At 43.4% G+C, this 57671-nt stretch carries 49 protein-coding genes, 5 tRNA genes and 1 other annotated feature (1 of these 55 running past the window's edge); of the genes, 41 read left to right on the top strand and 13 right to left on the bottom strand.

What is annotated here, in order from left to right; translation table 11 throughout:
• From AACS92_RS08440 to nqrM, 8 genes are all read left to right on the top strand, one after another.
• Positions 1 to 141, top strand: partial view of a Na(+)-translocating NADH-quinone reductase subunit A gene (locus AACS92_RS08440; protein WP_099110778.1) — the 3' portion only. 1203 nt of this gene lie to the left of the window's left edge; only the last 141 of its 1344 coding nucleotides appear in the window; its start codon lies beyond the left edge, outside the window; the stop codon is at positions 139 to 141.
• Positions 142 to 144: 3 nt separating this feature from the next.
• Positions 145 to 1383 carry an NADH:ubiquinone reductase (Na(+)-transporting) subunit B gene (locus AACS92_RS08435; protein WP_099110777.1) on the top strand — a complete coding sequence of 413 codons (1239 nt, stop codon included), beginning with the start codon at positions 145 to 147 and terminating at the stop codon, positions 1381 to 1383.
• Entirely contained in the window at positions 1376 to 2170 is a 795-nt protein-coding gene (locus tag AACS92_RS08430) for a Na(+)-translocating NADH-quinone reductase subunit C (RefSeq protein WP_099110776.1), read from the top strand. The genes AACS92_RS08435 and AACS92_RS08430 overlap by 8 nt, the downstream gene beginning before the upstream one ends.
• Entirely contained in the window at positions 2163 to 2792 is a 630-nt protein-coding gene (locus tag AACS92_RS08425) for an NADH:ubiquinone reductase (Na(+)-transporting) subunit D (protein WP_099110775.1), read from the top strand. Before AACS92_RS08430 ends, AACS92_RS08425 begins: the two co-directional genes overlap by 8 nt.
• 8 nt (positions 2793 to 2800) lie before the next feature.
• The gene (gene nqrE, locus AACS92_RS08420; protein ID WP_099110774.1) at positions 2801 to 3397 is read left to right on the top strand and encodes an NADH:ubiquinone reductase (Na(+)-transporting) subunit E; all 597 of its coding nucleotides are present in this window, start codon (positions 2801 to 2803) and stop codon (positions 3395 to 3397) included.
• Between the two features lie 15 nt (positions 3398 to 3412).
• Positions 3413 to 4639, top strand: coding sequence for an NADH:ubiquinone reductase (Na(+)-transporting) subunit F (gene nqrF / locus AACS92_RS08415; protein ID WP_099110773.1), 1227 nt, complete (start codon positions 3413 to 3415; stop codon positions 4637 to 4639).
• Between the two features lie 125 nt (positions 4640 to 4764).
• Complete coding sequence (locus AACS92_RS08410; RefSeq protein WP_099110772.1) at positions 4765 to 5814, top strand: FAD:protein FMN transferase; 1050 nt, start codon at positions 4765 to 4767, stop codon at positions 5812 to 5814.
• An 11-nt stretch (positions 5815 to 5825) separates the two neighbouring features.
• Positions 5826 to 6050 carry a (Na+)-NQR maturation NqrM gene (gene nqrM, locus AACS92_RS08405; RefSeq protein ID WP_099110771.1) on the top strand — a complete coding sequence of 75 codons (225 nt, stop codon included), beginning with the start codon at positions 5826 to 5828 and terminating at the stop codon, positions 6048 to 6050.
• An 89-nt stretch (positions 6051 to 6139) separates the two neighbouring features.
• Here nqrM and AACS92_RS08400 read toward each other — a convergent pair whose 3' ends face one another.
• Positions 6140 to 6655: a sigma-70 family RNA polymerase sigma factor gene (locus AACS92_RS08400; protein WP_099110770.1), complete on the bottom strand. Its 516-nt coding sequence runs from the start codon at positions 6653 to 6655 to the stop codon at positions 6140 to 6142.
• 130 nt (positions 6656 to 6785) lie between these two features.
• Entirely contained in the window at positions 6786 to 9113 is a 2328-nt protein-coding gene (locus tag AACS92_RS08395; RefSeq protein WP_241537972.1) for a TonB-dependent hemoglobin/transferrin/lactoferrin family receptor, read from the bottom strand.
• A gap of 190 nt (positions 9114 to 9303) precedes the next feature.
• On the opposite strand from AACS92_RS08395, the gene AACS92_RS08390 reads away from it, so the two are divergent.
• Both AACS92_RS08390 and AACS92_RS08385 read left to right on the top strand, forming a co-directional pair.
• Positions 9304 to 9810 carry a hypothetical protein gene (locus tag AACS92_RS08390; protein ID WP_099110768.1) on the top strand — a complete coding sequence of 169 codons (507 nt, stop codon included), beginning with the start codon at positions 9304 to 9306 and terminating at the stop codon, positions 9808 to 9810.
• Between the two features lie 161 nt (positions 9811 to 9971).
• Positions 9972 to 10409: a GNAT family N-acetyltransferase gene (locus tag AACS92_RS08385; protein WP_099110767.1), complete on the top strand. Its 438-nt coding sequence runs from the start codon at positions 9972 to 9974 to the stop codon at positions 10407 to 10409.
• A gap of 330 nt (positions 10410 to 10739) precedes the next feature.
• Here the strand turns inward: AACS92_RS08385 and betA are convergent, their stop codons facing one another.
• Genes betA through betI form a run of 3 tightly spaced genes read right to left on the bottom strand, consistent with a single transcriptional unit; the run spans position 10740 to position 14553 of the window.
• Positions 10740 to 12431 (bottom strand): choline dehydrogenase, encoded by a 1692-nt coding sequence (gene betA, locus AACS92_RS08380; RefSeq protein WP_099110765.1) that lies wholly within the window; start codon positions 12429 to 12431, stop codon positions 10740 to 10742.
• A gap of 27 nt (positions 12432 to 12458) precedes the next feature.
• Positions 12459 to 13937, bottom strand: a complete 1479-nt coding sequence (gene betB / locus AACS92_RS08375) for a betaine-aldehyde dehydrogenase (RefSeq protein WP_099110764.1) — start codon at positions 13935 to 13937, stop codon at positions 12459 to 12461.
• A 34-nt stretch (positions 13938 to 13971) separates the two neighbouring features.
• Positions 13972 to 14553 (bottom strand): transcriptional regulator BetI, encoded by a 582-nt coding sequence (gene betI, locus AACS92_RS08370; protein WP_099110763.1) that lies wholly within the window; start codon positions 14551 to 14553, stop codon positions 13972 to 13974.
• A gap of 209 nt (positions 14554 to 14762) precedes the next feature.
• On the opposite strand from betI, the gene AACS92_RS08365 reads away from it, so the two are divergent.
• Positions 14763 to 16805, top strand: coding sequence for a choline transporter (locus AACS92_RS08365; protein ID WP_099110762.1), 2043 nt, complete (start codon positions 14763 to 14765; stop codon positions 16803 to 16805).
• A 49-nt stretch (positions 16806 to 16854) separates the two neighbouring features.
• On the opposite strand, the gene AACS92_RS08360 is transcribed toward AACS92_RS08365, so the two are convergent.
• Positions 16855 to 18099: an MFS transporter gene (locus AACS92_RS08360; protein ID WP_099110761.1), complete on the bottom strand. Its 1245-nt coding sequence runs from the start codon at positions 18097 to 18099 to the stop codon at positions 16855 to 16857.
• A gap of 398 nt (positions 18100 to 18497) precedes the next feature.
• Between AACS92_RS08360 and dinB the strand changes: the two genes are divergently transcribed.
• Positions 18498 to 19553 carry a DNA polymerase IV gene (gene dinB / locus AACS92_RS08355; RefSeq protein WP_099110760.1) on the top strand — a complete coding sequence of 352 codons (1056 nt, stop codon included), beginning with the start codon at positions 18498 to 18500 and terminating at the stop codon, positions 19551 to 19553.
• Positions 19554 to 19723: 170 nt separating this feature from the next.
• Here dinB and pepD read toward each other — a convergent pair whose 3' ends face one another.
• Positions 19724 to 21184: a beta-Ala-His dipeptidase gene (pepD, locus tag AACS92_RS08350; protein ID WP_099110759.1), complete on the bottom strand. Its 1461-nt coding sequence runs from the start codon at positions 21182 to 21184 to the stop codon at positions 19724 to 19726.
• A gap of 259 nt (positions 21185 to 21443) precedes the next feature.
• On the opposite strand from pepD, the gene gpt reads away from it, so the two are divergent.
• The 19 genes from gpt (at position 21444) to luxS (ending at position 39589) form a co-directional block, all read left to right on the top strand.
• Positions 21444 to 21902, top strand: coding sequence for a xanthine phosphoribosyltransferase (gpt, locus tag AACS92_RS08345; RefSeq protein WP_099110758.1), 459 nt, complete (start codon positions 21444 to 21446; stop codon positions 21900 to 21902).
• 240 nt (positions 21903 to 22142) lie between these two features.
• Positions 22143 to 23390 (top strand): esterase FrsA, encoded by a 1248-nt coding sequence (gene frsA / locus AACS92_RS08340; RefSeq protein ID WP_099110757.1) that lies wholly within the window; start codon positions 22143 to 22145, stop codon positions 23388 to 23390.
• A gap of 73 nt (positions 23391 to 23463) precedes the next feature.
• The gene (crl, locus tag AACS92_RS08335) at positions 23464 to 23853 is read left to right on the top strand and encodes a sigma factor-binding protein Crl (protein WP_099110756.1); all 390 of its coding nucleotides are present in this window, start codon (positions 23464 to 23466) and stop codon (positions 23851 to 23853) included.
• A gap of 324 nt (positions 23854 to 24177) precedes the next feature.
• Positions 24178 to 25281, top strand: coding sequence for a glutamate 5-kinase (proB, locus tag AACS92_RS08330; protein WP_099110804.1), 1104 nt, complete (start codon positions 24178 to 24180; stop codon positions 25279 to 25281).
• 10 nt (positions 25282 to 25291) lie between these two features.
• Positions 25292 to 26545 (top strand): glutamate-5-semialdehyde dehydrogenase, encoded by a 1254-nt coding sequence (gene proA / locus AACS92_RS08325; RefSeq protein WP_099110755.1) that lies wholly within the window; start codon positions 25292 to 25294, stop codon positions 26543 to 26545.
• Positions 26546 to 26708: 163 nt separating this feature from the next.
• Complete coding sequence (gene aroL, locus AACS92_RS08320; RefSeq protein ID WP_099110754.1) at positions 26709 to 27239, top strand: shikimate kinase AroL; 531 nt, start codon at positions 26709 to 26711, stop codon at positions 27237 to 27239.
• A gap of 147 nt (positions 27240 to 27386) precedes the next feature.
• On the top strand, positions 27387 to 29534 hold the full coding sequence (gene aas, locus AACS92_RS08315) for a bifunctional acyl-ACP--phospholipid O-acyltransferase/long-chain-fatty-acid--ACP ligase (RefSeq protein ID WP_099110803.1): 2148 nt from the start codon (positions 27387 to 27389) through the stop codon (positions 29532 to 29534).
• Positions 29535 to 29538: 4 nt separating this feature from the next.
• A complete protein-coding gene (gene lplT / locus AACS92_RS08310; RefSeq protein WP_099110753.1) occupies positions 29539 to 30735 on the top strand; it encodes a lysophospholipid transporter LplT in 1197 nt (398 codons plus the stop codon).
• 25 nt (positions 30736 to 30760) lie between these two features.
• Positions 30761 to 31264, top strand: coding sequence for a nicotinamide-nucleotide amidase (pncC, locus tag AACS92_RS08305; RefSeq protein WP_099110752.1), 504 nt, complete (start codon positions 30761 to 30763; stop codon positions 31262 to 31264).
• Between the two features lie 234 nt (positions 31265 to 31498).
• A complete protein-coding gene (recA, locus tag AACS92_RS08300; protein WP_099110751.1) occupies positions 31499 to 32575 on the top strand; it encodes a recombinase RecA in 1077 nt (358 codons plus the stop codon).
• Between the two features lie 314 nt (positions 32576 to 32889).
• Positions 32890 to 35517, top strand: a complete 2628-nt coding sequence (gene alaS / locus AACS92_RS08295) for an alanine--tRNA ligase (RefSeq protein WP_099110750.1) — start codon at positions 32890 to 32892, stop codon at positions 35515 to 35517.
• 248 nt (positions 35518 to 35765) lie between these two features.
• On the top strand, positions 35766 to 35951 hold the full coding sequence (csrA, locus tag AACS92_RS08290) for a carbon storage regulator CsrA (RefSeq protein WP_010845367.1): 186 nt from the start codon (positions 35766 to 35768) through the stop codon (positions 35949 to 35951).
• 444 nt (positions 35952 to 36395) lie between these two features.
• Positions 36396 to 36488: transfer RNA gene (locus AACS92_RS08285), tRNA-Ser, on the top strand.
• An 87-nt stretch (positions 36489 to 36575) separates the two neighbouring features.
• A tRNA-Arg gene (locus AACS92_RS08280) sits at positions 36576 to 36652 on the top strand.
• An 86-nt stretch (positions 36653 to 36738) separates the two neighbouring features.
• Positions 36739 to 36815 (top strand) — tRNA-Arg (locus tag AACS92_RS08275).
• Positions 36816 to 36902: 87 nt separating this feature from the next.
• Positions 36903 to 36979, top strand: a tRNA-Arg gene (locus AACS92_RS08270).
• 87 nt (positions 36980 to 37066) lie between these two features.
• Positions 37067 to 37143 (top strand) — tRNA-Arg (locus AACS92_RS08265).
• A 196-nt stretch (positions 37144 to 37339) separates the two neighbouring features.
• Complete coding sequence (gshA, locus tag AACS92_RS08260) at positions 37340 to 38899, top strand: glutamate--cysteine ligase (RefSeq protein WP_099110749.1); 1560 nt, start codon at positions 37340 to 37342, stop codon at positions 38897 to 38899.
• Between the two features lie 174 nt (positions 38900 to 39073).
• A complete protein-coding gene (luxS, locus tag AACS92_RS08255; RefSeq protein WP_099110748.1) occupies positions 39074 to 39589 on the top strand; it encodes an S-ribosylhomocysteine lyase in 516 nt (171 codons plus the stop codon).
• 87 nt (positions 39590 to 39676) lie between these two features.
• Here the strand turns inward: luxS and AACS92_RS08250 are convergent, their stop codons facing one another.
• Together AACS92_RS08250 and AACS92_RS08245 are read right to left on the bottom strand one after the other, a co-directional pair.
• A complete protein-coding gene (locus AACS92_RS08250) occupies positions 39677 to 40972 on the bottom strand; it encodes an HlyC/CorC family transporter (protein WP_141554513.1) in 1296 nt (431 codons plus the stop codon).
• A 42-nt stretch (positions 40973 to 41014) separates the two neighbouring features.
• Positions 41015 to 41806 (bottom strand): cytochrome C assembly family protein, encoded by a 792-nt coding sequence (locus AACS92_RS08245; protein WP_099110747.1) that lies wholly within the window; start codon positions 41804 to 41806, stop codon positions 41015 to 41017.
• Between the two features lie 188 nt (positions 41807 to 41994).
• Here AACS92_RS08245 and ffh point away from each other — a divergent pair, with 188 nt between their 5' ends.
• The 5 genes from ffh (at position 41995) to rplS (ending at position 45513) form a co-directional block, all read left to right on the top strand.
• Positions 41995 to 43356 carry a signal recognition particle protein gene (gene ffh, locus AACS92_RS08240; protein WP_099110746.1) on the top strand — a complete coding sequence of 454 codons (1362 nt, stop codon included), beginning with the start codon at positions 41995 to 41997 and terminating at the stop codon, positions 43354 to 43356.
• Between the two features lie 136 nt (positions 43357 to 43492).
• On the top strand, positions 43493 to 43741 hold the full coding sequence (gene rpsP / locus AACS92_RS08235; RefSeq protein ID WP_010845359.1) for a 30S ribosomal protein S16: 249 nt from the start codon (positions 43493 to 43495) through the stop codon (positions 43739 to 43741).
• 18 nt (positions 43742 to 43759) lie between these two features.
• Positions 43760 to 44308, top strand: a complete 549-nt coding sequence (gene rimM / locus AACS92_RS08230) for a ribosome maturation factor RimM (RefSeq protein ID WP_099110745.1) — start codon at positions 43760 to 43762, stop codon at positions 44306 to 44308.
• A 34-nt stretch (positions 44309 to 44342) separates the two neighbouring features.
• Entirely contained in the window at positions 44343 to 45095 is a 753-nt protein-coding gene (gene trmD / locus AACS92_RS08225; RefSeq protein ID WP_099110744.1) for a tRNA (guanosine(37)-N1)-methyltransferase TrmD, read from the top strand.
• Between the two features lie 64 nt (positions 45096 to 45159).
• Positions 45160 to 45513: a 50S ribosomal protein L19 gene (rplS, locus tag AACS92_RS08220; protein ID WP_099110743.1), complete on the top strand. Its 354-nt coding sequence runs from the start codon at positions 45160 to 45162 to the stop codon at positions 45511 to 45513.
• Between the two features lie 129 nt (positions 45514 to 45642).
• On the opposite strand, the gene AACS92_RS08215 is transcribed toward rplS, so the two are convergent.
• Positions 45643 to 46986 carry an anaerobic C4-dicarboxylate transporter gene (locus AACS92_RS08215; protein ID WP_099110742.1) on the bottom strand — a complete coding sequence of 448 codons (1344 nt, stop codon included), beginning with the start codon at positions 46984 to 46986 and terminating at the stop codon, positions 45643 to 45645.
• A gap of 494 nt (positions 46987 to 47480) precedes the next feature.
• Here AACS92_RS08215 and AACS92_RS08210 point away from each other — a divergent pair, with 494 nt between their 5' ends.
• Entirely contained in the window at positions 47481 to 48575 is a 1095-nt protein-coding gene (locus tag AACS92_RS08210) for a 3-deoxy-7-phosphoheptulonate synthase (protein ID WP_099110741.1), read from the top strand.
• 5 nt (positions 48576 to 48580) lie between these two features.
• Positions 48581 to 49702 (top strand): bifunctional chorismate mutase/prephenate dehydrogenase, encoded by a 1122-nt coding sequence (gene tyrA, locus AACS92_RS08205; protein WP_099110740.1) that lies wholly within the window; start codon positions 48581 to 48583, stop codon positions 49700 to 49702.
• 52 nt (positions 49703 to 49754) lie between these two features.
• Here tyrA and pheA read toward each other — a convergent pair whose 3' ends face one another.
• From pheA to bamD, 3 genes are all read right to left on the bottom strand, one after another.
• Complete coding sequence (pheA, locus tag AACS92_RS08200; protein ID WP_099110739.1) at positions 49755 to 50909, bottom strand: bifunctional chorismate mutase/prephenate dehydratase; 1155 nt, start codon at positions 50907 to 50909, stop codon at positions 49755 to 49757.
• A 213-nt stretch (positions 50910 to 51122) separates the two neighbouring features.
• Positions 51123 to 51246: a sequence feature (Phe leader region), on the bottom strand.
• Between the two features lie 146 nt (positions 51247 to 51392).
• Positions 51393 to 51725, bottom strand: coding sequence for a ribosome-associated translation inhibitor RaiA (gene raiA / locus AACS92_RS08195; RefSeq protein WP_099110738.1), 333 nt, complete (start codon positions 51723 to 51725; stop codon positions 51393 to 51395).
• Between the two features lie 328 nt (positions 51726 to 52053).
• Positions 52054 to 52776: an outer membrane protein assembly factor BamD gene (bamD, locus tag AACS92_RS08190; protein WP_193756952.1), complete on the bottom strand. Its 723-nt coding sequence runs from the start codon at positions 52774 to 52776 to the stop codon at positions 52054 to 52056.
• A 146-nt stretch (positions 52777 to 52922) separates the two neighbouring features.
• Here bamD and rluD point away from each other — a divergent pair, with 146 nt between their 5' ends.
• The 3 genes from rluD to clpB all read left to right on the top strand — a co-directional run bounded on the left by rluD (position 52923) and on the right by clpB (position 57338).
• Positions 52923 to 53900, top strand: a complete 978-nt coding sequence (gene rluD / locus AACS92_RS08185) for a 23S rRNA pseudouridine(1911/1915/1917) synthase RluD (protein WP_099110736.1) — start codon at positions 52923 to 52925, stop codon at positions 53898 to 53900.
• A gap of 4 nt (positions 53901 to 53904) precedes the next feature.
• Positions 53905 to 54636: a purine nucleoside phosphorylase YfiH gene (gene yfiH / locus AACS92_RS08180; protein ID WP_099110735.1), complete on the top strand. Its 732-nt coding sequence runs from the start codon at positions 53905 to 53907 to the stop codon at positions 54634 to 54636.
• A 128-nt stretch (positions 54637 to 54764) separates the two neighbouring features.
• Positions 54765 to 57338, top strand: coding sequence for an ATP-dependent chaperone ClpB (gene clpB / locus AACS92_RS08175; RefSeq protein ID WP_099110734.1), 2574 nt, complete (start codon positions 54765 to 54767; stop codon positions 57336 to 57338).
• Positions 57339 to 57671 lie beyond the last annotated feature (333 nt).

Genomic DNA, 57671 nt, shown 5'->3' with positions numbered 1-57671 from the left:
GACACTGACGGTTCTCAGGCTCTGGGTTGTCTGGAGTTAGATGAAGAAGATTTGGCACTGTGTACTTATGTTTGCCCGGGTAAATATGAGTATGGTCCGGTACTGCGTGAAGTGCTGACTAAGATTGAGCAGGAAGGGTAATTCATGGGCCTGAAAAATTATTTTGAAAAAGTAGAACATCACTTTGAGGCCGGTGGCAAGCTGGAAAAATATTATCCTCTCTATGAGGCAGTGAGCACCGTCTTTTACACGCCGGGCACGGTGACAAAAGGGAAAACTCACGTCCGTGATGCCATCGATCTCAAGCGTATGATGATTCTGGTATGGATGTCTGTTTTTCCGGCGATGTTCTGGGGAATGTATAACGTCGGGAATCAGGCGATACCAGCCCTGACCCATCTATACAGCGGAGAGGCATTACAGCAGGTTCTGTCTTCAGACTGGCATTATATGCTGGCTCAGTATCTTGGTGCATCACTGACACCGGATGCAGGGTGGGGCAGCAAAATGCTGTTGGGCGCAACCTATTTCCTGCCAATTTATGCGGTTGTTTTTGTTGTTGGGGGTTTTTGGGAAGTTTTATTTTCCATTATCCGTAAACATGAAATCAACGAAGGCTTTTTTGTCAGCTCGATTCTGTTCGCACTGATTGTTCCGCCAACGCTGCCATTATGGCAGGCGGCACTGGGTATTACGTTTGGTATTGTTGTCGCAAAAGAAATCTTTGGCGGAACCGGGCGTAACTTCCTTAACCCAGCACTGGCAGGCCGTGCTTTCCTGTTCTTTGCTTATCCTGCGCAAATCTCAGGTGATCTGGTCTGGACTGCGGCTGATGGCTTTTCCGGTGCGACTCCGCTGTCTCAGTGGGCGAATGCAGGTCAGCACGCTCTGATGAACACCATTTCAGGGCAGCCTGTAACATGGATGGATGCTTTCCTTGGTAACATCCCGGGTTCAGTGGGTGAAGTTTCCACTCTGATGATTTTCATCGGTGGTGCCATTATTCTGTTTTCCCGCATCGCTTCATGGCGCATCGTTGCTGGTGTCATGGTCGGTATGATTGCCATGTCCTATCTGTTCAATGCAATTGGTTCAGATACTAACCCGATGTTTGCTATGCCTTGGTACTGGCACATGGTTCTGGGCGGTTTCGCATTTGGCATGATCTTTATGGCTACAGACCCGGTATCTGCTGCATTTACGGATAAAGGTAAGTGGGCATACGGTATTCTGATCGGGGTCATGTGTATTCTGATCCGGGTTGTGAACCCAGCTTACCCAGAAGGGATGATGTTGGCGATTCTGTTCGCTAACCTGTTCGCGCCACTGTTCGATTATCTGGTCGTGCAGGCCAATATTAAGCGGAGAAAAGCCCGTGGCTAATGATAAACCAAAAAATAATGACAGCATCGGCAGAACGTTTCTCGTTGTTTTTGTGCTGTGCCTTGTATGTTCGATTGTCGTTGCTGGTTCAGCCGTAGGTTTGAAAGCGCAGCAGCAGGAACAGAAACTGCTGGATAAGCAGCGCAATATTCTGGATGTTGCCGGTTTGCTCAAGCCAGACATGACAACAGCAGAAATTAAAGAAGTGTATGACAGTCGTATTCAACCTGAATTACTTAATTTGAAAACGGCAGCACTTGAAAAAAGTGATGGTAAGTTTGACCTGAATAATGCTCTGCGCAGTGATGAAACCAGTATCGCTTTATCATCGAAACAGGATTTGGCAAAAATCCGCCGTCGCGCTGATATGGCCGAAATCTATCTGGTCAAAGATGAGCAGGGTAAAACCACTGAGCTGGTATTGCCAATCTACGGTTCAGGTTTGTGGTCAATGATGTATGCGTTTATTTCTATTGATGTGGATGGCGTAACATCTCGCGGCATTACTTACTATTCTCACGGCGAAACTCCGGGTCTGGGTGGTGAAGTTGATAACCCACAATGGCGTAAGCAATGGGTTGGTAAAAAACTGTATAACCCGGAAGGTGCGCCGGCGATTAAAATCGTTCGTGGTGGAGCCGGTGATAATCCTTACGGTGTAGATGGTTTGTCCGGAGCGACTCTGACTTCCAACGGTGTTCAGCATATGTTTGATTTCTGGTTGGGTGATAACGGTTTTGGTCCGTTCCTGAAAAAAGTACGCGAGGGAGCCCTGAAAGATGGCTGATAGCAAAGAGATAAAACGCGTCCTGCTTGGGCCGTTGTTTGATAATAACCCGATAGCATTGCAGGTTTTGGGGGTATGTTCAGCATTGGCTGTAACAACCAAACTGGAAACTGCGCTGGTAATGACGATTGCTGTAACACTGGTAACAGCATTCTCTAACTTCTTTATTTCATTGATTCGTAACTACATTCCGGGCAGTGTGCGAATCATCGTACAGATGGCGATCATCGCATCGCTGGTTATTGTGGTAGACCAGATTTTACAGGCGTATGCCTATGAAATCTCAAAACAGTTATCCGTGTTTGTTGGCCTTATCATCACTAACTGTATCGTAATGGGCCGCGCAGAAGCCTACGCCATGAAAGCGCCACCGGTGGAAAGCTTTATGGATGGTATTGGTAACGGTTTGGGCTACGGTGTCATTCTGTTACTGGTGGGTTTTTTGCGCGAGCTGTTTGGCTCAGGAAAACTGTTGGGCATTACAGTGATGGAATCCATCAAGAATGGCGGTTGGTATCAGCCTAATGGCTTGTTCCTGCTGGCACCAAGTGCATTCTTCATCATTGGTATGCTGATTTGGGGTCTGCGGACTCTGAAGCCTGAGCAGGTTGATAAGGAGTAACAGGCAACATGGAACATTATATTAGTTTGTTTGTCCGTGCCGTCTTTATCGAGAATATGGCGTTATCCTTTTTTCTCGGTATGTGTACTTTTCTGGCGGTATCCAAAAACGTAAAAACCGCTTTTGGTTTGGGCGTTGCCGTAACGGTTGTTCTGGGGATTTCGGTTCCTGCCAACAACCTTGTTTACAATCTGGTACTCCGTGATGGTGCCCTGATTGATGGCGTTGACCTGAGCTTCCTGAACTTCATTACCTTTATCGGTGTGATTGCTGCACTGGTACAGATACTGGAAATGATCCTCGACCGCTACGTTCCCGCCCTTTACAACGCATTGGGGATTTTCCTGCCGTTGATTACGGTAAACTGTGCGATTTTTGGTGGTGTTTCTTTCATGGCCCAGCGCGACTATAACTTCAGCGAATCCATCGTATATGGTTTCGGTTCAGGTATGGGCTGGATGCTGGCAATTGTTCTGATGGCCGCAATCCGTGAAAAAATGAAATATGCGGATGTTCCGGCGGGTTTGAAAGGACTGGGGATCACCTTTATTACCACCGGGCTGATGGCATTGGGCTTTATGTCCTTCTCCGGCGTGCAGCTCTAAAGGCGGGAAGAATTCATGGATATAATCATTCTAGGCGTAGTAATGTTTACCCTGATTGTGTTGGCACTGACAGCAATGATTTTGTTCGCAAAATCGAAGCTGGTGAACACCGGGGATATTAAAGTTGAAGTCAACGGCGATGAGGATAAAAGTTTTACTGCTCCTGCCGGTGACAAGTTATTGGGTATGCTGGCTAATCAGGGGATTTTCGTTTCCTCTGCTTGTGGCGGCGGTGGATCTTGTGGTCAGTGCCGTGTAAAAATCAAGGACGGTGGTGGTGACATTCTGCCTACCGAGCTGTCTCACATTAACAAACGCGAAGCGAAAGAAGGCTGCCGTCTGGCATGTCAGGTTAATGTTAAGCAAGACCTGAAAATTGAATTGCCGGAAGAAATATTCGGCGTTAAAAAGTGGGAATGTGAAGTTATCTCTAACGATAATAAAGCGACTTTCATTAAGGAATTAAAACTGAAAATTCCTGATGGGGAAGTTGTACCATTCCGTGCTGGTGGTTACATTCAGATTGAATGTCCACCACATGTTGCCCGTTATTCCGATTTTGATGTACCGGATGAATACCGTGAGGACTGGGATAAATTTAACCTGTTCCGCTATGTTTCTGAAGTGACTGAACCAACTGTTCGTGCCTATTCTATGGCGAACTATCCGGAAGAGCACGGCATCATTATGCTGAATGTGCGTATTGCAACACCGCCGCCAAGAAATCCTGACGTGACACCGGGTATCATGTCTTCTTATATCTGGTCACTGAAAGCGGGTGATAAAGTCACTATTTCCGGCCCATTTGGTGAGTTCTTTGCGAAAGATACTGATGCAGAGATGGTCTTTATCGGTGGTGGCGCAGGTATGGCACCAATGCGTTCGCATATCTTTGATCAGCTGAGAAGACTGAGTTCCAAGCGTAAGATCACTTTCTGGTATGGTGCTCGTTCTAAGCGCGAAATGTTCTATACCGAAGATTTTGATCAGCTGGCGGCAGAGAATGAGAACTTTACATGGCACGTGGCATTGTCTGATGCCCTGCCGGAAGATAATTGGGATGGTTACACAGGCTTTATTCATAATGTTCTGTATGAAAACTATCTGAAAGACCATCCGGCACCGGAAGATTGTGAGTTCTACATGTGTGGGCCTCCGGTGATGAACGCAGCAGTCATTAAGATGCTGAAAGATCTTGGTGTAGAAGATGAAAACATCCTGCTGGATGATTTCGGTGGCTGATGATTTGAATCAGGCCATGATATATATCCCCCACAATGGCAGTAAATTGTGTGGGTATATAACACTTTGATTTAACGATAAGCGCCCACATTTTGTGGGCGCTGACGATTCAGAAAGAGTAAGTTATGTTGAATAAAAAAATTATCAACTGGGGTGTAATGCTACTGGCGGCAATGTTGTTGTCAGCATGTGGTGGCCCTGAACAGCAGAATCTGAGTGGGCAAACGATGGGGACTTATTACTCCGTCAAATATGTTGCTGATTCATCAGTTCCCTCTCCGGAAAACATGCAAAAAGAGATTGATCGTTTACTGGAGGAAGTAAACGATCAGATGTCCACTTACCGGCCAAATTCTGAATTGAGTCGTTTTAATCAAAGCCATGAAGTGAATACGCCTTTTCCGGTATCTGCAGCCACCGCCAAGGTTGTTAAAGAAGCCATCCGCATTAATAAGCTGACGGATGGTGCGCTGGATGTCACTGTCGGGCCATTAGTGAATCTATGGGGTTTCGGGCCGGAAGGGCGCGTAACGAAGGCACCAACAGAGGATGAACTGGCAACACGTCGCGCATGGATTGGCATCGATAAACTATCTGTTGAAGGTAATAGTCTGATTAAATCCATTCCTGAGTTGTATGTTGATCTTTCTTCCATTGCCAAAGGCTACGGTGTTGATGTTGTGGCGGAATATCTGGCTTCTCAGAATATCGGTAATTACATGGTTGATATTGGCGGAGAAGTCCGCACTGCAGGCAATAATGGAAAAGGGACACCTTGGCGAATTGCGATTGAAAAACCCTCCGATAGCGGAATGACACAAAGTGCTCAGGAAATTATTGCACCGGGTAATATGGCTGTAGCAACATCGGGTGATTATCGTAATTACTTTGAACAGAATGGCGTACGTTATTCACACACGATTAATCCTAAAACAGGCCGACCTATCGCGCATAATCTGGTTTCAATCACGGTTATTGCTCCAAGCTGTATGAGTGCTGATGGTTTTTCTACCGGGATAGATGTTCTGGGGCCGGAAAAGGGAATGGAAATGGCTGAGAAGCTGAACATTCCGGTCTTTATGATTGTCAAAACTAAAGATGGTTTTGAAGAACGTTATAGCCCGGCCTTTAAGTACTATTTACAACAGAAAGACGATTTACAACAGAAGAAATAAGAGGGAAGGTTATGGAAGTCTTTATCGCAGCCTTTATCTTTTTCCTGCTGGCCTTTGCGGGAATGGCGTTAGGTTATATTTTTAAACGCAAAAGCATTCAGGGAAGTTGTGGCGGTTTGGGAAGCATCGGTGTTGAGAAAGTTTGTGATTGTCCTGAACCCTGCGATGCTCGTAAAAAGCGTGAAGCAAGAGAAGCTGCTCGCCTTGCTCAGTTAGAGAAAAATCGCATTCTTTGATGTATTTTCGTTTTTCAAATCAATTGAGAAATGGTATTTGAAGTAATTTGAAATAGCCCGCTGTCAGAAAAAGCAGCGGGTTTTATTTTTTATAGTGAATTAAGAGGGTGACACCTTTTATGCGCCTGTTGTAAGTAACTTTTTACCGAACTCATGGAGATCCCAAGATCTTCTGCGACTTCTTTATAGCGCATCCCTTGCAGCTGAGTCAGCAAAAATGCCTGCCTGACTTTTATTGGTAGCTTATCAAGAGTGCTGTCTATCTTTTCTAACTGCTCCAGCAGCATAAGCTGATGTTCTGTTGGATAGGACGTGTTTTTCGGCACTGCACTGATATAGTCCAAATAATTCTCTTCGAGCTTTTTCCGGCGGTAATAATTAGCGATGGTTCTGCGAGCGATAGTAATTAAAAACGCTTTGGGATAACGGATCTCAGTCATATCCGGATATTGCATCAATTTGATAAAAACATCATGGGTGAGGTCTTCTGCATGGTTGAGACTAGCACAGTTCTGTTTGATCCAGCTCAGCAGCCATTCGTGGTATTCGTTATAAAGCTGATGGGCTATTTCATTGTGTCCGAATGTGCTTTTTTGCACAGCCATGTGATATTGCCTGAATGAATAAATTTGATAATGATTATTATTTTTATTTATTGATGGAAGTCAATAGCAGATTGTATTAATAACCCTCTTAAAAATTAAGAGGGTATATTGTATGAGGGTTTAATACTAGTTAGAACTGCTGTGAAATACTGAGTTTATAGTTGCGGCCAATACCTGCACCAGCTTCTCCTAAGTACGAGCGGTAATCACGGTTGAACAGGTTATCGACAGTAATGCGCGCCTCAAAACCTTGTATGAAATGTGGCTGCCAGCTGGCAAACAAGCCGTGTAGGGCATAACCTGCTGTTTTTGCCAGTGACCACTCTTTCGCTTTTGGATCGCCATCTGCAGGTGAACGGTCTTGTTTGCGGATGAAGTCGCCTTTCCAGCCCATCTTCATTTGTAAGAGTGGTATTTTAAACCCGAGCGTAGAGCGCAATGAAGTTGGAGGTATTTGATCCCACCATGTTTTATGTCCTATCCATGGGTCGCGCGGTGAAGTATCGCGCTGTCCACGCATAGTGGAGTAAGATAATTTACCAAACAGGGTCTGGCTATCGTAGAAAGTTTCTATTTCTAGTCCTTCTATAGTATATCCAGGCATATTACGGTAATTGGATAGCGGTTTTCCACATGTATCACGTAAACCATTTTTGCCGTGTTGTTCACAATAAATTCCATATCTTTTGAAAATTTCATCTTTTCCCCGATTACGGAATAGCGTAGTACGGATTTGTAAGCTGTCATTCTCAAGCATCAGATTATCGTAATCAAGTATGGCCCCAAGTCGTATCCCGGTCATTTTTTCAGTATCTAGGTTGCGGCTGGAACCAGGGACGCTGGAGTCATTTGATTGAACCTCATACTGCTCATCTACTAGTGGTGCTCTCCATGTGTGGCTGATATCTGCAAACAGTGAGATATTCTGACTGGTTTTCCACATTAAGCCCAGATGAGGTGTCCAGCCAGTGTAAGTGACACTGCTGTAGTCATGGTTGGCTTCGGGAGATTTATTATTAAAACGGGGAGCCTTATTTTCTTCTCCGATATTTTTCACATGGTCATAACGCACTCCCGGTGTAACTGTAACACTACCCAGTTTCAGAGAGTCCTGCATATACAGGCTGTAGGTATGCTGAGTACCTGCTGGCATATAGTAAGGTTGATAATAACCGTAATTATATTCAGCATTTTCTTGTATATTTTTACTTTTGCTTTTGCTTTTATTGAACATTAACACGTTGCGTTGATTTTTATGCCATTTGGCTCCAATCATTAGCTCATGTTCAATATTTCCGGTTGAGAATACGCTTTTATTGTTAATATCAGAAAGAATATCTGTGTAATCAACCCAGCTTTTCTGTCCCATAGAAGAGGCATAATTACCGGAGACATCTGTCGGGCGGCGATCATTTTGTTTTGTCTTCGAATAGGTGTTAGTTAGTGTCAGATTCAGCCAAAGGTTCTCTTCCGGTGCAATATTCCATTTGACGCTATAATTTTGATCCGTCTGATCACGAAAGACCAGTTTTCTTTGCCATGCACCATCCCAACCATATTTTTCTACTTCCCATTCTGACGGTACATTCATTTTATCCCGCTTCGCAGCCCACGGTTTCCAGCCATCCGACTCAGTGCGCATAGCCGATAAGCTAATAGTATTTGCATCATTAGGATAGAAATTGGTTTTCAATAAATAGGAAGTTTGATTATTTTGTGAAAACTCAAAACGTGTCCCATCGGGGCGCTTGATATTATGACCATCTCGTTTGCTGAAATACAGTAAGCCATCCGCGTAGCCATTCGAATCTCTGCCATATAATGCAGCGCTGTTGATCCACTGCCGATCATTGGTATGGAAGCTTTGCTTAATAAATCCACCCCAATCCTCATCAGGGAGCAATAAGTCATTGGCATCTTTAGTCACAACTTTAATTGAGCCACCAAATCCACCATTACCATTTAAAATATTATGCGGCCCTTTATCGACATCAATGCGTTTGATTAATTCCGGTTCAATGAAGATAGATCCCTGACGGTATTTCTCAAACCCTTTTGGAGCATCATCCAGTGTCACTTTGACATCTTCTTGATCCCCCATTCCCCAGATATTTAATGTTTGTCCTCCGGGGCGTACTGAACCGGACATCGAAACGCCGGGCAGCTGTCCGAGCAGCTCAGCAATATTATCCGCCTGAGTCCGGTCAATATCTTCTTTTTTGAGTGCTGAACTACCTGCACTGGTACTGTTGCGGGTACTTCCCACAACAGAAAGCGTGGATAGCTGCATCACCTCATTTTTCTTTTCTGGCTTTTGGTCAGAAGGATTTTCAGCAGCTGAAACTGAGCTGGAAAATGCTGTTCCCAGCACCAGAGTGCCAGAAAATGTTCCGTTTAAAATTTTTCGGATAAAAGTTGCGATTGGGCGTTTTCCTAAATTTTGACTATTATTTGCCATAAATTTCCCGAAATATGTCTGTATGAAATATTGCATTGCTATAAGTCACCCAAGAGAGCAAATCGGGCAGATAAAAATGAGAATTATTTTTATCGGCAAGGTTTACGACAAAGAGCTTATGGATGTTTTGGCACAGAAAGCCAGGACACCCATTTGCAAGGTTATTTCCGTAAGTGCAAGGGGTTAGTCAATGAAGAAGATTCTTAGTGCTCTGTTTCTGGTTGGAATTGTGGCATTCATTGCGGGCTGTGATGATGCAGCCAAAAAAGCGGAAGATTCAACCAAACCAGTTGAAGATAGTGCAACGCAAATGAAGACGGATTCAGAGCAGCTCAACTTTGATACAAAGGAAAAGCCACAGGGAATCCAAGATAATGCTAATCATGAAGACCAGAAAGCGGTAAATAATTCGAAGGACGTCCAGAGTAATACGGGGAGTTCGACGGAGAAAACCATAAGCCAACTGCCATCCAAAACGGAAGATTTAAAGAATGACATCACGAAATCTGTCAATGACGCAGCTGATCAGCTGAAAAATAAAACAGGGGAAATACAGCAGCAGGCTACGGATAAAATTAATCAGCTTACAGATGATGCAAAATCGAAATCGAAAGAAATAAAGTCCGAGGCCGATAAAAAAACGGATGATTTAATTAATAAACTTAAAGGTGATGATGGTAAGAAAGAAGAAGGATAATACCTTCCCTCTTTCGAGTTTCTTTTATAAATCCATTGGATATAGTTTGTTAGTTGAAATCAGAAGGGCGCTCTGGTAAAGAGCGCCCTTGTTTTTTTACATTCTTGTCACTATTTTTACTATTCCATTCTTCTGTACGTCATTATTTTTAGGATATAACAATGAAAATAAAACACAGTTTAGGAAGACAAGACCCTGAATTAATTCAGCATGCTTTCAATATCCGTAAGTACGTTTTCACGGATGAGCAAGGATTTGCTGATGAAATTGACATTGACGAATATGATGATATTGCCCTGCATGTCGTGGTATTTGATGCTGAAAATCCTATTGCTGTCTTAAGAGCTGTTCCACAGCACAACGATATGCTCAAAGTGGGGCGTGTTGCTGTTTTGAAAGCCTATCGGGGTCAAGGAATTGGTCGTCTGGTGATGGAATTTGTTGAGAATTATGCCCGCAAAAATGGGGTGGCGACGATTGGTTTATCCTCACAATGTCATGCTCAGCCATTTTATGAAAGCCTTGGTTATCAAACCAAAGGTGAAATCTATATGGAAGATGGAGCAGAGCATATTTTTATGGAATTAGATTTGTTGTAACCAGCATATTTAATACGGGAAAAATAGCGAATAAATAACTATACACTTCGTCTTTCAAGTTGCCTCTTTGTTGGCTGCGCTCGTTCACCCCAGTCACATAGTTATCTATGCTCTTGGGGATTTACTCCCTTGCCGCCGCGACGCATCTTGAAATCCATTGTGTATATGCTATTTCCCGTATTAATAATCGACTTTTCAATATACCCGTCGTCTTTCAAGCTGCCTCTTTGTTGGCTACGCTCACACCCCCCAGTCACATAGTTTTCTATGCTCCCGGGGATGTGTTCCCTCGCCGCCGCGGTGCAACTCGAAATCCATAGAGTATAAGTATTAATTTGTAGACGAACTGCTTAGCCCTGATTTTCGGACGGGAGCGCCATTGGCGACATAGTATTTTGCCTGACTGCGGGGCAGAGGTATATTCCCCCGAATATTATCCGCAATTTTCTCTGCCATCATAATCGTTGTGGCGTTCAGATTACCGGTAATGATTTCCGGCATAATAGAGGCGTCGATGACCCGTAAATGCTCAACGCCATGTACACGTCCCTGACCATCAACCACTGTCATCTCATCAAGCCCCATTTTGCAGCTACAGGATGGGTGAAAAGCGGTTTCAGCACGTTCACGAATAAAAGCATCCAGTTGGTCATCTGTCTGAATATCTGCTCCGGGGCTTATCTCCCGACCACAATAGGGAGCGAGAGCAGGTTGTGCCATAATTTCTCTCGTGATACGGATAGCATCGCGGAATTCTTGCCAGTCCTGTTCGGTAGACATGTAGTTAAACAGAATACTCGGATGCTGGCGTGGGTCACGGGATTTGATTTTTACGTGACCGCGGCTCGGGGAACGCATCGAACCAACATGAGCCTGAAAACCATGCTCGTTGACTGCATTGCTGCCATTGTAATTGATGGCTACCGGCAGGAAATGAAACTGAATATTGGGCCAGTCAAATTTTTCACTGGTGCGGATAAAACCACCGGCTTCAAACTGATTGCTGGCACCTACTCCCGTTCCCTTAAATAACCATTCTGCACCAATCATGGGCTGGTTGTACCATTTGAGAGAAGGGTAGAGCGAAACAGGTTTGAGGCATTCGTATTGCAGATACATCTCAAGGTGATCCTGAAGATTTTGCCCGACTCCCGGCAGGATATGCACCGCAGGAATCGATAATTCTTTCAGAACTTCCTCAGGGCCAACCCCTGAACGCTGTAAAATCTGTGGAGAAGCTATTGCACCGGCACAAAGTAAAACTTCTTTTTGTGCTGTAACCTGCGTTAGTACGGAATTATTACCCTGATAAAAAGTAACTCCAACCGCGGTTTTACCTTCAAATGTGATTGTATCCGTTAAGGCATGGGTAATGATGGTCAGGTTAGCCCTCTGTCTGGCCTGATCCAGATAACCACGAGCAGTGCTGGAACGACGGCCTTTGGGAGTAACAGTGCGATCCATCGGACCAAAGCCTTCCTGCTGGTAACCATTCAGATCATCCGTAGCCGGATAACCCGCCTGAATACCCGCTTCCACCATTGCATGGAAAAGTTCATTATTACCGGCTTTTGGCGTTGTCACGCTGACGGGGCCATCTCCGCCATGATAATCGTTATGACCGATATCTCGTGATTCAGCCTTGCGGAAATAAGGCAGGCAATCAAGGTATGACCAGTCTTCCAGACCCGGCTGTTTTGCCCAGTGGTCAAAATCCAGCGCATTACCACGGATATAACACATGCCGTTGATCAGTGATGAGCCTCCTAACCCTTTGCCTCGTCCACATTCCATACGGCGATTATTCATATAGGGTTCAGGATCGGTTTCATACGCCCAGTTATAACGGGTTCCCTGCAAGGGATATGCCAGCGCTGCTGGCATTTGAGTGCGAAAGTCAAATCGATAATCAGGCCCGCCAGCTTCCAGCAGCAGGACAGTGATATTCGGATCTTCCGTTAAACGAGTTGCAAGCACATTACCCGCTGAACCAGCACCGATAATAATGTAGTCAAATACCATTGTTATCTCCTCTGTTTCAGTCATTATTTAAAATAGCGATTCAAAATCACCCAGTTCAACCTGCACAGATTTAGTCTGTGTGTAATGTTGCAGTGTGACCAATCCGTTTTCGCGACCGACACCGGAATGTTTATAGCCGCCGACCGGCATCACAGCCGGTGATTCCCCCCAAGTGTTGATCCAGCAGATCCCAGCTTCCAGCTGGTGGATTACGCGATGGGCGCGGGAGAGATCGTTTGTCACCACTCCGGCGGCGAGGCCGTAATCCGTATTGTTAGCACGGGCGATGACTTCATCTTCCGTTTCATAGGCCAGAATAGACATCACCGGGCCGAAAATTTCTTCCCGTGCAATAAGCATGTCATCTGTGCAGTCTGTGAAGACGGTTGGTGCGACAAATGCCCCTTTCGCCAGCTCACCGTCCATCAGGCGTTGACCACCATACAGCAACCGAGCGCCCGCATTTTTACCGCTTTCTATATAGCGCAGCACCGATTCCATATGGGGGAAACTCACCAGAGGGCCAAAATTAGTATTCAGATCGAGAGGTGAATCAATGCGGATACGTTTAACGCGCTCCATTATTTTATTTTCAAAATCGGGAAGCTGTGTTTTCGGGACAAAAACACGTGTGCCGTTAGTACAGACCTGACCAGAGCTGAAATAGTTTGCCATCATGGCAATATCGGCCGCCCGATCCAGATTGGCATCGTCAAAAATAATCAGCGGAGATTTTCCACCCAGTTCCATCGTGACTTCTTTCAGTGTTGAACCGGATGCATTAGCCATCACTTTTTTACCGGTAGTGATTCCGCCGGTAAAAGACATTTTGGCAATTTTCGGATGGACAGCCAGATAATGGCCCGCTTCATGCCCCATGCCTGTCAGTACGTTAAAGACACCATCAGGCAGACCCGCTTCGGTATAAATTTCAGCAAGTTTCAGGGCGGTGAGGGATGTCACTTCACTGGGTTTGAAAATCATGGCATTACCGGCTGCCAGAGCGGGGGCTGATTTCCACAGAGCAATTTGGATTGGGTAGTTCCATGCCCCGATACCTGCGACGATACCCAGCGGTTCTCGCCGTGTATAAACAAAAGAGGATTCACGCAATGGAATTTGCTGGCCTTCGAGTGCCGGGATCAGGCCCGCATAATATTCCAGAACATCGGCACCGGTAACGATGTCAACTTGCTGGGTTTCAGAGAGCGGTTTACCGGTATCCAGCGTTTCCAGTTCAGCCAGTTCATTATTGCGTTCACGCAGAATATCAACGGCTTTAAGCAGGATCCGGGAACGTTCTGTCGCCGTCATAGCTGCCCAGATTTTCTGCCCTTTTTGCGCACTTTCCACTGCTAGTTGGACATCCTGTTCAGTTGCAGATTGTAGCTGTGCAATGATTTCACCATTAGCCGGATTGACAGCATCAAAAATATTTTTATCAGGATGGGTACTGTCAACATAAGCACCGTGGATATAAAGTTTCTGTAAACCAAAACGGGTCATGGGTTCTCCTTAGGTCAGAATTCAGGAAGAGTGGTCATCTGAGTTTCTGTTCGATGTAATCGAAAGTAATAGTGAATGCACTTTCTACGTCAAAAGGTTTGCTACTTAAGGCACTTCTCAGCCAGATGCCGTCAATCAGAGCTGCCAGCCCCTGTGCTGCAAGCTGTGCTTCTCTTCTGGGCAAAGCCCTGCTGAATTCGACACAGATATTGGAATATAGCCGACGTTCGTTGACTTGCTGTAAGCGGTATAAACTGGGTTGGTGCATACTGCTTGCCCAAAAAGCCAGCCAGGTTTTCATGGCTGCACTATTAATCTGACTGGTGTCAAAATTTCCTTCAATGATGGCTTTTAGCCTGTGAAGAGGGGTTGCGTTATCGAGCAACCTTAATCGTCGCGCCACCGCCATCTGGAGTTGATGCAATAAGTGCCGCATGGCCGCTTCAAGTAACTTATTCTTATCTTTGAAGTAATGGCTGATGATACCGTTAGAAACGCCCGCTTTTTTGGCTATTTGCGCAATACTTGCTTCCTGCATTCCAACTTCATTGATGACAGCTAATGTAGCATCAATAAGTTGCTGTTTTCTTATTGACTGTATTCCAACTTTGGGCATGACTTTACGCTCAGCAATCAATGATTCGATGGCTATTAAACTTTTTTTTGATTGAATGTTCAATCAAAATTAAATATGTTTTATTACAATATTTTTACAAAAGTTAGTTGGGGTTATAGAAAGTGTTTTAATTTTTATCATGTTATTCAATATATTATGGATATTGCTCTTTTTTGTTTTTTTCTTTTAACTTACTTCAGGAACTGCCTATGAATACCGGAGACAGTCCAAAAAATACTCAGAAGGATTCACTAAACTCTGTCGTTTTTTTTACCTCAGCCGCATTAATTATTCTCTTTTCGCTTTTCACGCTCTTCTTTACGGATGCAACAAGCATCTGGATAAAAAACACCCTGAACTGGGTTTCGAAAACATTTGGTTGGTACTACTTGCTGGCAGCCACGCTTTACATTGTCTTTGTCATTTTTGTGGCAGCTTCCCGCTTTGGCGCTATTAAGCTGGGGCCGGAACAATCCAAACCTGAGTTCAGTCTGCTCAGTTGGGCGGCAATGTTGTTTGCGGCTGGCATAGGCATTGATTTGATGTTTTTCTCCGTGGCTGAGCCGATTACTCAATATATGCGTCCGCCAACGGGTGAAGGGGAAACAATTGAAGCAGCTCGTCAGGCGATGGTGTGGACACTGTTTCACTATGGCCTGACGGGCTGGTCTATGTATGCTTTGATGGGGATTGCACTGGGCTATTTCAGTTATCGTTACAATCTGCCATTAACTATCCGTTCGGCGCTTTACCCTATTTTCGGGAATCGTATCAAAGGACCGATTGGTCATACTGTGGATATTGCCGCAGTGATAGGGACGATTTTCGGCATCGCGACAACACTTGGGATCGGGGTTGTACAGTTAAACTACGGACTAAAAGTGTTGTTTGGACTGCCGCAGGGATTGGGGGTTCAGGGCGGGCTGATATTGCTGTCGGTTATTGTGGCAACAGTGTCTGTCATCTCTGGTGTGAACAAAGGTATTCGGTTTCTGTCTGAGCTGAATGTACTGCTGGCGTTAGGATTAGTGCTGTTTATTCTGTTTGTGGGAGATACAGAGTTTCTGCTTAATGGGCTGGTACAGAATGTGGGTGATTACATCAGCCGGTTTATGGGCATGACTCTCAATAGCTTCGCGTTTGAGCGCCCGACGGAGTGGATGAATAGCTGGACGTTGTTCTTCTGGGCGTGGTGGGTTGCCTGGTCACCGTTTGTCGGATTATTTCTTGCCCGTATTTCCCGAGGTCGTACGATCCGCCAGTTTGTGATGGGTACTCTGATCATTCCATTTGTGTTTACCCTGATTTGGCTGTCTGTTTTTGGCAATAGCGCGTTATACGAAATTATTCACGGCAACCACGAATTAGCGGAAACGGTGTTAGTTCATCCTGAGCGGGGGTTTTATAACCTGCTGGCACTTTATCCGGCTTTCACGTTGAGTGCTTCTGTTGCCACAATTACAGGGCTGCTGTTTTATGTTACGTCAGCAGATTCTGGCTCGCTGGTTTTAGGTAATTTTACTTCTAATCTCAGTGACATTAATAACGATGCACCGAACTGGTTGCGGATATTCTGGTCTGTGGCGATTGGTGTACTGACGCTGGGTATTTTGATGACTGATGGCATTTCAGCGTTACAGAATATGACGGTAATTATGGGGTTGCCTTTTAGTTTTGTGATCTTTTTTATCATGGCGGGGTTGTATAAATCGTTGCGGGTTGAGGATTTCCGCAAAGCCAGCGCATTGCAGAATACATCTCCGACATTGGTGCATGATAATGGATCGTTGAACTGGAAACAGCGCCTGAGCCGTATGATGCATTTTCCCGGTACGAAAAGTACTCAGCGTATGCTGGATATGGTGTGTCGCCCTGCGATGCAGGAAGTTGCAAAAGAGCTGGAGTTACGTGGTGCAAGTGTGCAGTTTACTATTCTGTCGTCAGAAGAAGATAAACGTCTTACTCCAATTGAGTTGATTGTCGATCTGGGAGATGAGCAGAATTTTATCTATCAGATTTGGCCTCAGCGTTATTCTGTTCCCGGGTTTACTTACCGCGCAAGATTAGGCAAATCTTATTATTTCCGACTGGAAACTTTCTTGATAGAGGGAACTCAGGGTAATGATTTGATGGGTTATACAAAAGAACAGATTATCAGTGATATTCTCGACCATTATGAGAAGCATCTGAACTTTATTCATTTGAATCGTGAATCTCCGGGGCAGACGCTAATTTTTCCTAACGGGGTATAAATCAAAGTTGGCCTGCAATTGCAATATTATTGCAGGCCAACGTAATGATTTATTTTTTAGTATAAAATGCCTCAGGATAGATTTTTTCGTAGTATCCATTTAACTGGCTTTCTGACATTTTTGATATCTCAATATATTTAGGTGAAGAGAGAATCAATAATGAGATTAATGCCATGAAGAAAGAAAAGCCGAGTAATAATATTTTAATATCATAACTCTCAATAATATAAGTGGCTGTCAGCATGCCCAGAGGAATGGATGCCATACAAATAGCAGTGAATTTAGATTCCATTGAATTACGATAATTTTCTGGTGTTGCAAGGCAACGAATGGAGGTGGTATTTATATTGTAAATTACTAACCCTATTCCACAGATCAACATGTAACAGCATAATTCAGTAAAAGAATCGGCATGAGATATACCGGCAATACAGAGCGCCATAGTCAATGCTGCAATAAAAGCAGTATGAGCCTTACAGAAAATCTTATTTATCTGATTGATAATAACAAGGCTGCCTAGCATCATGCCAATCCCAAAGGTTGCCTCAGCAATGCCAACATGCAAGGCACTTAGTTTAAACTGATTCAGAATGATAATAGGCAGGATGTACATGATTAATGGTGTAATCGCAAAATTAAAAAAAGCCGCAACAAATGAAAGCCTTATCTCTGTTGAATTTTTGGTAATGATCCTAATACTTTTTTGCCCGCGATGTTCGGCTTCCTCTGGCTTTTTTTCTGAATTTGTTTTAATAAAATAAAACCCAATCAGTGGCAGTAATGACATTACGGCAATAAAAATCAATGAGCCATCAATATTAAAGTAATGAATAATTAATCCGGAAATTGCCGGGCCAAGCATGGTATTAATAGAGTTTACCAGACCTCGATATTTAAATGCCTTGTCTAGTTTTTTGTTATCCATTATTTCAGGAATAATACTTATTCCTATAGGCTGAATGATAGCCGTGGCAACTGATGTTGCAATATATATCAGTCCTAATGATAAATAAAAATTGCTGTCTAATAGGTTAGAGATAACAAAAAGAATAAAAGAAGGGATAGTACAGTACAGCACAACACTTCTTTTATTTATTTTGTCACCTATTTCTCCAAATTTAATTAAGAATAAAATCTGAAATAGCCAACAAAAAAAGATAAACCAGCCGAGTTTTAATTCTAGCTTTAGTATTTCAATCATCCACCAGGAAAATAGCATACCAAATGCTCTTGTTGACGAAGTAAACAGAATATCAGATATCTGATATAGATAAAAAGAACGATTGTTGCTCATCAGAGTCCTTACTTTGGAGTCAAATTTAACAGGGTTTGAGAATGTTAGGGTGATATTTGTGCAAGAGGTTTCTCATTTTGTGTGATTTGTAATAGTTTATTGTTTGCTGTTGGTTTTAGTTAAATCTGTCTGCCATGAATTGCACAAAACTGCAGTTTATTTTTTATATCAATGAAAATAAATAATAAATTTTGATAGTTTTGTTATTTTAAATGTTACTAGACTAATTAATAAATTATCGTGAGGTGATAATTTTCATCTTAACAAAGATGAAATATTGTTCAGATAGTGAGAGACGATAGTGAAATGAAAGTTGCGCAGTAACAGATTAAAAAAATTAGCATATCATGAATTTGTTCTGTATATTTATACAGTATTTTTTGTCGTGGAGAGTTCAGATGCGCAAAATTATTCATATCGATATGGACTGCTTTTTTGCTGCCATTGAAATGCGGGATAATCCGTCACTCCGCGATATCCCGATAGCTGTTGGTGGTAGTGCTGACAGGCGGGGTGTCATCAGTACTGCAAATTATCCTGCCCGCCGTTACGGTGTACACAGTGCTATGTCTACCTCAATGGCAATGAAGTTGTGTCCTCAACTGAAAGTAATTTCAGGGCGTATGGCCTACTATAAAGAAGTTTCTCAACATATCCGTCAGATTTTTGCCCGCTATACTGAGTTGATCGAACCCTTGTCGCTGGATGAAGCGTATCTGGATGTGACAAATAGCCAGCATTGTCATGGTTCAGCAACATTAATTGCCAAAGAAATTCGACAGGTGATTTTTGATGAATTGCAGCTAACGGCTTCAGCGGGAATTGCCCCCGTTAAATTTCTGGCAAAAATAGCTTCTGATATCAATAAACCCAACGGTCAGTATTTGATTTCACCCACACAGGTTGACGATTTTGTGCAATCTCTGCCATTACGTAAAATTCCCGGAGTGGGGGAAGTCACCGCCGGGCGCTTGTCCGATATGGGGTTAGTACTTTGTTCTGATGTACAAAACTATGACAAGTTAGCATTAATAAAAAAACTGGGTAAATTTGGACTTGTGCTCTGGCAGCGCTGTCATGGTATTGATGAGCGCCTGATAAAACCTGATCGTTTACGTAAGTCTGTTGGGGTAGAGAAAACGCTGGCGCAGGATATTCATGACTGGCGTGATTGTGTTGAGTTGATTGAACAGCTTTATCCCGAGCTGGAAAAACGACTGGGAAAGGTCAAACCAGATCTCCGCATTGCTCGTCAGGGTATTAAATTAAAATTTGATGATTTTCAGCTAACCACACAGGAACATACTCATCCGTTACTGGATAAACAGGATCTGCTGAAGGTTGCCCAACAGGCTTGGGAGACACGTCGGGAAGGCAGAGGAGTCCGCTTAGTTGGCCTGCATGTGACATTACAAAGCCCACAACTGGAACGACAGCTATTGCTTGAGTTGTAATGCGGGTTTGTTAGCAATCTTTTATACGGGTATGTTTTACAAAAATATGCTTTACGAAAGAAATTAAAGAAAAAGTATTACAGGAAGCTATCACGGAAAAGATACTGCAAAATAGCGTAGGGAATATGAAGAAGGGATATTCCCCTGTCTGTAGACAGGGGAGAACTGCATTATTCTTTCACTGGGATCGCTTTCAGGATAGCAGTCAATAATTGCCAGTACTGGCCAACACTCTTAATGTGAACCCTTTCATCAGGTGAGTGGGCACCACGGATAGTTGGGCCAATGGAAACCATATCCATATCAGGGTAGGGTTTTTTAAATAATCCACATTCCAGACCTGCGTGAATTACCATAATGTTTGGTGTACTGTCGAACAGTTGGTGGTAAGTTTCACGCACTAAGTGCATTACCGGAGAATCGGCATCCGGCTGCCAGCCCGGGTAGTCACCACTTGCTGTTGCTTCTGCGCCGGAAAGTTTAGCCAGAGAGTTGAGCATCCCGACAACATAAGCCTTGCCACTTTCAATCAGTGAACGGATAAGGCAGATAACCTCGACGTGGTCTTCTTCCATATTGACAACACCCACATTCAGGGATGTTTCTACAACACCTTTTGCAACATCACTCATGCGAATAACACCGTTAGGCATTGTATTCAGCATAGCGATAAAGCGGGACTGACAATCTGCCGTTAATGCCTGTGATAAGGTTTTGACGTCATCCAACAAAAGAGTCAGGTTAGTTTCAGCGACCGCATATTCGTTCTTCAGCATTTCCAGATAATTATCTTTTACCTGATGTAGTTTTGGCAGTTGAGCTGCCGGTACGGCGATGATGGTGGAGCCTTCACGAGGGATTGCATTACGCAGAGTACCCCCCTGTAAATGGATCAGTTTCAGCTCCAGTTCATCACTGTATTCAGCAAGGAAGCGGGCCAGTAATTTATTGGCATTACCTAATCCCAGATGGATATCACCACCGGAATGACCACCTTTTAATCCTTTAATGGTCAGTTGTAGTGTTTGATAGTTTGCAGGCAGAGGTTCGCGGGAAAGTGGTAGTGTTGAAACATAATCTACCCCACCGGCACAGCCCATATAGATTTCGCCTTCTTCTTCTGAATCGGTGTTGATCAGAATATCAGCCTGCAACCAGCCCGGTTGAAGACCAAATGCGCCATCCATACCCGCTTCTTCAGTCATTGTCAGTAACACTTCCAGAGGGCCGTGTTTGACAGATTCATCTGCCAGCACTGCCAGCGCGGAAGCCATACCAATACCATTATCTGCGCCCAGTGTTGTACCTTCTGCGGTTATCCAGTCACCATCAATGTAAGGACGAATAGGATCTTTCGCGAAATCGTGCTGTGTATCGTTGTTCTTTTGCGGAACCATATCAAGATGAGCCTGAAGTACGACCGTTTTACGGTCTTCCATGCCTTTTGTGGCCGGTTTTCTTATCAGGATATTACCGACTTCATCACGTTCAACATGGAGGTTTTTATCCTCAGCCCATTCAATGATGTGAGAAGCAAGTTCTTCCTCATGATAGGATGGATGTGGAATGGAGCAAATTTTAGCAAAAATATCCCATAATGGTTGGGGGGATAATGTTGATAATTCGGACACGGCGAATCTCCTGTAACTTCATCTTGATGAAATAATAAGTGTAATGTTTGACATCTCGGGGGGCTTTATCATCTTGAGCTGCCCAGTGTCTATGTTATGCCTGAGAATACCATTTTCTGATTAGTAATGCGCTTTCAGGATCAGGATGTTCCTTGTTTTTGCTGGTTTTTGCGGGCTCAAATCACTATAATCCCGCGCAACCTTTATTCCGCAACAAACTCTTTTCTGAAAATATTCTTAGTTTCCAGGATCAAATTTTATGAGCGAAAAATATGTCGTAACGTGGGATATGTTGCAAATACATGCCCGTAAACTGGCGCAGCGTTTACTTCCTGTAGAGCAGTGGAAAGGCATTATTGCTGTAAGTCGTGGAGGTCTTGTGCCGGGGGCCTTGCTGGCCCGTGAGCTGGGTATTCGCCATGTTGATACAGTCTGTATTTCCAGCTATGACCACAATAATCAGCGTGAGTTAACGGTGCTGAAGAAAGCCGAAGGAGATGGAGAAGGCTTTATCGTTGTTGATGATTTGGTTGATACCGGCGGAACTGCTCAGGCAATTCGTGATATGTATCCAAAAGCGCATTTTGTGACGATTTTTGCCAAACCAGCAGGTCGTCCGTTAGTAGATGATTATGTGATTGATATCCCTCAGAATACATGGATTGAACAGCCGTGGGATATGGGCGTAATGTTCGTGCCACCTATTTGCGATCAGTAATTATTCCCTTCATTTTTCCAGTTATTTCTTTGCTGGTTGCTTTGCTTTACATAATGACGCCCCAGTCACATAGTTATCTATGCCACTGGGGATTTTAATGAGAGAGTCTCTTGCTTCTCACCGGAGGCCAGCCTTTGGCTGAGCAAATTCGTTCCGACGAATCTGGTATTCTTTTGTTATCGCAATGCAGCTCAGAACTTATTGGATATCTTGTAATAAGCAGTAATAAATTTCTTTGTCATGACTAAACAGAACCTTTCAGAATCACTGTTTAAACCGCAGGTTAAACAGCAGGAAACGTCTACATTGGTAAAATACGTTTTGCCATCATCAGCTCATGCTGATAATAAAATGCTCGGTGGCGAACATCAGGAACGCTGGTATCGAATGATTAACTGGCTTGCCTGGATCTGGAGGGGCATCAATCCGCTGGAGATTCAGGAGATCCTCAGCAGGATTGCGGTAACAGATGCTGAACGCAGTTATGATCATCTATTGGATACGGTAATTGGCTATCGCAAAGGGAACTGGGTATATGAATGGTCACAGCAGGCTATGCTCTGGCAACAGAAAGCACAACATGTTGAGCTTTCTTCTGAAGCCAGTCAGTGCTGGTTAAGAGCTTCAATGTTATACAGCATTGCCGCTTATCCTCATCTGCACGGTGATGAGCTGGCTGATCAGGCGGTTGTTCTGGCTAATAAAGCCTATGAAAATGCAGCACATTTCTCTGACTATCAACTGAAAAAACTGAAATTTCAGCTGGAAGATGGCAAAACTGTTACCGGTTTACTGCATATTCCTCCCGGAGTTCAGGAACCATGCCCAACAATACTGGTTTGCTCTGGTATTGATAGCCTGCAAAGTGATTGCTGGCGACTGTTTCGGGACCATTTTTCACCACAGGGTTTTGCGATGCTAACGGTGGATATGCCTTCCGTAGGTTATTCAGCGAGATTTACGCTGACACAGGATACCTGCGCTCTTCATCAGCAGGTATTGCAGCAATTAGATAGCATCCCGTGGATCGATCACACAAGAATAGGTATTTTTGGTTTCCGTTTCGGTGCCAATATTGCCGTTCGTCTTGCCTATCTGGAATCCAGTCTTATTAAGGGTGTGGCAGTGGTCAGCCCGGTTGTTCATGAATTGCTGCATAATGAGAGATTGCAGCAGAAAATCCCGTCAATGTATATCGATATACTCGCCAGTCGTTTGGGTATCTATCATGTGGATGAAGCCGTTTTGCGTTCAGAACTGAGTTGTTATTCATTAAAAAATCAGGGGTTACTCGGTCGTCGCTGTTCTGTGCCAATGTTCTCAGTGTATTGGAAGGATGACATTTTTAGCCCGGCGGAAGATTCAAAACTGATTGCCAGATCTTCGCTGGATGGCTCTTTATTAGCTATTCCTGCTATGCCTGCTTATAGTGGTTTCAGTAATGCGTTACACGCAGCAAGTGTATGGTTGAAAGATAAAGTTAACTAAACTGAAATTTAATCATTGATATTTTTTAATCATTTGATACAACTGTTCTTCTGTTTATAAAGGAGACCTTTGTATGACTGTACCCGTAAATTATTCCAGAAATAAGTTGTTGAAGAGTTTTTCTGCATTAGGGCCTTATTTACGCGAGTTAAAATGCCAAAATGACTATTTCTTCTTTGATTGTCTGGCGGTCTGCGTGAGTGCTAAAGCAGCGCCAGAAAAACGGGAGTTCTGGGGCTGGTGGCTAGAATTGGAACGACAGGAAAAAGGGTTCGTTTATAATTATCAGATAGGTCTGTTTGATAAACATGGTGAGTGGCTGCCTATGAGTATCAAAAAAGAAGCAGATCTCAGGCAGCTTGAATCAACATTACAGGCGTTTCATCAACGCCTGTCTGATTCTTTGGGTAACCTTAAACTCACACTTAGCCCATCCGAAAATACCTTCACTCCACAGAATTAAGTCTACTAACCGGGTTTATTTTATCCCCGACAGATTTTAAGTTGCAGCCTTGCTGGTTGCGCTGTTTTTTCGATAGCTACACCCCGGCCACAGTTTTGTCTATGTTGCCGGGGTGTGCTGATACTCTTCTGTCTATTATCAGAGGCCGACTTTTGGTTGTATCTTGAAATTCACAGGGTATAAATCAACTTTTTTTGAATTTTATGTTATGCCAGTTGGCATAATGCTTCTCTCCTGCTAAAACTGAGCACTGTTTTTTGAATGTGTTTTGAATTTATTGTTTTTTCAAATTAGCTTTTTCAAATTAATAATGGCAGAAATATGATGAATGGCCGACAAACATTGGTTGTGAAACTGGGAACGAGTGTACTGACAGGGGGTTCCCGCCGTTTGAATCGCGCTCACATAGTAGAGTTGGTTCGGCAATGTGCGCAGTTACATGAGAAAGGTCACCGTATTATTATTGTGACTTCCGGTGCAATTGCAGCAGGTCGGGAACACTTGGGTTATCCTGATCTTCCGGCCACCATTGCCTCAAAGCAATTGCTTGCAGCCGTAGGGCAAAGCCGCTTGATTCAGCTATGGGAGCAACTTTTCTCTATCTATGGCATCCATGTCGGGCAGATGTTACTGACTCGTGCCGATCTGGAAGATCGCGAACGTTTCCTGAACGCAAGGGATACGTTGCATGCACTGCTTGATAATCACATTATCCCTATTATCAACGAGAATGATGCGGTAGCAACGGCGGAAATTAAAGTCGGTGATAACGATAATCTTTCTGCACTGGCGGCAATTCTGGGCACTGCAGATAAGTTATTGCTCCTGACAGATATTGAAGGTCTGTATACTGCTGATCCCCGTAATAATCCTGATGCTAAACTTATCCGTGAAGTACACGATATTAGCGATGAACTCAAAATGATGGCCGGAGACAGTGTATCAGGTCTCGGAACAGGGGGAATGGCAACAAAACTTCAGGCGGCAGGCATTGCTGGCCGTGCCGGCATTGATGTCATCATCGCTGCCGGTAACAGAGAAAATGTGATTGCTGATGTGATTGAAGAAAAATCGGTGGGAACTCGTTTTCATGGCCTGACCAGCCCGATGGAAAATCGCAAACGCTGGATTTTCGGCGCTCCTTCTGCGGGTGAAATTATTGTCGATGATGGCGCAGAAGCGGCTATTCTCGCAAAAGGCAGCTCTTTACTGCCGAAAGGCATTAAAAGTATTTCAGGCGACTTTTCCCGTGGTGAAGTGGTTCGCATCTGTAGTTTATCCGGTAAGAAACTGGCTCACGGTGTATGCCGTTACAACAGTGATGCTTTACGCCTGATTGCAGGCCGTCACTCACAGGAAATCAGCCGGATATTAGGTTATGAATATGGTGCAGTTGCTGTGCACCGTGATGATATGATCGTAAGTTAAGGATTCCACCATGCTAGAGCAGATGGGAAAAGCAGCCAAGGCAGCATCATGGCAACTGGCTCAATTAAGTACTAGTCAGAAAAATCAGGCCCTGAGTCACATTGCTGATTTACTTGAAAAAGAAGCAGAAGTGATCCTCACAGCCAATCAGCAGGATATGGAACAAGCCCGCAAACAGGGTATGAATGAAGCATTACTTGATCGCTTATTACTGACTCCTGAGCGTTTGAGTGCGATTGCTAATGACGTCCGTCAGGTTTGCCGTCTGGCTGATCCTGTCGGTCAAGTGATGGATGGGCAATTGTTGGATAGCGGGCTGCAACTGAGTCGCCGCCGTGTTCCTCTTGGGGTAATTGGGGTGATTTATGAAGCCCGTCCCAACGTTACGATTGATGTAGCATCACTGTGCCTGAAAACAGGGAATGCAGTGATATTGCGTGGTGGTAAGGAAACTCATCATACCAATCAGGCGATGGTTAAAGTTATTCAGCAGTCGCTGGAACAAAGTGGCTTGCCAGCCTCAGCAGTACAGGCAATTAATAAGCCAGATCGTGAGCTGGTTGCCGAAATGCTGAAAATGGATCGCTATATCGATATGTTGATCCCGCGTGGTGGTGCCGGTTTGCATAAACTTTGCCGTGAGCAGTCCACTATTCCGGTAATCACCGGAGGAATTGGCGTTTGTCACACATTTGTGGATGAGCATGTGAATTTTGAAAAGGCACTGGAAGTTATCACTAATGCTAAAATTCAGCGCCCAAGCGCATGTAATGCATTGGAAACTTTGCTAGTACATGAAAAAATAGCCGCTGATTTCCTGCCGGAACTGAGTGCCAGAATGAAAGAGCAAGGCGTAACACTGCATGCCGGTGCGTCAGCAATGGCATTGCTACAGGATGGCCCGGCAAAAGTGGTTGCCGTGACAGAAGAAGACTATTGTGATGAATGGCTTTCTTTGGATATGAATGTGGAAATTGTCAGCAATATTGATAAAGCGATTGAGCATATACGTCATTATGGTACAGCCCATTCGGATGCTATTCTGACGGAGTGTTTACAACATGCTGATTATTTTGTTCATCGTGTTGACTCTTCGGCGGTATATGTAAATGCAAGCACACGCTTTACTGATGGTGGTCAGTTTGGTTTAGGAGCTGAAGTTGCTGTCAGTACTCAGAAACTACACTCCAGAGGGCCAATGGGTCTGGATGCTCTGACGACTTACAAATGGATTGGTTACGGAGATTACCTTTCCCGTCGATAATGACAATATTCATTTTAAATAATATTTAATCAGAGTAAGTCACACTTAATGTAAAGTGTGGCTTTTTATATACAAGAAATATATTTTTTACACAGGTGTAAATGTTTAGTTACTATACTTTGTATTTAGGTTTAACAACACAAAACTTCAGGAAAGCAACGAAATGAAACAGACTCTATTTATCGTGGGTGCACGAGGTGCAGGGAAGACGACAATAGGTAATGTGTTGGCTGAAGTATTATCGTATCAATTTGTTGACACTGATGAAGATGTCCAGACTTCTTGTGGAATGACAATTGCAGAGCTTGTTGAACAGCGTGGCTGGGATTATTTCAGAAAGCTGGAAAGTGAAACACTGAAAGCGGTTAGTCAGCGAAACAGAGTTGTGTCTACCGGTGGTGGAATGGTGTTAGCAGCGGAAAATCGGCAGTATATGCGGCAAAACGGTATTGTGGTTTATTTGCAGGCACCCGCTTCCGTTTTGGTAGAGAGGCTCTCTCTTAATCCGGAGAATTCACAGCGTCCCAGCCTGACCGGAAAATCCATAACAGAAGAAATAACCGGAGTATTGGCAGAGAGGGAACCACTCTATTGTGAATGTGCGCACCTCATTGTGGATGCGGCCTTATCGATAGAAAATATCGTTCTTGAAATTCAAAGCTATATATTAAGTCAATATAAACAGATAATTTGATATATTTTTTTATTTTTACGCTTATTTATTATAAGACTAATAAATCCTGTATCTCAGATCATTTATACCTCTTATAGTATCATTCTACTCACTCACTTTAATTTTATTTAATTATTTATATTGAGATATATGGATTGAGATATGGATATACTCTTAAAGGTTCTGAGATTACTTGTACGTGTACTCTTCAGAGTGACAGTCGAAGGTGACGATAAGCATTTAAAACACCCTAAATGTATTATTACACCCAATCATATTTCCTTTCTTGATGGGCTCCTGATAGGGCTTTTCCTGCCGGGAAAACCAGTATTTGCCATTTATTCCAATATTGCGACAAAGGGCTTTCTCAAATTTATTAAACCTTTTGCTGATGTTGTACCTTTGGATCCAAACAATCCGATGGCAATCAGGACACTAGTTAAGGAAATTGACAAAGGTCGCCCGATAGTGATTTTTCCTGAAGGTCGGATCACGGTAACGGGCTCCCTGATGAAAATCTACGATGGTGCAGCATTTATTGCGGCGAAGTCAGACGCAAAAATTGTGCCTATCCGTATTGATGGAGCGGAACAAAGCGTGTTCGGGCGGTTAAGAGGCGTCATGAAGCAGCATTGGTTCCCTAAAGTCACCATCCGGATTTTACCTGCAATGGATTTCCCAATGCCAGATGCGCCGGACTCTAACAGTCGCCGCCGTCTGGCAGGAGAGAAACTGCATGCTGTTATGATGGATGTGAGGATGCAGACTCGCCCAAAAGAAACGTTATTCAGCGCGTATCTCGCTGCCCAAAAGCGTTTCGGGCGTTTTAAACCCTGTATTGAAGATATTGCACTGAAAGAAGATAGTTATCATACATTTCTGAAAAAGATATTGGGCTTTAGCCGGATTTTAGGACGCTTTACTCAGGAAGGTGAAAGGGTCGGGCTTTTATTACCTAATGCCACCGCTATGGCAACCACAATATATGGTACGTCACTGAAAGGGCGAGTACCTGCTTTGCTGAACTACACGGCAGGAAGCAGTGGCATTAAAAATGCGATACAAGCAGCGACTATCAAAACAATCATCACTTCCCGCCAGTTTCTTGAGAAAAGTCAGCTTACGCATTTACCAGATCAGATAACAGAAGCAAATTGGGTATACCTTGAAGATTTGAAAGAGACTATTACGTGGGAAGATAAATTGTGGGTGCTTTGGCATTTGATTTTTCCCGCAAAAGCGGCTTTGTCTTCACAGAAACCAGAGGATGATGCACTTATCCTGTTCACCTCTGGGTCTGAAGGGGCACCGAAAGGTGTTGTGCATAGCCATGCCAGCTTACTGGCAAATGTTGAGCAAATTAAAACGATAGCTGATTTTACTCCACAGGATCGTTTTATGTCGTCTTTACCTTTGTTCCATGCGTTTGGGCTGACCGTTGGGTTATTCACTCCCCTGATGTCAGGAAGCCGTGTATTTCTGTACCCGAACCCACTGCATTACCGTGTTGTTCCTGAAGTTGTCTATGATCAGAACTGTACTGTTCTGTTCGGAACCTCAACTTTTCTGGGTAATTATGCCCGCTATGCTCATCCTTATGACTTCTCCCGTTTGCGCTATGTCGTTGCTGGTGCAGAAAAACTGTCGGAAGAGACTAAGCGTGTCTGGCAGGATAAATTTGGTATCCGGATTCTGGAAGGTTATGGCGTAACCGAATGCGCTCCTGTTGTCGCTATCAATGTCCCAATGGCTGCCAAAGTAGGCACAGTCGGCAGAATTTTGCCGAGCATGGAAACACGTTTATTACCTGTGCCGGGTATTGAAGAAGGCGGACGCCTGCAAGTACGTGGGCCAAATCTGATGAAAGGCTATTTGCGGGTTGAAGCCCCGGATCGTCTGGAACCGCCGACGGCAGAAGATGCCGAAGGAAATATCCAGACAGGCTGGTATGACACAGGTGATATTGTATCCATTGATGAAGAAGGTTTCTGTACGATCAAAGGACGAGTAAAGCGTTTTGCCAAACTGGCAGGTGAAATGGTTTCTCTTGAAGCTGTAGAACAAATAGCTTTACGTGTTTCGCCCGAAGCTCTGCATGCAGTAACAGCAAAGGGTGACCGCAGCAAGGGTGAGGCATTGGTGTTGTTTACAACAGATACCGTTTTGAACCGAAGCGTGATGTTACTCACCGCCCGTCAAATTGGGATACCTGAACTGGCAGTTCCACGTGATATTCGTTATGTGAAGCAATTACCTTTGCTGGGCAGTGGCAAACCTGATTTTGTCACCTTAAGAAAAATGGCAGAACAGGAGTAAAAAAATGAATGGTACTGTGGAAACACAACCATTGTTAAACCGGGGAATGAAGGCTGTTTTACTATCCCAGTTTCTCTCCGCTTTTGCCGACAATGCCCTATTCTTTGCAATATTGGCTCAATTGAAAGCTGAATCTTATCCGGGATGGAGCCTGCCGGCTCTGCAAATGGTTTTTGTGCTGACCTATATCGTATTTGCCCCTTTTGTGGGGCAAATTGCTGATCGGTTCCCGAAAGGCAGAGTTATGCTCTTTTCCAATGGCATCAAATTGCTGGGAGCCATCAGCATCTGTATTGATATGAACCCTTTCTTGGGATATACCCTTGTGGGGATCGGGGCGGCGGCCTATTCTCCGGCCAAATATGGCATTTTAGGGGAATTGACAGACGGCAGCCATCTGGTCAAAGCCAATGGATTGATGGAAGCTTCGACTATTGCTGCCATTCTGATTGGTTCTGTAGTGGGTGGTTTTCTTTCTGATATAAACCTGTTTATTGCATTAGGAATATGTGCCCTGATGTATAGCGCGGCAGTAGTCGCCAATTTGTATATACCCCGTTTAGTGGCTGCCCGGCAGGGAAAAGGCTGGGATCTTAAAGCAATGTTGCAGGATTTTATCTCGGTAATCTCTGCCCTTTGGAATAACTCGGAAACCCGTTTTTCTTTGGTTGGAACCAGCCTGTTTTGGGGGGCGGGGGTCACTCTGCGCTTTTTGTTGGTTGCGTGGGTTCCCGTTGTTCTGGGAGTTGAGGGGAATACAACGCCAACCTTGATGAACGCTGTGGTTGCTATCGGCATTATTGCGGGAGCGGGATTAGCTGCAAGGTTTATTACACTGAGTACGGTGCGCCGCTGTATGCCAGCCGGAATACTTATTGGTATTATTGTTATCATGTTTGTCTTGCAACACTCAATATGGCATTCATACCTATTCCTGATTACGATTGGTTTGTGTGGTGGTCTTTTTGTGGTGCCATTAAATGCGTTGTTACAGGAACATGGGAAGCATGAAATGGGCGCTGGTAAAGCTGTTGCAGTACAGAATTTTGGTGAAAACAGCGCAATGTTGATCATGCTGGGGTTATACTTAATTTCCACCATGTTACAAATATCCGTTATTACTATAGGTATTGGCTTTGGAATACTATTCTCTTTAGCAATCGGTGGATTATGGATTTGGGATCTGCTTCGGAAAAATTAATTTCTTACAGAGTTAAAGGCGTACTATGGATGAAAAAATCCTGAATCAGCTTAGTATTGAACTAGGAAAAAGGTTACGCCAGAAAAATCTGTCTATTACCTGTGCAGAATCCTGCACAGGAGGATGGATTGCCAAGGTGATCACAGATGTTGCGGGAAGCTCTGCCTATTTTGATCGTGGCTTTGTGACTTACGGTAATGATTCAAAATGTGAAATGCTGGGTGTTTCACCGATATCATTAGTCGAATCAGGAGCCGTCAGTGAGCAGGTTGTGAAAGAAATGGCTTTGGGAGCATTAGACGCTGCTAAGGCTGATTTTGCGGTTTCAGTCAGTGGTATCGCCGGGCCGGATGGTGGCAGCAAAGAGAAACCGGTTGGCACCGTTTGTTTTGGATTTGCCGTCCGTGATGGCACAAAGAGATATACAAAATCATATCGCCGACTTTTCACTGGTGACCGTAATTCTGTTCGTCTCCAGTCTGTGATTTTTTCTTTAAAAGCATTGCTGGAAGAAATCATAAAAAATTAACTTGATGCTGTATGATTATACAGTATAATTGATTCCAGTATTTTGGTCGTATAAACCATATTGATCTTATAAAGCACATCGGCTTTATAAATTGATTTACGAAACGTGGACTTATAAACATTGTTTTTTAAATAAATGTTTATTAAACAACGAGTCTTATTAGACATAGCATCAGAAACGGTTTATCAGCAGTGGGGCAGCCCCCTTCACTTCATTGCTTACGAGGGAGTAAACATGGCTAACGATGAAAACAAACAAAAGGCACTAGCAGCGGCACTGGGCCAGATTGAAAAACAATTTGGTAAAGGTTCAATCATGCGTTTGGGCGAAAACCGCTCAATGGATGTTGAAACTATTTCTACTGGTTCACTGTCTCTCGATATTGCTTTGGGGGCAGGTGGTTTGCCAATGGGGCGTATTGTTGAAATATACGGGCCTGAGTCTTCCGGTAAGACAACGCTGACTCTTCAGGTTATTGCCGCTGCTCAGCGCGAAGGCAGAACATGTGCTTTTATCGATGCTGAACATGCCCTCGATCCGGTTTATGCGAAAAAGCTGGGTGTAGATATTGATAACTTACTGTGTTCTCAGCCTGATACAGGTGAACAAGCGCTGGAAATCTGTGATGCCTTGTCACGCTCTGGTGCAGTTGATGTTATTGTTGTTGACTCCGTTGCTGCATTGACACCAAAAGCAGAAATCGAAGGTGAAATCGGTGATTCACATATGGGTCTGGCGGCTCGTATGATGAGCCAGGCAATGCGTAAACTGGCAGGAAACCTGAAAAACTCGAATACTCTGCTTATCTTCATCAACCAAATCCGTATGAAAATTGGGGTTATGTTTGGTAACCCAGAAACGACGACGGGTGGTAATGCACTGAAATTCTACGCATCTGTTCGTTTGGACATCCGCCGTACCGGTTCAGTTAAAAATAGTGATGAAGTTGTTGGCAGCGAAACCCGCGTGAAGGTAGTCAAAAACAAAGTTGCAGCACCCTTTAAACAAGCTGAATTCCAGATTTTGTATGGAGAAGGTATCAACACTTATGGTGAGCTTATCGACCTGGGTGTTAAACACAAAATGGTGGAAAAAGCAGGTGCATGGTACAGCTATAACGGCGATAAAATCGGTCAGGGTAAAGCCAATGCGACAAATTATCTGAAAGAGCATCCGGAAATCGCATCTGAGCTGGATAAAAAACTGCGCGAGTTATTGCTGAATAATGCTGGTGGGTTCAGTAGCGCGGCTGAAGATTATGTCACTGATTATGAAGACAATGCAGAAGAAGTAAATAACGAAGAGTTTTGATTGTTATTTCTTCTGTGCTACAGCCTTGTGGTCACAAAGAGTTCTGAAAAAACCACATCCTTTAAGGGTGTGGTTTTTTCTTTTATGGAGAGAATAAATACCTGTGTAATAGGTGCGTCGGAACTGGTCTGACAAACAGACTTTCAGAAAATGCTCAGACGAATTACAATGCTGAAAAGCGAATAGATTTATATGGAATTTTACTTCTTATGGAAGAGACTCTATCTTAACCCTGTTCGTGAGTTGAAATAGTGATAAAACTTGTCACTTCAACCATCCATGATTCTGTTTTTCAGCTTGATTTCGGGACAATTATGAGCAAAAGCACCGCTGAGATCCGTCAAGCGTTTCTTGACTTTTTTCAAACTAAAGGGCACCAGATAGTACCAAGCAGTTCATTGGTGCCGACTAATGATCCAACATTGTTGTTCACCAACGCAGGAATGAACCAGTTCAAAGATGTTTTCCTTGGATTGGATAAAAGGCCTTATACCCGAGCAACAACGGCTCAGCGCTGTGTTCGTGCTGGTGGTAAGCATAACGATTTAGAAAATGTTGGTTACACAGCCCGCCATCATACTTTCTTTGAAATGTTGGGTAATTTCAGTTTTGGCGATTACTTTAAACAGGATGCAATTAATTATGCATGGGAATTGCTGACTGGGAGTGAGTGGTTCAACCTGCCAAAAGAAAAACTGTGGGTAACTGTCTATGAGACAGATGATGAAGCCTACGAGATCTGGAGCAAAGAGGTCGGCGTTCCTACAGAAAGAATTATTCGCATTGGTGATAATAAAGGTGCTCCTTACGCGTCAGATAATTTCTGGCAAATGGGAGACACAGGCCCTTGTGGCCCTTGTACCGAGATTTTCTATGACCACGGTGAACATATTTGGGGTGGTCCTCCGGGTAGCCCGGAAGAAGACGGTGACAGGTATATTGAAATCTGGAATATCGTTTTCATGCAGTTTAACCGCCATGCTGATGGCACAATGGAGCCACTACCAAAACCTTCCGTTGATACAGGAATGGGATTGGAACGTCTCGCTGCGGTACTGCAACATGTAAACTCCAACTATGAAATTGATGCATTCCGTGATCTAATTGCTTCAGTAGCAGAAGTTACTGGTGCTACTGACCTCACTAACAAATCTCTGCGTGTTATTGCCGACCATATTCGCTCATGCTCATTTTTGATTTGTGATGGTGTTATTCCATCGAATGAGAACCGGGGTTATGTGCTTCGTCGTATCATTCGTCGCGCTATCCGTCATGGGAATATGCTGGGCGCTAAAGAAACATTCTTCTATAAGCTGGTTGCTCCGTTGATCAAAATTATGGGAGCCGCAGGCGAGGAACTTCAGCGTCAGCAAGCATTGGTTGAGCAAGTACTGAAAACAGAGGAAGAGCAGTTTGCTCGTACTTTGGAGCGGGGTTTGCAATTATTGGATGAAGAGCTGGCCAAACTGTCCGGTAATACTTTAGATGGCGAAACAGCTTTCCGTCTTTATGATACCTATGGATTCCCTCTTGATCTGACTGCTGACGTTTGTCGTGAACGTGATATCAAAGTTGATGAAAAAGGTTTTGAGTCTGCGATGGAGAATCAACGCCGTCGTGCTCGCGAATCCAGTGGTTTTGGTACTGATTATAATGACGTCATTAAAGTTGATGGGCAAAGCGAATTTTCTGGTTATGACCATGATTCTCAGCAAGCCTCTGTAACTGCTATTTTCCGCAATGGAGAGGAAGTAGATCATCTGAATGCAGGTGATGAAGCGATCATTATTCTTGATAAAACCGCTTTTTACGCTGAATCCGGTGGACAAGTCGGTGATACAGGCAAATTGTCCGGTACTGAAGGTGTATTTGAAGTTACTGATACACAAAAATACGGTCAGGCAATTGGCCATATTGGTAAGTTGATAAGTGGCAGCCTGACTGTAAATACAGCAGTTAACGCTGAAGTTGATGTGGCACGCAGAAATAACATTCGTCTGAATCACTCGGCAACTCACCTGCTACATTCAGCACTGCGCCAAATTCTTGGAGAACATGTCTCTCAGAAAGGCTCTCTGGTCAATGACAAATATTTGCGCTTTGACTTCTCCCATTTTGAAGCAATGAAGCCAGAGCAAATTCGTCTGGTAGAAAATTTGGTGAATGAAGAAATCCGTAAAAACTCATCAATTATTACAGATGTAATGGATTTGGAAGAGGCGAAGACCAAGGGTGCTATGGCACTATTTGGCGAAAAGTACGATGAGAAAGTGCGTGTATTGAGCATGGGAGAGTTTTCCACTGAGCTATGTGGTGGTACTCATGCGAGCCATACCGGTGATATCGGATTATTCCGTATAACCAGTGAATCAGGTACAGCTGCGGGTATCCGCCGTATTGAAGCTGTAACAGGGCAAACCGCACTTAATTCTATTTATCAGCAGACTGATTTATTGCAAGATATAGCTTATTTAGTGAAGGGCGATATCAATAGCCTGAACGAGAAAGTTAAAGCCACGCTGGATAGAACGAAGCAGCTGGAAAAAGAATTGCAACAGCTGAAATCTCAGCAGGCAGCTCAGGAAAGCTCTTCTTTGGCTAATAAGGCAAAAGATATTCAGGGTGTGCGCCTGCTGGTAACTCAGTTGGGTGATGTGGAACCAAAAATGCTCAGGACAATGGTTGATGATCTGAAAAATCAACTAGGATCAGCAATTATTGTGCTTTCTACTGTGACTGGTGATAAAGTCACCCTAATTGTTGGTATAACGAAGGATTTGACTGCTAGAATAAAAGCGGGCGATTTAATCTCTTTCGTTGCCCAACAAGTTGGAGGTAAAGGAGGAGGTCGTCCTGATCTGGCTCAGGCTGGCGGGACAGATGTAGCAGCTCTTCCTTCCGCATTGGACAGTGTAGAAGAGTGGGTCACATTGCGGTTGTAGTTGGTATTGCAGTGATAGTAGTGGCACCATAGAAGCAATCTTTTTATGGTGCCAAATGTTTTTCGTTGTGAAATTGTTGAAATGTTGTGCACATACTTATATTTTAGCTATCCTATAGATATAGGAAATGTGTTCAAAACTGCTTATACTTTAAGTAGATATCATAGCTTTACGTTTTCACGGTGTTTGATGGATAATAGCGGGGAAACCTAGAGACCCGACTCTTTTAAATTTTCAAGGAGCAAAGAATGCTTATTCTGACTCGTCGAGTTGGTGAAACGCTCATGATAGGCGATGAGGTAACAGTTACAGTACTGGGAGTTAAAGGCAACCAAGTTCGCATTGGTGTAAATGCGCCCAAGGAAGTTTCTGTTCACCGTGAAGAAATTTATCAACGGATTCAGGCAGAGAAGTCTCAGCCTACAACTTTTTAATTCAAGAATGGCGTCCATGCTTTTTTTAAACTTGGGCGCTACTCTACTTCCCTTCTTTATAAACCACGTCGATTTATCTCTCTTTGTTACCTTAATTCTATTCTCTCACGTCTTTTCATTTTCTATCTGTCGAAAAGGCCTCATTCATGATGTCATAGCGATGAATAATTTTTTCGATGAATCTTCATATGGATTCGGTGATTTTGCTGTTGATAAAACAGCCTTTTAGACGTTAAACCAAGCGTTTTGTGCGCAAAGTATTCAAACGGAAAAAAGTTGCGAGAAATTGTTTGACTTATCAGGCTGGGAAAGTAATATGTGCGCCATCGCAACGACGAACGGCTTTAAGAAAAGCTTCTGAGTGAGTCTCAGAGGTGAAGCTTAAAAGAGTTATTAAGTGAAAGCTTAAAAACGAAAACCCAAGTCAAGAGTTTTAAAGCGTATGGTGAGGTGGCCGAGAGGCTGAAGGCGCTCCCCTGCTAAGGGAGTATGTGGTTAAGAGCTGCATCGAGGGTTCGAATCCCTCCCTCACCGCCATTTTAAAAGCCGCGATTTACTAGGTATATCAATTCTGAACAGTTAGGCAATCAACAGCGCCTGAACAGAACACTGAAAACCGACAATGCATCCGTAGCTCAGCTGGATAGAGTACTCGGCTACGAACCGAGCGGTCGGAGGTTCGAATCCTCCCGGATGCACCATATTAAATATCACGATTTATCGGGTATTCAATTCTGGAAAATCGGGTAAGCGACAGCACCTGAACAGAACATAAGAAATTGACAATGCATCCGTAGCTCAGCTGGATAGAGTACTCGGCTACGAACCGAGCGGTCGGAGGTTCGAATCCTCCCGGATGCACCATATTAAATATATCTGATTTATCGGGTATTTAATTCTGTAAAATCGGGTAAGCGACAGCACCTGAACAGAACATAAGAAATTGACAATGCATCCGTAGCTCAGCTGGATAGAGTACTCGGCTACGAACCGAGCGGTCGGAGGTTCGAATCCTCCCGGATGCACCATATTAAATATATCTGATTTATCGGGTATTTAATTCTGTAAAATCGGCTAAGCGACAGCACCTGAACAGAACATAAGAAATTGACAATGCATCCGTAGCTCAGCTGGATAGAGTACTCGGCTACGAACCGAGCGGTCGGAGGTTCGAATCCTCCCGGATGCACCATATTAGATAAACCCCTGCCTTAATAGGCGGGGGTTTTTCGTTTTGGTTTTTATACATTATATTTATTTTATCATTTAGTGTTTGTATTTTGTTCAATAACATATCTTCATCGCTATGTAGTCAGCGACAATTTGGCTTGTTTGATATAAAGTAAGTGCTCAATAATCATCTTATTAAAACTCCACGGGAGGTCAAATTGATCCCGGATGTATCAAAAGCATTGTCATGGTTAGAGGCAAATCCAGCCGTGTTAGATGGCATTTGTCGCGGTATTGAACGTGAAACATTGCGTGTTACTCCAGACGGTCATTTAGCTATGACAAAGCATCCAGAATCGCTAGGTGCTTCTTTAACACATAAATGGATTACAACTGATTTTGCTGAGTCTTTGTTGGAGTTTATCACCCCTGTTGATAGTGATATAAAAAGAACTATAGATTTTCTTAAAGACTTACACCGATACACTGCTAAGAATCTGGTTAATGAAAAAAACTGGCCTTTAAGTATGCCATGCTTCATTGGTAAGGAAGATGACATTACGCTGGCACAGTATGGCCAATCCAATATCGGGCGTTTTAAGACCCTGTATAGGGAGGGGTTGAAAAATCGTTATGGTGCATTGATGCAGACCATCTCTGGCGTGCACTATAATTTTTCACTACCAATCAACTTCTGGCAGGCATGGCTAGGTGTAAAAGATGCAGAAAGTGGTAAAGAACAAATTTCAGCAGGATATTTTAAACTGATCCGCAATTACTATCGGTTCGGTTGGGTAATCCCATACTTGTTTGGTGCATCACCGGCAATTTGTTCCTCGTTTTTACGCGGGAGAGATACTGCGTTATCCTTTGAGCAGACTGAAAAAGGAACTTGTTATTTACCCTATGCGACTTCTTTGAGAATGAGTGACTTAGGGTATACCAACAAATCGCAGAGTGATTTGAATATTACTTTTAATAGCCTTCATACATATGTAGAAGGTCTTAAAAAAGCAATTCACAAGCCGTCGGATGAGTTCGCAGCACTGGGCCTTAAAAAAGATGGTAAGTATTTACAGCTGAATACAAACGTTCTTCAGATAGAGAATGAGCTATATGCACCTATACGTCCTAAACGAGTTGCTGAAGAAGGAGAAACGCCTTCAGATGCTTTACTTCGTGGAGGGGTGGAATATATTGAAGTTCGTTCACTAGATATCAATCCATTCACATCGATCGGCGTCGATGAAACTCAGATCCGTTTTCTGGATTTATTTCTGATATGGTGTGCAGTGGCTGATTCGCCTGTAATGAGCAGTGAAGAGTTAGATTGTTGCCGTAAAAACTGGAATAAGGTGATCCTGGAAGGGCGTAGACCGGATCTTCATGTTGGTATTGGCCATGGGATTGAATTGCAACCGCTCAAGGTAGTTGGTCTTGAATTATTTGCAGATCTGGAACGTGTTGCTGAGGTCTTGGACAGTTGCTCCGGGTCACAATATCAGTCAGTTTGTAAGGAATTGGTTGGTATGTTTGAAGATCCATCGCTGACATTTTCTGCCCGTGTATTAGAACGGATGAAAAATCAGGGGATTGATGGTTTTGGGTTGGAACTGGCTAATAAATATTATCTGGAACTAGTCAACGAGCCGTATAGTATACTCAATGATGAACGTTTTTCTGCGGAGCGTGAAGCTTCAGTAGAGCGACAACGTAATTTGGAACAGCAAGACAACATGAGTTTTGATGATTATCTAAAATTACATGCAGAGTCTTAAAAAATAAAAATGGCCACCGAGTGGTGGCCGAAGTAAAAAAAGTCTCTTAGAAAAATAAGGATGATAACAATTTTGCGCGTCTTCATTAATTAAGACCTGCTGTAATTAAAAAGGTTTCATTTATCTGAAAAAATTTTTTCGTAAAAAAATCTGATGTCTGAGGAGAATAAGATCATGCCTTTATTGGACAGTTTTACCGTTGACCATACGCGTATGTCTGCACCAGCCGTTAGAGTTGCCAAGACGATGAAAACACCTCACGGTGATACTATCACAGTATTTGACCTACGTTTTTGTATTCCTAACAAAGAAGTCATGCCAGAAAAAGGCATTCACACACTTGAACACTTGTTTGCCGGTTTTATGCGCAACCACCTGAATGGCGCTGGAGTTGAAATTATCGATATTTCTCCAATGGGATGCCGTACTGGTTTTTACATGAGCTTAATTGGCGCTCCAGATGAATCCAAAGTTGCTGAAGCATGGAAAGGTGCGATGGCTGATGTACTGAAAGTCCAGGATCAGAAACAAATTCCTGAATTGAATGTTTATCAGTGTGGTACTTATGAAATGCATTCTTTGCAGGAAGCACAGGATATTGCCCGCCACATTCTGGATGCAGATGTTCGTGTTAATAAAAATGATGAACTGGCTTTACCGGAAGAGAAACTGGTTGAACTGCAAGTGTAGTGTGAGTTGAATTAAGCTGAATATAGTAAGACTTGTTATTCTGGCCGTAAAAATACTGTTCTACGGCCAGATTTGTTATGTTATCAATCAGCTGCTGGCTTTAGTATTTTTAGCAGCTCCTTTCTTCATCGGTGTTACACGTACTTTTTTGATAACATTGTCATTGACAGAAAGGATTTCAAAATTGTAATCGTTGATCTGCACCTGAACATTCAATTCCGGGATTTCGCCTAACTCTTCCAGAATCATACCGTTCATTGTTCGCGGCCCGTCAGCCGGCAGTGTCCAGTCAAATGCTTTATTTAATTCACGGATATTGGCTGTACCGTCCACCAGAACCGTACCATCACTTTGAGGCAAGACTTCTTCTGCCAGAGAAGGAGACATAGAGGTGGTAAAATCACCAACGATTTCTTCCAGAATGTCTTCTACTGTCACTAGCCCCTGAATGTCCCCATACTCATCAACAGCCAGACTCGCTTTTTGCTTATTACGCTGAAAGTTAACCAACTGAGCATTTAATGGTGTACTGACAGGAATGAAATAAATTTTATCCGCAGCTCTGATCAGATTTTTTTTCGTAAATTCTTTTTTCTCCATCATGAGACGGTAGGCTTCACGCACACGCAGCATGCCAATAGCATCATCCAGTGAATTCCGGTACAACACAATTCTGCCATGTGGTGAATGTGTCAACTGGCGTATAACGGATTTCCAGTCATCATTAATATCAATGCCGACAATTTCATTACGGGGAACCATAATGTCACCAACAGTGACTTTCTCAAGATCCAGTATCGAGATCAGCATATCCTGATTACGGCGTGAGAGGTTGGTGTTTGATTCATTAACAATTGTTCTCAGTTCATCTTTACTGACTGAGTCATTACGAATGCCAGAAGCTTTGATCCCCAGACAGCGCATAAACAGTAAAGTAATCTTATTAAATGCCCATACAAGCGGCAGCATGATTTTCTGTAGTGGGCGCAATAATAAACTGCTTGGAAAGGCAACTTTTTCCGGGTATAGCGCTGCGATAGTTTTAGGCATAACTTCCGCGAAAACCAGAATCACAAAAGTCAGTATCCCGGTTGCGATTGCAACGCCGGCATCGCCATAAAGACGCATACCTACAATGGTAGCCAGTGAAGATGCCAGAATATTGACAAGGTTATTACCGATCAGGATCAGGCTGATTAGCCTGTCAGGATGGCGCAGCAGTGATTCCACTCTCCGTGCAGGATTGCTACCTTGTTTAGCTAAATGACGTAAGCGATAACGGTTTATTGTCATCATGCCGGTTTCTGAGGCAGAAAAGTAGGCAGAAATGATAACCATGATGACAAGAACAATAATTAATGTGCCTGTTGAGACATGCTCCAAAGCAGAGTTCCTTCCTAATGTTTATATAAGCTGGCTGCGGGTTTAATAAGTCACGAATTCCTGCAACAACCTGCTACCAAAAAAAGCAAGTGTCAGGATAAATGCACCAATCAAATTAAACCAAATAACACGTTTACCGCGCCATCCCTCACGATAATGTCCCCAAAGCAAAATGATATAGATAAACCATGCTAGGAGGGACAAAACCGATTTATGGATATTTTCTTTATTGAAAACATTATCCATATACATGATGCCCGTACATAACGTCAATGTTAGTAAAACTACACCAACCTGGATAATGTGAAACATTTTGCGCTCAATCGTCATTAACGGGGGCATTCCCGGTGAGAAAGTGAGCTTTTTCTTTTTCAGACGATTATCCAGCCAGCTAATCTGTAGCGCATAAAGTGCTGCAATCAGTAACGTGGCATATCCCAGTAATGCCAGCCCAATGTGTATAAATAGGCCAATGCTTCCTTCAAGATGAGTAATGAATTCACCGGGTACCATGCTTGCCAGTATCAAATTTATTACGGCAAAGCTGTAAACAATCGGTAGTAAAAACCAGGCACGACCACGAAAGGCAACAATCGTCATGATGATACAGACCAGTAAGCTGACCATAGAACCTAAATTCAGCAAGGTCAGATTTTGGCCACTACTGACATGGAACACCTGATATTTTAGGGATATCCCATGATTGAAGAGAGCGACAATTGCGAAAAGCAGAGCCAGTTTTTGATAACTGTTTTGTTGCCGCAATAAGCCCGGAACAATGAGTGTCAGGCTAATGAGATAAGCAAGTGAGGCAATGATTGAAAATACTGGCATAAAGTTTTTCGTTTTCGCAATAGTATTAGAGTTAACTTAAAATTTAAGTATACCGTCAGCGAGGATAGCCTCCAACCGTTGTTAATCATACTTGGGAATCTCTTTGCAGAGATTACATAATCATCGTGTTATAATTCACTAAATTTGCCTTACAGGTAGACCCACTTGTAGATATCTGAGCTGAGACAATGTTTGATAATTTAACTGACAGACTATCGCGCACATTGCGCAATATCAGCGGTCGTGGACGGCTGACTGAAGACAATATTAAAGATACGCTGCGCGAAGTTCGCATGGCTTTACTTGAAGCGGATGTTGCGTTACCTGTAGTGCGTGATTTCATTTCAAGAGTCAAAGAAAGCGCGGTAGGACATGAAGTTAACAAAAGTCTAACCCCCGGGCAGGAATTCGTCAAAATTGTTCAAAATGAACTGATAAAGGCGATGGGGGAGGTGAACAGCGAATTGAATCTTGCTGTTCAGCCCCCGGCAGTCATTCTGATGGCGGGTTTGCAGGGGGCCGGTAAGACAACCAGCGTTGCAAAACTGGGTAAGTTGCTGAAAGAAAAAAGTAAGAAAAAAGTCCTGGTTGTTTCTGCTGACGTATATCGCCCGGCAGCGATCAAGCAGCTTGAAACGTTGTCAGAAACCGTCGGAATTGATTTTTTCCCGTCAGACCCACAAGAAAAACCAGTTGATATTGTTAATAAAGCCACCCAGCATGCCAAACTGAAATTCTATGATGTGCTTTTGGTCGATACAGCAGGGCGTCTGCATGTCGATGAAGCCATGATGGATGAAATTAAAGACGTTCATGCAGCAATCAAACCTATTGAAACCCTGTTCGTTGTCGATGCAATGACGGGGCAGGATGCTGCAAACACGGCTAAAGCATTTAATGAAGCGTTACCACTGACAGGGGTTGTACTGACTAAAGTCGATGGTGATGCTCGTGGCGGTGCTGCACTTTCTATCCGGCATATTACGGGTAAGCCAATTAAATTCCTTGGTGTTGGTGAAAAGACTGATGCTCTGGAGCCTTTCCATCCTGACCGCATTGCATCGCGGATTCTAGGGATGGGGGATATGCTCTCCTTAATTGAAGAGATCGAAAGCAAAGTTGATCGAAGTCAGGCGGAAAAACTGGCATCAAAACTGAAAAAAGGTGATGGTTTTGATTTAACTGATTTTCTTGATCAGCTTAAGCAAATGCGCAATATGGGCGGTATGGCGAGTATGCTGAGCAAGATGCCGGGCATGTCTCAGGTTCCTGATGCTGTCAAATCTCAAATGGATGACAAAGTTCTGGTTAAGATGGAAGCCATCATCAATTCAATGACCCGCAAGGAACGTGAAAAGCCGGAAATTATCAAAGGATCGCGCAAACGCCGTATTGCAATGGGTTCCGGTACTCAGGTGCAGGATGTTAACCGTTTACTGAAACAGTTTGATGAAATGCAGCGCATGATGAAAAAAATGAAGAAGGGTGGAATGGCAAAAATGATGCGGAGCATGAAAGGCATGCTGCCACCTGGTTTCATGGGGCGATAATCAACAAATTTCGAAAGAAAATGCTCTTTGGATTGCTTTTTGCGCCAAAGTGAGTAAAATTTTCGGGCTTTTTCATGGACAGCCGGACTCCGTTCCTCGATGGAGTCTGGTTGTTTTGATAACTAATGAGGATGTTATGGTAACAATTCGTTTAGCTCGTGGTGGCGCTAAAAAGCGTCCGTTTTATCAAGTAGTAGTGACCGACAGCCGCAATGCGCGTGATGGTCGCTTCATTGAGCGCGTTGGTTTCTTCAACCCTATCGCATCAGGGAATGCTGAAGCTCTGCGTTTAGATCTGGACCGTATCGAACATTGGGTTGGTCTGGGTGCATCTGTGTCTGATCGTGTTGCGGCACTGATCAAAGACGCTAAAAAAGCAGCTTAATCTGTCGCGGTGGTAACAATGAGCAAACAATCTGGCCTGGAGCACCCTGTTGATCCAATTGTGTTGGGGAAATTAGGGTCAGCGTACGGCATACGTGGTTGGCTCAGAGTTTTTTCCTCCACCGAACAAGCCGAAGACATCTTTGAATATCAGCCGTGGTTTATTCAGCGTTCCGGCCAGTGGCAACACGTTGAGCTGGAAACATGGAAATATCACAATCAGGATTTGATCATCAAAATCAAAGGTATTGATGATCGGGATGCCGCTAATTTATTCACTAACAGTGAAGTAGTGGTGGATTCATCCCAATTACCAGCACTGGAAGACGGTGATTATTACTGGAAAGACCTCACGGGTTGCCAGGTAATCAATACGGCAGGTTATAACCTTGGCATTGTCCAGGATATGATGGAAACCGGGTCTAATGATGTGATGGTAATAAAGGCAAACCTGAAAGATGCATTCGGTATCAAGGAGCGGTTGATTCCGTTTCTTGATGGGCAGGTTATCAAGAAAGTTGATCTCGCTACCAAAACTATTGAAGTAGATTGGGATCCTAGTTTTTAATCTCCGGTAAACCGGTTGAGAAGTGGGACGCTATATGTGGATTGGGGTAATTAGCCTGTTTCCTGAAATGTTCCGCGCAATAACCGATTACGGGGTAACTGGTCGGGCAGTGAAAAATGGCCTGCTCAGTATCGATTGCTGGAGTCCGCGGGATTTTACCTACGACAGGCATCGTACTGTGGATGACCGCCCTTATGGTGGTGGTCCTGGCATGCTGATGATGGTACAACCATTACGGGAAGCCATACAGGCAGCTAAAGCAGCGGCTGGTGTTGGTGCAAAGGTGATATATCTTTCACCTCAGGGGCGTAAACTCGACCAACAGGGAGTTTGCGAGCTGGCAGCAAATGAGAAATTAATTCTGGTTTGCGGTCGTTATGAAGGTATTGATGAGCGCGTTATCCAAACCGAAATTGACGAAGAATGGTCTATCGGTGATTACGTTCTCAGCGGGGGAGAACTTCCTGCGATGACAATGATTGATTCCATATCCCGGTTTATTCCAGGGGTGTTGGGGCGTCAGGCATCGGCAGAAGAGGACTCGTTTGCTGACGGGCTGTTGGATTGCCCGCATTATACCCGCCCTGAAGTGTTGGATGGGATGGAAGTCCCGGCAGTTTTACTGTCAGGAAATCATGCCCAAATTGATCGCTGGCGCTTGAAACAATCACTGGGTCGTACTTGGCTAAGAAGGCCCGAACTTCTAGAAAGCCTAGCTCTGACTGACGAGCAAAGGATGTTGCTGGCTGAATTCCAACAGGAATATCAGGATCAGGCAACGAATTAATCTAGACATATCCAATAAAGGAATGTCTCTGATATATCAGTTTACCTAGGGTAAGAGAGTTATTATGAGCAACATTATTAAACAACTTGAACAAGAGCAGATGAAGCAAGACGTACCTTCATTCCGTCCGGGTGACACCGTGGAAGTTAAGGTATGGGTCGTTGAAGGTTCTAAAAAGCGTCTGCAGACATTCGAGGGCGTGGTTATCGCGATTCGTAACCGCGGTCTGCACTCTGCATTCACTGTTCGTAAGATTTCTAACGGCGAAGGTGTTGAGCGTGTATTCCAGACTCACTCCCCAGTCGTAGACAGCATCCATGTTAAACGTCGTGGTGCTGTTCGCAGAGCTAAACTGTACTACCTGCGTGAGCGTTCTGGTAAGGCAGCTCGTATTAAAGAGCGTCTGGGCGCTAAATAATACGCTTTTGCTACATCCGAAAGTTATAGGCCAGCAATTTGCTGGCCTTTTTAGTTTCTCTATTTTTTCTCTTTCAGAAAAATAAATAGCCCGCAATCAGCGAGCTATTCTGTCAGTCCACACCGTGGATTACATAAAAGTGCTGACTAAGACATACCCTACCGTACAGGCACTGCTAACGCCAATCAGACCCGGCACAAGGAAGCTATGGTTGATGATAAATTTCCCGATTTTTGTTGTACCTGAGCGGTCAAAACCGATGCAGGCCAGATCACTTGGATAGGTAGGTAAAACAAAATAACCATAAGCTGCTGGGAAGAAGGCAATCAAAAGTTTAGGATCAACACCAAGTTGTAATCCCATTGGAGCAATTGCGGTCAAAGCTGCGGCCTGGCTGTTAACCAATTTTGACACCAGAAACAGCACTAATGCATAAGTCCAGGGTTTTGCCTGAACAATATCTTCCAATACCAGTTTCAAATCGCCTAAATGTGAATGAAAGAAGGTATCACTCATCCATGCAACGCCAAAAACAGAAAAGATAGCAACCATTCCGGCTTTGAATACGGCACTATTAGCTATTTCGCTGGTTTTGACTTTACAGGTCATCAAAATGATTGAACCCGCGATCAGCATCATCATCTGGATAACCAGATTCATAGAGAGTGGTTTTAATTCACCTTTTACTTCAAAAACAGGTCGTAGTTCAGTGCATGAACCGAACAACACCACGATTGCAATGGCAGCGAAAAAGATCCAAGTGGCTCTGTATGCCTGCTTAGGAAAGACCTGATCTAACAGCGTTTCTGAATTACCGTAGATAAATTCTCGTTGTTTAGGATCTTTAATTTTTTCCTGAAATTCTTCGTCCTTATCTAAATCTTTACCTCGGCGTAAACTCCATAATGCAGCAAGTACTACCCCGGTCAGTGATGCAGGAATTGAAATGGTCAGGATTTCTAAGATCCCGTAGGCATGTCCGATACCATGACTGGCCGCAATAATTGATACTAAAGAAACGACGGCAACAGAAACGGGAGAGGCAGTAATTGCCATTTGTGAGGCAACAGATGCGACTGCCATCGGACGTTCAGGGCGAATGCCTTTTTTTAAGGCAATATCACCGATGATAGGGAACATGGTATAAACCACATGACCTGTACCACAGAGGAAAGTTAACATCCATGTAGTGAGTGGCGCTAAAATAGTAATATGTTGTGGATGGCGGCGTAGAAGACGTTCAGCACATTGCATCATCACATTCAGGCCACCCGCAGTTTGTAAAACAGATGCGCAGCCGATCACAGCAAGAATAGTTAGCATTACATCAACTGGTGGCTTGCCTGGCTCTAATCCAAAAAGAAATGTCAGTATAAAAAGCCCGATGCCACTGATCAGCCCCAATCCCATGCCCGCATAACGCGTACCTATCAATAAGCATATAATTATTATGGCAAATTGCAGCGTTATCATATCTATCCTTAATGAATGAGTAAAAAATGAACGTTGATAACCCACTTCTTTTAGACAGTGTTATTCAACCATTCTTCATAAATGTTTTTATATAGTTTCCACTTAACATTAAAAACACATGTTAATATTATTAAAATAAAAATATAAAAACGGGATTAAGATCTTATTTTTATCAACTGATTTTTAAAGGTAATTGACTTTTTTATAAATAATTAATCAATGGTTAATAAAATATTGCTATTAGAGGTTTAATTGTTAAATATATTATTAAGTCATTTACGTTAAGGTTGTTTAATATATTTCTATTGATAATTAGAATATATGTAAATTATTTATGCATTGATTAATATCAATTACCAAGAGGATTTGGTGTAAAATTAAATTTACACTATCGTAAAAAAATATAAACAATCGGATTGTATTCTTTACGGAGCGTGGTATGTTATCCGGCAGACGCTAAAAACTTAAACAGACAAATAAAGCAGGTATGAAAAATGATCATGCAAAAAGACGCGCTTAATAACATTCACATCCTCGATGAACAGGTTCTGATTACACCGGAAGAGCTGAAACTAAAATATCCATTGAGTAGCAGCGATTTGCATGCCATTACAAACGCGCGTAATACTATTGCAGATATCATCCATCATGATGATCCCCGTTTGTTGGTGGTATGTGGCCCATGTTCTATTCATGATGTGGATGCTGCTCTTGATTATGCCCAACGCCTGAAATCACTTTCTGCCGAACTGAGCGATTGTCTGTATATAGTTATGCGTGTCTATTTCGAAAAACCTCGTACTACTGTTGGTTGGAAAGGTTTGATCAGTGATCCTTATATGGATGGGTCGTTTGATATGGATGGCGGATTACATATTGCCCGTCGTTTATTACTGAATCTGGTAGAAATGGGGTTGCCATTGGCAAATGAAGCACTTGATCCTAACAACCCTCAATATTTGGGCGATCTTTTTAGTTGGTCAGCGATTGGAGCAAGAACGACTGAGTCTCAGACTCACCGTGAGATGGCTTCAGGCTTATCAGTATCAGTTGGTTTTAAAAATGGTACGGATGGTAATTTAAATACTGCGATTAATGCGATGAAAGCTGCCTCAATGCCACATCGCTTTATGGGGATAAATCAGTCTGGTCAGGTGTGCCTGCTGCAAACCCGGGGTAATCCAAACGGCCATATAATATTACGTGGTGGAGCGGAGCCTAATTATAGTCCTAAGCATGTGCGTGACTGTGAAAATCAGATGGTTAAGGCAGGTTTAGTTCCATCACTGATGATTGATTGTAGTCATGGTAACTCTAATAAAGATTTTCGCCGTCAAAGTGTTGTTGTGGATTCTGTCGCTGAGCAAATTATGCAAGGGAATCAATCCATCATTGGTGTCATGTTAGAAAGTCATATTAATGAAGGAAACCAGTCTTCCGAGCTAACCCGTTCTGAAATGCAATATGGTGTTTCTGTCACTGATGCTTGTATTAGCTGGGAAACGACGGAGCAGGTATTAAGAAAATTACATCAGCAAATCAAGCCACATTTATCAAAACGAAACATAACGATGAAACAGGCAGGGTAATTGACATGGCAGCAGAATTATCGCAATTGCGGGAAAAAATTGATGAGGTAGACAAAGCTCTACTGAATTTACTTTCCAGACGGATGGATTTGGTTGCTGAAGTCGGTGAGGTTAAGAGTCAGCTTGGTTTACCGATTTATGCACCCGAAAGGGAGGCCTGTATGCTGGCTTCTCGCCGCCAGGAGGCAGAAATACTTGGGATTTCTCCGGATTTAATTGAAGATATTCTGCGCCGTATTATGCGTGAGTCTTATGCCAGTGAAAATGATAAAGGCTTTAAAAAGCTCAATGCTGATATAGGGCCTATTGTTATTGTTGGTGGTTCTGGAAAAATGGGCCGGTTATTTAATCGGTTATTGACCTTATCAGATTACGAAGTCAGGATCCTTGAGGCGAATGACTGGGAACGAGCTGAAACTATTTTAGCTGGTGCTGGCATGGTCATTATCAGCGTACCTATCCATTTAACTGAAGATATTATCCACCGTTTACCCCCTTTGCCTGAAGAGTGCATTTTGGTGGATTTGGCTTCTATCAAACAAAAGCCACTTCAGGCTATGCTTGATGTACACAAAGGGCCTGTTTTGGGTTTACACCCAATGTTTGGGCCGGACGTGGGAAGTTTTGCTAAGCAAGTGGTTGTTTTTTGTGATGGTCGACAGTCCGAATCATATCAGTGGTTTCTGGAACAAATATCAGTCTGGGGAGCTCGACTACATAAAATCGATGCAGATCAGCATGATAAAAATATGAGTTTTATTCAGGCACTACGCCATTTCACTACTTTTTCTTATGGACGGCATCTGTTAAAAGAAGATATCGACTTACAGCAACTGTTATCGTTGTCTTCACCCATTTATCGTCTGGAACTGGCTATGGTTGGCCGATTATTTGCTCAGGATCCACAATTGTATGCAGATATTATTATGTCCAGCCCTGAAAATCTTGAACTGATTCGTCGTTATCATCAGAGCTTCGGGCAGGCTTTGGCGCTTTTGGAGAATCAGGATAAAAAAGCATTTATTGCAAGCTTTAATCAAGTGAGCGAATGGTTTGGTGATGAAGCAAACCGATTTATGAAAGAAAGCCGGGCACTCTTACAGCAGGCTAATGATAACCGTGTATAAGCGAATCGGTTGCTGTGAAGGAAAAGCCGGATGTTGCCATCCGGTTTACTATTCAGAATGGATCGACCGAGGGAACATTTTCTGAGGGATAACATCCTAATATTTTCAAAAAGTGGGTGATTCCAGACAATTCCTTAAGAGCTTGTTGCATTTTCATAGAACGGATATTGGCCTGAACATCAATATAAAACATCTCTTCCCATGGCTTACCGTTTATCGGGCGTGATTCCAGTTTACTCATAATAATATTGTGCTTTTTTAAGATAATGAGTGCGTCAACCAGAGCACCAGCCTGCTGTCCTGTGGACATAATAAAAGTCGTTTTTGCCGGAACCTGATCTGATACTTCAATCGGTTTCTGGGCGACAACAATAAAACGGGTACTGTTATTTTGTTGGTTTGCCAGATTATTTTCTAAAACTTTTAGTCCGTAAAGTACGCCTCCGGCTTCACTTCCTAATACCGCCACATCCGGTGAATCTATCTCAGTTACCTTTTGCATGGCAACGGCAGTACTTTCACAATAGATGATATTCCAGTGCGGGAAGTGATTAAGATATTGGCTACATTGCTGAAATGGCTGAGGGTGACTATAGACTGTTTTTATCTTAGAAATATCACTCTCTTTGCTAACCAATAAGCAGTGATTGATCGGAAGAGTAATTTCTCCTACCAAAGATAATGGCGTGTGCTGCAATAGGTCATAAACATCATTTATTGCTCCGGAACTGGTGTTTTCCAGTGGCAGGATACCGTAATCAGCCTGACCAATTTCCACTAATGAAAAGATATCAGGGAATTTATGACAGCTACATTCAATTAACTGATTGAAATGTCGTGCTGAAAACTGACGGGCTGCAAGGTGAGAATAAGAGCCTTTTGGGCCAAGAAAGGCAATTCGTGCCGTATCATAAGGCGTCTGGTTCAGATGTTGCTGTAGAAGGGCTTGCTGTGTCAGTACTGAATCTTCAATGATCATCTGGAACAGGCGGGTAATGTAAAACCCATCCAATCCACGAGACCTACCTTTATCAATTAACACATCCAGTAATTCTCGTTCCCGATTTTTATCCCGTATCGGGCGATTATCATGAAGTTTTGTTTGTGCGACATCACAGGCTAATTGCCGGCGTTGTGCTAGTAAATCCAGTAAATCAGCATCAATGCTGCTGATTTTTTTACGAATGTTAATTAAATCTCGTTCCATAGTACATTCCTGATATTTTTATTATAAAAGTAATTTGTATCTTTCAAATTGCAGCCCGTAATCTAGCGGGGCTATACACTTCGTCTTTCAAGTTGCCTCTTTGTTGGCTGCGCTCGCTCACCCCAGTCACATAGTTATCTATGCTCCTGAGGATTCTCTCCCTTGCCGCCGTGACGCATTTTGAAATCCATTGTGTATATAAATTATGGTCTGTAAAAAAAAACCTCCCGTTGGTAGGGAGGTTTTCTTGTTCGTCTTCTTTTTATCTTTTAAAAACGAGAAACTCCCTCATAGGAAGGTAAAAAAGAAAAAGAAGAAAAACAGTTTAATATTCATGTCATTTATATCTTAATTTTTGCAGAATCAAATAGTGTACTTTAATTAACCTATTTGCTGAGGTATGTCAATAGATGGGGAAAAGGGATACAGGAATAAAAGAACAATAAAACGCGCCCATTGAGCGCGTTGAGAAAACAAAACAGGTTATATTTCCAGATTAAGATTGGATTCTTTCACACTATGTTCTGCTCTGCGGGCTTCTCCTTTATGCTGAACTTTATTAAGTTGGCGTTCTAATTTCATCAGCAATTCATTGATAGCAGCATACATATCTTCATGTTTGGCACTTGCAACCAGCGTAGCATTTGGCGTGCCAATCGTGGCATCAACCAAAAATCCTTGTGGCTCTTTTGAAAGTACAATATGTGGATTGATTAGATTGACTTGCCATTTGTTCAACTTATTTAGACGGTCTTCCACATGGCTACGAATCGCGGGGGTAATTTCCATTTGTTTGCTGGTTATGTTTACTAACATATAGTTACCTCTTTATTTCTGTTGCTCCGTCTTTGATGGGTTCAGCATAACTCGCTTTTCGAGAAAAAGAATGATCTAAATCACTTTTATTCGGGGATGCTGGCGTGGATAAGCGAAATTGTGATTAATGATGAATATATGGACAATATTTGTTGCTAAGAGAGAAGTAATGCGTCATTATCGATCAGTTATGGTATTATCAACTTAAGAAATAATTCTGGAATTTAAATAGATTTCTGTCCGGTTATAATGTTCTCCCCTAAAAAAATAGCAGCCACATAGCTGCTATTTTTATGATGTTCTTTTGAAAGAATGTGCTTTCGAAATTCTAGGCTGGATTGGCAGCAATTAATGCCGCAACTTTATGTGCTTCGGTTTCAAGTCCCAGAGCTTTGTATGCCTTTTCCATATAAGGCAGCGCTTCTCTGGTTGATTGGGTATCCGGATAATTCTGTAGCATTTGCTCTGTACGGTTGACGACCGCGACGTAAGCCCCACGTTTAGTGTAATATTGAACAACGGCAAGCTCATGTTTAGCTAAACGATCTTTCAGAAAGACTAAACGTTTGTAAGCATCGGCTACATACTGGCTGTTAGGGTAATAACGTACCAATTGACTGAAATCGCGGAATGCGGCACGGGCATTTTCAGGATCACGATCTGAGCGGTCAAGGCCCAAAAAGTCCTGCAGAAGGTTATCATCCATAGCCTGTAATACCAGACCACGCATATACATTACATAGTCAATATGCGGGTGGGTTGGGTTCAGGCGCATGAAACGTTCAATAGATGCAAGAGCGAGAGGAAATTCTGCTGATTTATAATAAGCATAAATTAAATCCAGCTGAACCTGCTGAGAATAGGGGCCGAAAGGATAACGGTTATCCAGGGATTCCAATTGCTTGATAGCCGCTTTATAGTTACCGTCTTGCAGTTTTTCCTGCCCGTTTGAATAAATTTGAGATGGCGGGATATCAGGAACAGCCTCTTTATTGCTGGAGCACCCAGATAAAACCAGGCTCAATGTGGTCGCTGCCACCAGATATTTCATGCGAATCATCACGTGTTGATTACCCTCTGATTGTTTTCTGGGAGACTATCCGCGAAGCTCCCGGCGAAAGATAGAGTACAATAGCACACTATTTTAAATGAAACGGCCTCGCCGTCAAAACTCAACGTAAAATATAGAAGTTATATATGGCACAACAAATACGACTTAATACGACAGTCGCTGAATCTCAGCTCGGTCAGCGTTTAGATCAAGCTTTGGCTGAATTGTTCCCTGATTATTCCCGCTCACGTATAAAAGAGTGGATTTTGAATGATAAAGTTCAGGTTAATGGCAAATTAATTAATAAGCCAAAGGAAAAAGTACTGGGCGGAGAAGAAATTTCTATTGATGCTATCATTGAAGAAGATGCCCGTTGGGAACCGCAGGATATAAAACTGAACGTTGTTTATGAAGATGACGATATTCTGGTTATTAATAAACCACGTGATTTAGTTGTACACCCGGGCGCCGGAAACCCAGATGGCACGATACTGAATGCTCTGCTATATCGTTATCCGGAGATTGCAGATGTTCCCCGGGCAGGTATTGTTCACCGTCTTGATAAAGATACGACAGGCCTGATGGTAGTTGCAAAAACAGTTCCGGCGCAGACTCGTTTGGTCGAATCCCTGCAATTACGTGAAATTACCCGTGAGTATGAAGCAGTTGCACTGGGGCATATGACAGCAGGTGGGATCGTAGAAGAACCGATATCTCGCCATCCGACAAAGCGGACACATATGGCAGTTCACCCAATGGGTAAACCGGCAGTGACTCACTATCGGGTTATGGAGCATTTCCGGGCGCATACCCGCCTTCGTTTACGCCTGGAGACGGGAAGGACACACCAAATCCGCGTGCATATGTCACATATTAAACATCCATTGGTTGGAGATCAGCTTTACGGTGGTCGTCCTCGTCCTCTGAAAGGAGCTTCTGAGGAATTTCGCGAAGTGATGCGCAACTTTGACCGCCAGGCATTGCACGCAACTATGCTGCGTCTTTATCATCCAATCACAGGTATTGAGATGGAATGGCATGCGCCATTACCTGACGATATGGTTAAGCTGATTGATGTGATGAAAGCGGATGCCGAAATTTTTAAAGATGAAATGGATTGGTAGTTAAATGACACGACTGATTTTTCCTGACTGGCCACAGCCTGAGGGTGTTGGCGCGTGTAGTACAACCCGGACGGGGGGGATGAGTCTCCCTCCCTATGAGAGTCTGAATTTAGGCCTTCACGTTGGTGATGATCCTCTATACGTGGAGCGAAACCGTGAACTGTTGGTGGAATATGCACGATTGCCACAGCAGCCTGTTTGGTTGGAACAAGTACATGGAACACGGGTTATCAGGCTAGAGGGGCAGTCAGTAGAAAATAATCAGGCTGATGCAGTTTATACCAATCAAGTTGGGCAGGTATGTGCTGTAATGACAGCAGATTGTCTGCCTGTACTTTTTTGTTCCGTCGACGGTGATGAAGTCGCAGCAGCTCATGCGGGATGGCGTGGATTATGTGCCGGTGTGTTGGAAAATACGGTGGCTCAATTTACGACAAGGCCCGATCTGATTCAGGCATGGTTGGGGCCTGCTATTGGCCCTGAACAGTTTGAGGTCGGACGTGAGGTTATGGACGCCTTTCTGGCAACAGATCCTAATCTGGAGCAGGCTTTTACTCCTTATGGGATGAAATTTCTGGCAAATATCTATTTACTGGCTAGATTAAAGTTGAAGTCTATTGGGATAAAAAACGTTTTTGGAGGCGCAGCTTGCACGGTCTCAGAAGAAAAGACTTTTTTTTCTTATCGTCGTGATGGTGTTACCGGACGTATGGCAACTTTAATCTGGTTGAAGTGATCTATCGTGCAGGGTGGTCTTTGGTGCATAGCGCAAGTTTCCAATTAACTTTTCAGAGAACCTTGAATATTTAAGGAATGACCTTATTTAATCTCCAGTAGCAAATTCTGACCAGTATTGGAGGTGTTATGCGTCTGGATCGTCTTACTAATAAATTCCAGCTTGCTCTCGCTGACGCCCAATCCTTCGCATTAGGGCGTGATAATCAATTCATCGAACCTATCCACTTGATGAGCGCATTGCTCAGCCAAGAGGGTGGCTCTGTCCGTCCTTTATTAATGTCTGCCGGGATTGATACAGGAAACTTGCATGATCGACTGAACCTAGCTTTGGACAGACTACCAAAAGTAGAAGGGAGTGGCGGTGATGTACAGGTATCCAATGAATTGGGGCGTTATTTAAACCTGTGTGACAAACTTGCTCAGAAAGCGGGTGATAACTTTATTTCTTCTGAACTCTTTGTTCTGGCAGCGCTGGAAGAACGTGGAACGTTAAGTGACATATTAAAAGCTGCGGGAGCAACAAAAGATAAAATCACTAAGGCAATAGAAATGATGCGCGGTGGTGAAAAAGTAAATGATCAGAGTGCTGAAGACCAACGTCAGGCACTAAAAAAGTACACAATAGATCTCACTGAACGAGCCGAACAAGGCAAACTTGACCCTGTAATTGGGCGTGATGAGGAAATTCGACGGACAATTCAGGTACTGCAACGCCGAACCAAGAACAATCCCGTTTTGATAGGTGAGCCGGGCGTTGGGAAAACAGCTATTGTCGAAGGGCTGGCACAGCGGATTGTTAATGGTGAAGTTCCTGAAGGGCTGAAAAACAAAAGAGTCCTGTCCCTTGATATGGGCGCATTATTGGCGGGGGCTAAATACCGGGGAGAATTTGAAGAGCGTCTGAAAGGTGTTTTGAACGATCTCTCCAAACAGGAAGGTTCGGTCATTCTGTTTATCGATGAATTACATACGATGGTAGGTGCCGGTAAGGCAGATGGTGCAATGGATGCCGGCAATATGCTAAAACCAGCACTAGCCCGTGGTGAGCTGCACTGTGTTGGTGCGACGACCTTAGATGAATATCGCCAGTATATTGAGAAAGATGCGGCACTGGAGCGTCGTTTCCAGAAAGTTTACGTTGCTGAGCCTACCGTTGAGGATACTATTGCTATTCTACGCGGCCTTAAAGAACGCTATGAACTTCATCACCATGTTCAGATAACTGATCCGGCAATTGTGGCAGCGGCGACATTATCTCATCGTTATATTTCAGATCGCATGTTACCTGATAAAGCGATTGACTTGATTGACGAAGCCGGAGCCAGCCTGCGTATGCAGATGGATTCAAAACCAGAAGCGTTGGATCGCCTGGAACGCAGGATTATTCAATTAAAACTCGAACAGCAGGCGCTAAAAAAAGAATCGGATGAAGCGAGTAAAAAGCGCCTTGATATGCTGAATGAAGAGCTGGTGGAAAAAGAGCGCGAATATTCTGAACTGGAAGAAGAGTGGAAAGCAGAAAAAGCAGAGCTTACCGGTACTCAAAACATCAAAGCCGAATTAGAAAATGCTCGTATAGAATTGGAAAAAGCCCGTCGCGGTGGTGACTTGGCTAGGATGTCTGAAATCCAGTACGGGAAAATTCCAGAACTGGAAAAACAGCTAGCAGCAGCAACAACAGCAGAAAATCACCCAATGAAACTGCTGCGTAACAAAGTGACTGATGCTGAAATTGCTGAAATCCTTGCTCGCTGGACAGGGATTCCAGTATCCAGAATGCTGGAAAGCGAAAAAGATAAACTATTGCGTATGGAGCATGAATTACATAAACGTGTAATTGGACAAAATGAGGCAGTTGATGCAGTAGCAAACGCAATTCGCCGCAGTCGTGCTGGTTTATCGGATCCAAATCGTCCGATTGGTTCTTTCATGTTTTTAGGGCCGACAGGTGTTGGTAAAACGGAGCTGTGTAAAGCATTAGCCAATTTCCTGTTTGATAGTGACGATGCAATGGTTCGTATCGACATGTCTGAATTTATGGAAAAACATTCGGTTTCCAGGCTGGTGGGCGCACCTCCGGGATATATTGGCTATGAAGAAGGTGGTTATCTGACAGAAGCGGTACGTCGCCGTCCTTATTCAGTCATCTTGCTGGATGAAGTTGAAAAAGCGCATCCGGATGTTTTCAATATATTGTTGCAAGTATTGGATGATGGCCGTTTGACCGACGGTCAGGGAAGAACGGTTGATTTTCGTAATACTGTCGTAATTATGACATCTAATCTCGGTTCAGACATGATTCAGGAACGTTTTGGCGTACTGGACTATGCCGGAATGAAAGATATGGTGATGGAGATCGTGGGTCATCATTTCCGACCTGAATTTATTAACCGGATCGATGAGGTCGTGGTATTCCATCCATTAGGAAAAGAACATCTGAAAGCTATCACGAGTATTCAGTTGCAGCGTTTATATAAGCGTCTGGAAGAACGGGGCTATCAAGTCACCATGACATCGCCGGCATTAGAGAAACTGAGCGAAGCGGGTTTTGACCCTGTATATGGAGCACGCCCATTAAAACGGGCTATCCAACAAGAGATTGAAAACCCATTGGCTCAACAAATACTTTCTGGTGTACTGATTCCCGGTAAGTTAGTGACATTGGATCTGGAAAACGACCACATTATTGCAAAACAATGATGTTTTTTGCCCAGTCTACTCAGTGGGGACTTATAGATAGCTATCTATATAGGCACTTATCGAGTGAAAATGTTACTAGGGCAATATAAAAGATATAATAAAGGTAAAAAAGAGGTGGAAAATCCACCTCTTTTTCTGTTTTTTAGATTAAAAAAAAGCCTGATAAGCTATTTTTGTTTAATAATCGCTCGGTTGAAATCTTTTTTTAAAATAGTTGTTGCCAGCGTCGGAAAACTCCCTATAATGCGCATCCGTTGTCACGACAAACACACAAACAAGTCGAGATGACAAGAGTTGAAAGCCGCGAAAATAAAGGCTTGACACTCTGAGAGG

It is taken from the genome of Xenorhabdus sp. KJ12.1 (genome assembly GCF_963876495.1).
Taxonomy (GTDB): domain Bacteria; phylum Pseudomonadota; class Gammaproteobacteria; order Enterobacterales; family Enterobacteriaceae; genus Xenorhabdus; species Xenorhabdus stockiae.
Note: the sequence above shows the minus strand (reverse complement) of the source record. Positions and strands in the feature narration are given on the sequence as shown.

Excerpts from the sequence above, each read along its gene's own strand:
- AACS92_RS08435 (WP_099110777.1), top strand. The coding sequence starts at position 145 with ATGGGCCTGAAAAATTATTTTGAAAAAGTAGAACATCACTTTGAGGCC.
- dinB (WP_099110760.1), top strand. The coding sequence starts at position 18,498 with ATGCGCAAAATTATTCATATCGATATGGACTGCTTTTTTGCTGCCATT.
- AACS92_RS08365 (WP_099110762.1), top strand. The coding sequence starts at position 14,763 with ATGAATACCGGAGACAGTCCAAAAAATACTCAGAAGGATTCACTAAAC.
- proA (WP_099110755.1), top strand. The coding sequence starts at position 25,292 with ATGCTAGAGCAGATGGGAAAAGCAGCCAAGGCAGCATCATGGCAACTG.
- betB (WP_099110764.1), bottom strand. The coding sequence starts at position 13,937 with ATGACCCGTTTTGGTTTACAGAAACTTTATATCCACGGTGCTTATGTT.
- tyrA (WP_099110740.1), top strand. The coding sequence starts at position 48,581 with ATGGCAGCAGAATTATCGCAATTGCGGGAAAAAATTGATGAGGTAGAC.
- rluD (WP_099110736.1), top strand. The coding sequence starts at position 52,923 with ATGGCACAACAAATACGACTTAATACGACAGTCGCTGAATCTCAGCTC.
- ffh (WP_099110746.1), top strand. The coding sequence starts at position 41,995 with ATGTTTGATAATTTAACTGACAGACTATCGCGCACATTGCGCAATATC.
- nqrM (WP_099110771.1), top strand. The coding sequence starts at position 5,826 with ATGGAAGTCTTTATCGCAGCCTTTATCTTTTTCCTGCTGGCCTTTGCG.
- luxS (WP_099110748.1), top strand. The coding sequence starts at position 39,074 with ATGCCTTTATTGGACAGTTTTACCGTTGACCATACGCGTATGTCTGCA.
- aroL (WP_099110754.1), top strand. The coding sequence starts at position 26,709 with ATGAAACAGACTCTATTTATCGTGGGTGCACGAGGTGCAGGGAAGACG.
- csrA (WP_010845367.1), top strand. The coding sequence starts at position 35,766 with ATGCTTATTCTGACTCGTCGAGTTGGTGAAACGCTCATGATAGGCGAT.
- recA (WP_099110751.1), top strand. The coding sequence starts at position 31,499 with ATGGCTAACGATGAAAACAAACAAAAGGCACTAGCAGCGGCACTGGGC.
- bamD (WP_193756952.1), bottom strand. The coding sequence starts at position 52,776 with ATGAAATATCTGGTGGCAGCGACCACATTGAGCCTGGTTTTATCTGGG.
- frsA (WP_099110757.1), top strand. The coding sequence starts at position 22,143 with ATGACTAAACAGAACCTTTCAGAATCACTGTTTAAACCGCAGGTTAAA.
- AACS92_RS08215 (WP_099110742.1), bottom strand. The coding sequence starts at position 46,986 with ATGATAACGCTGCAATTTGCCATAATAATTATATGCTTATTGATAGGT.
- AACS92_RS08390 (WP_099110768.1), top strand. The coding sequence starts at position 9,304 with ATGAAGAAGATTCTTAGTGCTCTGTTTCTGGTTGGAATTGTGGCATTC.
- AACS92_RS08400 (WP_099110770.1), bottom strand. The coding sequence starts at position 6,655 with ATGGCTGTGCAAAAAAGCACATTCGGACACAATGAAATAGCCCATCAG.
- crl (WP_099110756.1), top strand. The coding sequence starts at position 23,464 with ATGACTGTACCCGTAAATTATTCCAGAAATAAGTTGTTGAAGAGTTTT.
- clpB (WP_099110734.1), top strand. The coding sequence starts at position 54,765 with ATGCGTCTGGATCGTCTTACTAATAAATTCCAGCTTGCTCTCGCTGAC.
- AACS92_RS08385 (WP_099110767.1), top strand. The coding sequence starts at position 9,972 with ATGAAAATAAAACACAGTTTAGGAAGACAAGACCCTGAATTAATTCAG.
- lplT (WP_099110753.1), top strand. The coding sequence starts at position 29,539 with ATGAATGGTACTGTGGAAACACAACCATTGTTAAACCGGGGAATGAAG.
- trmD (WP_099110744.1), top strand. The coding sequence starts at position 44,343 with ATGTGGATTGGGGTAATTAGCCTGTTTCCTGAAATGTTCCGCGCAATA.
- AACS92_RS08360 (WP_099110761.1), bottom strand. The coding sequence starts at position 18,099 with ATGAGCAACAATCGTTCTTTTTATCTATATCAGATATCTGATATTCTG.
- raiA (WP_099110738.1), bottom strand. The coding sequence starts at position 51,725 with ATGTTAGTAAACATAACCAGCAAACAAATGGAAATTACCCCCGCGATT.
- rimM (WP_099110745.1), top strand. The coding sequence starts at position 43,760 with ATGAGCAAACAATCTGGCCTGGAGCACCCTGTTGATCCAATTGTGTTG.
- AACS92_RS08210 (WP_099110741.1), top strand. The coding sequence starts at position 47,481 with ATGATCATGCAAAAAGACGCGCTTAATAACATTCACATCCTCGATGAA.
- rpsP (WP_010845359.1), top strand. The coding sequence starts at position 43,493 with ATGGTAACAATTCGTTTAGCTCGTGGTGGCGCTAAAAAGCGTCCGTTT.
- betI (WP_099110763.1), bottom strand. The coding sequence starts at position 14,553 with ATGCCCAAAGTTGGAATACAGTCAATAAGAAAACAGCAACTTATTGAT.
- AACS92_RS08245 (WP_099110747.1), bottom strand. The coding sequence starts at position 41,806 with ATGCCAGTATTTTCAATCATTGCCTCACTTGCTTATCTCATTAGCCTG.
- pheA (WP_099110739.1), bottom strand. The coding sequence starts at position 50,909 with ATGGAACGAGATTTAATTAACATTCGTAAAAAAATCAGCAGCATTGAT.
- AACS92_RS08410 (WP_099110772.1), top strand. The coding sequence starts at position 4,765 with ATGTTGAATAAAAAAATTATCAACTGGGGTGTAATGCTACTGGCGGCA.
- yfiH (WP_099110735.1), top strand. The coding sequence starts at position 53,905 with ATGACACGACTGATTTTTCCTGACTGGCCACAGCCTGAGGGTGTTGGC.
- nqrF (WP_099110773.1), top strand. The coding sequence starts at position 3,413 with ATGGATATAATCATTCTAGGCGTAGTAATGTTTACCCTGATTGTGTTG.
- nqrE (WP_099110774.1), top strand. The coding sequence starts at position 2,801 with ATGGAACATTATATTAGTTTGTTTGTCCGTGCCGTCTTTATCGAGAAT.
- pncC (WP_099110752.1), top strand. The coding sequence starts at position 30,761 with ATGGATGAAAAAATCCTGAATCAGCTTAGTATTGAACTAGGAAAAAGG.
- gpt (WP_099110758.1), top strand. The coding sequence starts at position 21,444 with ATGAGCGAAAAATATGTCGTAACGTGGGATATGTTGCAAATACATGCC.
- betA (WP_099110765.1), bottom strand. The coding sequence starts at position 12,431 with ATGGTATTTGACTACATTATTATCGGTGCTGGTTCAGCGGGTAATGTG.
- AACS92_RS08395 (WP_241537972.1), bottom strand. The coding sequence starts at position 9,113 with ATGGCAAATAATAGTCAAAATTTAGGAAAACGCCCAATCGCAACTTTT.
- alaS (WP_099110750.1), top strand. The coding sequence starts at position 32,890 with ATGAGCAAAAGCACCGCTGAGATCCGTCAAGCGTTTCTTGACTTTTTT.
- rplS (WP_099110743.1), top strand. The coding sequence starts at position 45,160 with ATGAGCAACATTATTAAACAACTTGAACAAGAGCAGATGAAGCAAGAC.
- proB (WP_099110804.1), top strand. The coding sequence starts at position 24,178 with ATGAATGGCCGACAAACATTGGTTGTGAAACTGGGAACGAGTGTACTG.
- AACS92_RS08425 (WP_099110775.1), top strand. The coding sequence starts at position 2,163 with ATGGCTGATAGCAAAGAGATAAAACGCGTCCTGCTTGGGCCGTTGTTT.